Source organism: uncultured Roseobacter sp., from assembly GCF_947492555.1.
GTDB lineage: Bacteria > Pseudomonadota > Alphaproteobacteria > Rhodobacterales > Rhodobacteraceae > Roseobacter.
On record NZ_CANLNE010000009.1, the window covers coordinates 1 to 54,376 of the forward strand.

The 54,376-nt window shown below is 60.4% G+C and carries 52 protein-coding genes; 36 read left to right on the forward strand and 16 right to left on the reverse strand.

Annotated features, from left to right (window positions below):
* Together Q1A07_RS21590 and Q1A07_RS21595 are read left to right on the forward strand one after the other, a co-directional pair.
* The coding region (locus Q1A07_RS21590) for a helix-turn-helix domain-containing protein (RefSeq protein WP_299784547.1) at window positions 1-778 on the forward strand (778 nt) is incomplete at its 5' end.
* Window positions 779-1,084: 306 nt separating this feature from the next.
* Window positions 1,085-1,939, forward strand: coding sequence for an alpha/beta hydrolase (locus Q1A07_RS21595; RefSeq protein WP_299784548.1), 855 nt, complete (start codon window positions 1,085-1,087; stop codon window positions 1,937-1,939).
* A 254-nt stretch (window positions 1,940-2,193) separates the two neighbouring features.
* Here the strand turns inward: Q1A07_RS21595 and Q1A07_RS21600 are convergent, their stop codons facing one another.
* Window positions 2,194-3,090 (reverse strand): LysR substrate-binding domain-containing protein, encoded by an 897-nt coding sequence (locus tag Q1A07_RS21600; protein ID WP_299784549.1) that lies wholly within the window; start codon window positions 3,088-3,090, stop codon window positions 2,194-2,196.
* Window positions 3,091-3,182: 92 nt separating this feature from the next.
* Between Q1A07_RS21600 and Q1A07_RS21605 the strand changes: the two genes are divergently transcribed.
* The gene (locus Q1A07_RS21605; RefSeq protein WP_299784551.1) at window positions 3,183-4,109 is read left to right on the forward strand and encodes a DMT family transporter; all 927 of its coding nucleotides are present in this window, start codon (window positions 3,183-3,185) and stop codon (window positions 4,107-4,109) included.
* Between the two features lie 372 nt (window positions 4,110-4,481).
* Here the strand turns inward: Q1A07_RS21605 and kynU are convergent, their stop codons facing one another.
* Both kynU and Q1A07_RS21615 read right to left on the reverse strand, forming a co-directional pair.
* A complete protein-coding gene (kynU, locus tag Q1A07_RS21610) occupies window positions 4,482-5,669 on the reverse strand; it encodes a kynureninase (RefSeq protein ID WP_299784553.1) in 1,188 nt (395 codons plus the stop codon).
* The gene (locus Q1A07_RS21615; RefSeq protein ID WP_299784555.1) at window positions 5,669-6,502 is read right to left on the reverse strand and encodes a tryptophan 2,3-dioxygenase family protein; all 834 of its coding nucleotides are present in this window, start codon (window positions 6,500-6,502) and stop codon (window positions 5,669-5,671) included. Before Q1A07_RS21615 ends, kynU begins: the two co-directional genes overlap by 1 nt.
* A gap of 164 nt (window positions 6,503-6,666) precedes the next feature.
* Here Q1A07_RS21615 and Q1A07_RS21620 point away from each other — a divergent pair, with 164 nt between their 5' ends.
* The 9 genes from Q1A07_RS21620 (at window position 6,667) to Q1A07_RS21660 (ending at window position 16,104) form a co-directional block, all read left to right on the forward strand.
* Complete coding sequence (locus tag Q1A07_RS21620) at window positions 6,667-8,958, forward strand: bifunctional salicylyl-CoA 5-hydroxylase/oxidoreductase (protein WP_299784557.1); 2,292 nt, start codon at window positions 6,667-6,669, stop codon at window positions 8,956-8,958.
* A complete protein-coding gene (locus Q1A07_RS21625) occupies window positions 8,955-9,674 on the forward strand; it encodes an SDR family NAD(P)-dependent oxidoreductase (RefSeq protein WP_299784559.1) in 720 nt (239 codons plus the stop codon). Before Q1A07_RS21620 ends, Q1A07_RS21625 begins: the two co-directional genes overlap by 4 nt.
* Complete coding sequence (locus tag Q1A07_RS21630) at window positions 9,671-10,150, forward strand: MarR family transcriptional regulator (protein WP_299784561.1); 480 nt, start codon at window positions 9,671-9,673, stop codon at window positions 10,148-10,150. Before Q1A07_RS21625 ends, Q1A07_RS21630 begins: the two co-directional genes overlap by 4 nt.
* Complete coding sequence (locus Q1A07_RS21635) at window positions 10,143-10,943, forward strand: enoyl-CoA hydratase family protein (protein ID WP_299784563.1); 801 nt, start codon at window positions 10,143-10,145, stop codon at window positions 10,941-10,943. The genes Q1A07_RS21630 and Q1A07_RS21635 overlap by 8 nt, the downstream gene beginning before the upstream one ends.
* Complete coding sequence (locus tag Q1A07_RS21640) at window positions 10,943-12,085, forward strand: acyl-CoA dehydrogenase family protein (protein WP_299784565.1); 1,143 nt, start codon at window positions 10,943-10,945, stop codon at window positions 12,083-12,085. Before Q1A07_RS21635 ends, Q1A07_RS21640 begins: the two co-directional genes overlap by 1 nt.
* Window positions 12,086-12,111: 26 nt before the next feature.
* On the forward strand, window positions 12,112-12,561 hold the full coding sequence (locus Q1A07_RS21645; protein ID WP_299784567.1) for a cupin domain-containing protein: 450 nt from the start codon (window positions 12,112-12,114) through the stop codon (window positions 12,559-12,561).
* Window positions 12,562-12,564: 3 nt separating this feature from the next.
* The gene (locus Q1A07_RS21650) at window positions 12,565-14,184 is read left to right on the forward strand and encodes an AMP-binding protein (RefSeq protein WP_299784569.1); all 1,620 of its coding nucleotides are present in this window, start codon (window positions 12,565-12,567) and stop codon (window positions 14,182-14,184) included.
* Between the two features lie 40 nt (window positions 14,185-14,224).
* Window positions 14,225-14,623: a RidA family protein gene (locus Q1A07_RS21655; RefSeq protein ID WP_299784572.1), complete on the forward strand. Its 399-nt coding sequence runs from the start codon at window positions 14,225-14,227 to the stop codon at window positions 14,621-14,623.
* 584 nt (window positions 14,624-15,207) lie between these two features.
* Complete coding sequence (locus tag Q1A07_RS21660; protein WP_299784574.1) at window positions 15,208-16,104, forward strand: LysR substrate-binding domain-containing protein; 897 nt, start codon at window positions 15,208-15,210, stop codon at window positions 16,102-16,104.
* 151 nt (window positions 16,105-16,255) lie between these two features.
* Here the strand turns inward: Q1A07_RS21660 and Q1A07_RS21665 are convergent, their stop codons facing one another.
* The gene (locus Q1A07_RS21665; RefSeq protein WP_299784576.1) at window positions 16,256-18,241 is read right to left on the reverse strand and encodes a calcium-binding protein; all 1,986 of its coding nucleotides are present in this window, start codon (window positions 18,239-18,241) and stop codon (window positions 16,256-16,258) included.
* 537 nt (window positions 18,242-18,778) lie between these two features.
* Between Q1A07_RS21665 and Q1A07_RS21670 the strand changes: the two genes are divergently transcribed.
* Both Q1A07_RS21670 and Q1A07_RS21675 read left to right on the forward strand, forming a co-directional pair.
* The gene (locus Q1A07_RS21670; RefSeq protein ID WP_299784578.1) at window positions 18,779-19,225 is read left to right on the forward strand and encodes a globin domain-containing protein; all 447 of its coding nucleotides are present in this window, start codon (window positions 18,779-18,781) and stop codon (window positions 19,223-19,225) included.
* A gap of 153 nt (window positions 19,226-19,378) precedes the next feature.
* Entirely contained in the window at window positions 19,379-20,743 is a 1,365-nt protein-coding gene (locus Q1A07_RS21675; RefSeq protein ID WP_299784580.1) for a Fic family protein, read from the forward strand.
* A gap of 85 nt (window positions 20,744-20,828) precedes the next feature.
* Here Q1A07_RS21675 and Q1A07_RS21680 read toward each other — a convergent pair whose 3' ends face one another.
* The gene (locus Q1A07_RS21680) at window positions 20,829-21,524 is read right to left on the reverse strand and encodes a DnaA N-terminal domain-containing protein (protein WP_299784581.1); all 696 of its coding nucleotides are present in this window, start codon (window positions 21,522-21,524) and stop codon (window positions 20,829-20,831) included.
* Window positions 21,525-21,921: 397 nt separating this feature from the next.
* Here Q1A07_RS21680 and Q1A07_RS21685 point away from each other — a divergent pair, with 397 nt between their 5' ends.
* Window positions 21,922-23,232 (forward strand): AAA family ATPase, encoded by a 1,311-nt coding sequence (locus tag Q1A07_RS21685; RefSeq protein WP_299784583.1) that lies wholly within the window; start codon window positions 21,922-21,924, stop codon window positions 23,230-23,232.
* On the forward strand, window positions 23,229-24,293 hold the full coding sequence (locus Q1A07_RS21690; RefSeq protein ID WP_299784585.1) for a ParB N-terminal domain-containing protein: 1,065 nt from the start codon (window positions 23,229-23,231) through the stop codon (window positions 24,291-24,293). The genes Q1A07_RS21685 and Q1A07_RS21690 overlap by 4 nt, the downstream gene beginning before the upstream one ends.
* A gap of 210 nt (window positions 24,294-24,503) precedes the next feature.
* On the opposite strand, the gene Q1A07_RS21695 is transcribed toward Q1A07_RS21690, so the two are convergent.
* Together Q1A07_RS21695 and Q1A07_RS21700 are read right to left on the reverse strand one after the other, a co-directional pair.
* Entirely contained in the window at window positions 24,504-25,808 is a 1,305-nt protein-coding gene (locus tag Q1A07_RS21695; RefSeq protein WP_299784587.1) for an HlyD family type I secretion periplasmic adaptor subunit, read from the reverse strand.
* A complete protein-coding gene (locus Q1A07_RS21700) occupies window positions 25,805-27,541 on the reverse strand; it encodes a type I secretion system permease/ATPase (RefSeq protein ID WP_299784589.1) in 1,737 nt (578 codons plus the stop codon). The genes Q1A07_RS21695 and Q1A07_RS21700 overlap by 4 nt, the downstream gene beginning before the upstream one ends.
* 438 nt (window positions 27,542-27,979) lie before the next feature.
* Between Q1A07_RS21700 and Q1A07_RS21705 the strand changes: the two genes are divergently transcribed.
* From Q1A07_RS21705 to Q1A07_RS21755, 11 genes are all read left to right on the forward strand, one after another.
* Window positions 27,980-28,174, forward strand: coding sequence for a DUF2892 domain-containing protein (locus Q1A07_RS21705; RefSeq protein ID WP_299784591.1), 195 nt, complete (start codon window positions 27,980-27,982; stop codon window positions 28,172-28,174).
* Window positions 28,175-28,317: 143 nt separating this feature from the next.
* On the forward strand, window positions 28,318-28,989 hold the full coding sequence (locus Q1A07_RS21710; protein ID WP_299784593.1) for a Crp/Fnr family transcriptional regulator: 672 nt from the start codon (window positions 28,318-28,320) through the stop codon (window positions 28,987-28,989).
* A gap of 122 nt (window positions 28,990-29,111) precedes the next feature.
* Complete coding sequence (locus Q1A07_RS21715) at window positions 29,112-29,549, forward strand: YeeE/YedE thiosulfate transporter family protein (RefSeq protein WP_299784594.1); 438 nt, start codon at window positions 29,112-29,114, stop codon at window positions 29,547-29,549.
* A gap of 3 nt (window positions 29,550-29,552) precedes the next feature.
* The gene (locus Q1A07_RS21720; protein ID WP_299784596.1) at window positions 29,553-29,987 is read left to right on the forward strand and encodes a DUF6691 family protein; all 435 of its coding nucleotides are present in this window, start codon (window positions 29,553-29,555) and stop codon (window positions 29,985-29,987) included.
* A 263-nt stretch (window positions 29,988-30,250) separates the two neighbouring features.
* A complete protein-coding gene (locus Q1A07_RS21725; RefSeq protein WP_299784644.1) occupies window positions 30,251-30,586 on the forward strand; it encodes a GFA family protein in 336 nt (111 codons plus the stop codon).
* Between the two features lie 204 nt (window positions 30,587-30,790).
* Window positions 30,791-32,722 carry a bifunctional diguanylate cyclase/phosphodiesterase gene (locus tag Q1A07_RS21730; RefSeq protein WP_299784598.1) on the forward strand — a complete coding sequence of 644 codons (1,932 nt, stop codon included), beginning with the start codon at window positions 30,791-30,793 and terminating at the stop codon, window positions 32,720-32,722.
* Window positions 32,723-32,916: 194 nt separating this feature from the next.
* Window positions 32,917-33,681: an SDR family oxidoreductase gene (locus Q1A07_RS21735; RefSeq protein ID WP_299784600.1), complete on the forward strand. Its 765-nt coding sequence runs from the start codon at window positions 32,917-32,919 to the stop codon at window positions 33,679-33,681.
* The gene (locus tag Q1A07_RS21740) at window positions 33,681-34,181 is read left to right on the forward strand and encodes a gluconokinase (RefSeq protein WP_299784602.1); all 501 of its coding nucleotides are present in this window, start codon (window positions 33,681-33,683) and stop codon (window positions 34,179-34,181) included. The genes Q1A07_RS21735 and Q1A07_RS21740 overlap by 1 nt, the downstream gene beginning before the upstream one ends.
* On the forward strand, window positions 34,178-35,065 hold the full coding sequence (locus Q1A07_RS21745; RefSeq protein WP_299784604.1) for an NAD(P)-dependent oxidoreductase: 888 nt from the start codon (window positions 34,178-34,180) through the stop codon (window positions 35,063-35,065). Before Q1A07_RS21740 ends, Q1A07_RS21745 begins: the two co-directional genes overlap by 4 nt.
* The gene (locus Q1A07_RS21750) at window positions 35,062-35,394 is read left to right on the forward strand and encodes an antibiotic biosynthesis monooxygenase (RefSeq protein ID WP_299784606.1); all 333 of its coding nucleotides are present in this window, start codon (window positions 35,062-35,064) and stop codon (window positions 35,392-35,394) included. Before Q1A07_RS21745 ends, Q1A07_RS21750 begins: the two co-directional genes overlap by 4 nt.
* A 6-nt stretch (window positions 35,395-35,400) precedes the next feature.
* Window positions 35,401-36,408 (forward strand): LacI family DNA-binding transcriptional regulator, encoded by a 1,008-nt coding sequence (locus Q1A07_RS21755; protein WP_299784608.1) that lies wholly within the window; start codon window positions 35,401-35,403, stop codon window positions 36,406-36,408.
* On the opposite strand, the gene Q1A07_RS21760 is transcribed toward Q1A07_RS21755, so the two are convergent.
* A complete protein-coding gene (locus Q1A07_RS21760) occupies window positions 36,405-37,412 on the reverse strand; it encodes a LacI family DNA-binding transcriptional regulator (protein WP_299784610.1) in 1,008 nt (335 codons plus the stop codon). The genes Q1A07_RS21755 and Q1A07_RS21760 overlap by 4 nt on opposite strands.
* A 152-nt stretch (window positions 37,413-37,564) precedes the next feature.
* Between Q1A07_RS21760 and Q1A07_RS21765 the strand changes: the two genes are divergently transcribed.
* From Q1A07_RS21765 to Q1A07_RS21795, 7 genes are all read left to right on the forward strand, one after another.
* Window positions 37,565-39,091 (forward strand): sugar ABC transporter ATP-binding protein, encoded by a 1,527-nt coding sequence (locus Q1A07_RS21765; RefSeq protein WP_299784611.1) that lies wholly within the window; start codon window positions 37,565-37,567, stop codon window positions 39,089-39,091.
* Window positions 39,078-40,100: an ABC transporter permease gene (locus tag Q1A07_RS21770; protein WP_299784613.1), complete on the forward strand. Its 1,023-nt coding sequence runs from the start codon at window positions 39,078-39,080 to the stop codon at window positions 40,098-40,100. The genes Q1A07_RS21765 and Q1A07_RS21770 overlap by 14 nt, the downstream gene beginning before the upstream one ends.
* A 37-nt stretch (window positions 40,101-40,137) precedes the next feature.
* A complete protein-coding gene (locus Q1A07_RS21775) occupies window positions 40,138-41,187 on the forward strand; it encodes a substrate-binding domain-containing protein (protein WP_299784616.1) in 1,050 nt (349 codons plus the stop codon).
* Between the two features lie 114 nt (window positions 41,188-41,301).
* Window positions 41,302-42,060, forward strand: a complete 759-nt coding sequence (locus tag Q1A07_RS21780) for an ATP-binding cassette domain-containing protein (protein ID WP_299784618.1) — start codon at window positions 41,302-41,304, stop codon at window positions 42,058-42,060.
* Complete coding sequence (locus Q1A07_RS21785) at window positions 42,057-43,169, forward strand: ABC transporter permease (protein WP_299784620.1); 1,113 nt, start codon at window positions 42,057-42,059, stop codon at window positions 43,167-43,169. The genes Q1A07_RS21780 and Q1A07_RS21785 overlap by 4 nt, the downstream gene beginning before the upstream one ends.
* Before the next feature lie 86 nt (window positions 43,170-43,255).
* Entirely contained in the window at window positions 43,256-44,401 is a 1,146-nt protein-coding gene (locus Q1A07_RS21790) for a substrate-binding domain-containing protein (protein ID WP_299784622.1), read from the forward strand.
* An 83-nt stretch (window positions 44,402-44,484) separates the two neighbouring features.
* The gene (locus tag Q1A07_RS21795; RefSeq protein WP_299784624.1) at window positions 44,485-44,901 is read left to right on the forward strand and encodes a heme-binding protein; all 417 of its coding nucleotides are present in this window, start codon (window positions 44,485-44,487) and stop codon (window positions 44,899-44,901) included.
* Between the two features lie 399 nt (window positions 44,902-45,300).
* Here Q1A07_RS21795 and Q1A07_RS21800 read toward each other — a convergent pair whose 3' ends face one another.
* The 3 genes from Q1A07_RS21800 to Q1A07_RS21810 all read right to left on the reverse strand — a co-directional run bounded on the left by Q1A07_RS21800 (window position 45,301) and on the right by Q1A07_RS21810 (window position 48,130).
* The gene (locus Q1A07_RS21800; protein WP_299784626.1) at window positions 45,301-46,626 is read right to left on the reverse strand and encodes an amidohydrolase; all 1,326 of its coding nucleotides are present in this window, start codon (window positions 46,624-46,626) and stop codon (window positions 45,301-45,303) included.
* The gene (locus tag Q1A07_RS21805) at window positions 46,580-47,377 is read right to left on the reverse strand and encodes an AraC family transcriptional regulator (RefSeq protein WP_299784628.1); all 798 of its coding nucleotides are present in this window, start codon (window positions 47,375-47,377) and stop codon (window positions 46,580-46,582) included. The genes Q1A07_RS21800 and Q1A07_RS21805 overlap by 47 nt, the downstream gene beginning before the upstream one ends.
* A 180-nt stretch (window positions 47,378-47,557) precedes the next feature.
* Complete coding sequence (locus tag Q1A07_RS21810) at window positions 47,558-48,130, reverse strand: TetR/AcrR family transcriptional regulator (RefSeq protein ID WP_299784630.1); 573 nt, start codon at window positions 48,128-48,130, stop codon at window positions 47,558-47,560.
* Between the two features lie 76 nt (window positions 48,131-48,206).
* Here Q1A07_RS21810 and Q1A07_RS21815 point away from each other — a divergent pair, with 76 nt between their 5' ends.
* Window positions 48,207-48,998 carry a crotonase/enoyl-CoA hydratase family protein gene (locus Q1A07_RS21815; RefSeq protein ID WP_299784632.1) on the forward strand — a complete coding sequence of 264 codons (792 nt, stop codon included), beginning with the start codon at window positions 48,207-48,209 and terminating at the stop codon, window positions 48,996-48,998.
* Window positions 48,999-49,352: 354 nt separating this feature from the next.
* On the opposite strand, the gene Q1A07_RS21820 is transcribed toward Q1A07_RS21815, so the two are convergent.
* From Q1A07_RS21820 to Q1A07_RS21840, 5 genes are all read right to left on the reverse strand, one after another.
* On the reverse strand, window positions 49,353-50,132 hold the full coding sequence (locus tag Q1A07_RS21820) for a GNAT family N-acetyltransferase (RefSeq protein WP_299784646.1): 780 nt from the start codon (window positions 50,130-50,132) through the stop codon (window positions 49,353-49,355).
* Window positions 50,132-51,685 carry a pyridoxal-phosphate dependent enzyme gene (locus tag Q1A07_RS21825; protein ID WP_299784634.1) on the reverse strand — a complete coding sequence of 518 codons (1,554 nt, stop codon included), beginning with the start codon at window positions 51,683-51,685 and terminating at the stop codon, window positions 50,132-50,134. Before Q1A07_RS21825 ends, Q1A07_RS21820 begins: the two co-directional genes overlap by 1 nt.
* Window positions 51,686-51,749: 64 nt before the next feature.
* Window positions 51,750-53,000 carry an NAD(P)-binding domain-containing protein gene (locus tag Q1A07_RS21830; RefSeq protein WP_299784636.1) on the reverse strand — a complete coding sequence of 417 codons (1,251 nt, stop codon included), beginning with the start codon at window positions 52,998-53,000 and terminating at the stop codon, window positions 51,750-51,752.
* Window positions 53,001-53,083: 83 nt separating this feature from the next.
* Window positions 53,084-53,299: a DUF1127 domain-containing protein gene (locus tag Q1A07_RS21835; protein WP_299784638.1), complete on the reverse strand. Its 216-nt coding sequence runs from the start codon at window positions 53,297-53,299 to the stop codon at window positions 53,084-53,086.
* Window positions 53,300-53,311: 12 nt separating this feature from the next.
* Window positions 53,312-53,884 (reverse strand): OsmC family protein, encoded by a 573-nt coding sequence (locus Q1A07_RS21840; RefSeq protein ID WP_299784640.1) that lies wholly within the window; start codon window positions 53,882-53,884, stop codon window positions 53,312-53,314.
* Between the two features lie 146 nt (window positions 53,885-54,030).
* On the opposite strand from Q1A07_RS21840, the gene Q1A07_RS21845 reads away from it, so the two are divergent.
* The coding region (locus tag Q1A07_RS21845) for a hypothetical protein (protein WP_299784642.1) at window positions 54,031-54,376 on the forward strand (346 nt) is incomplete at its 3' end.

Consider the following 54,376-nt stretch of genomic DNA (forward strand, 5'->3'; position numbering starts at 1 on the left):
GCTCACACCCGGCGATGACATGACTGATCGCTACGATGACGTGAAGGAATGGCTCAGACTGTGCCGGGAGGCTGGCACCACGATATATTCGGTCTGTGTCGGCTCTGTCCTGGTTGCGGCTGCCGGTCTTCTCGACGGGCGTCCCGCAACATCGCACTGGGCGTTCGAAGGTCTGTTCCGACAAAGCTTTCCACGGGTCAAATTTGACCCGCGCCCCAGCATCTGCTTCTCCGATCCGTCCGGGCGTCTGGTCACCGCTGCGGGCGCCAGCTCGTGGCATGATCTGGCACTCTATACGATCGCGCACCACGTTTCGCCGGAAGAAGCGATGCTGACGGCGAAATTCTTCCTGCTGAACCTGCACCCGGACGGTCAACTGCCCTATGCGAACCGGATCGTCCGCCGCCCGCATGCTGACAACGTCGTGCGGCGCGCGGAAACCTGGCTTGCCGAGAATTTCCGGGACCCGGATCCTGTTGCTGGCGTCGTTGACGCAGTTGGCATACCGGAGCGGAGCCTGAAACGACGGTTCAGTCAGGCCACCGGCCAGACGCTCATCAGCTACGCACAGGATCTGCGGGTCGAAGCCGCCAAACGGGCATTGGAGTCCGGTCAGGCATCCGTCGAAGACATTGCCGCGGACGTCGGTTACGAGAACGTCGCCTTTTTTCGCCGCCTGTTCAAGCGCACCTCCGGCCTGGGGCCAACCGCATACCGGCGCCTCTACCGGCCCTTAGAAGCGCATACCGCTCTTACCCGGCAACAGGTGCAGACGTAACGTACTTGCAACACGAGATCTGAGGCAGGGAAGGCGCCCTGCCCCTCTGCAAGTTCCGATCGTTGCTGGTTTTCGACCACTTCGATGGCCCAAATGGATCGCTCCTTGCTGATCTGACACTCATCAGTACCCAGTCCCAACCCCAGAATACACGCGACGGCGGCCGACTTTCTGGCGTGGATGTGGACCTACCATTGGGATTGTCAGGGCCCCCTCCCGCGGCGCATGAGGTCAGGTGCTGCGCCATGTACGTGACCGCCGGACGATCCATCGGACCGCAATCGACAACGAAAGGAGCCGTGCAAGATGCAGATGATCGACGGAGAACCCAAAGCGACCGTGACGCAAGACATGCACCATACTGACGCAGCTGTCATGGCGTTGCATTGTTCCGGCTCGGACAGCACGCAATGGCAGCATCTCGACACCTACCTGGCGCAGGAAACAGAGCTCATACTGCCCACTTTGGCAGGAGCCGAGGCCGTGACAAGGGGCTGGTCACGCAAGACCTATACGCTTGCCGAAGAGGCAAAGCCGCTTGTTGATGCGTTGCACCATCACGCGGCACCGATGCATCTGGTCGGGCACTCCTATGGCGGCGCCGTCGCACTCCATATTGCCCGTCATCACCCGGAACGTGTCGTATCCCTTTGCCTATATGAGCCGACATCGTTCAGCCTGCTTAGCCACGTAAACCAGGCCGACCGGAAGCTGTTCGACGAAATCGAAACGCTCGCCGTCGCGATTGAAAACGCGGTGGCGGAAGGCTGCCCGGATTTTGCAGCGCAGGTTTTCACGGATTTCTGGGGCGGTGTGGGCACATGGCAGGCGCTGCGCCGTGACCGCCGTGCGGCACTCATAGACTGGATCCCAAAATGCCCGCTGGATTTCGGTGCCTTACTCTATGAACCACCCGGCGCCGCCCTGCCCGCGCATTTGCCCGTAACCCTGATGGTTGGCACCCAGAGCCAACGGCAGACGCAAAGGATCGTCCAGTTGCTGCGAGCAGAGACATCCCAAGCCAGCGTGGTCGAGGTTGACGGAGCCGGTCATCTGGGGCCGTTTACATTTCGCGACAGGATCGCCGGGCTTATCAGCGCACACTTTCAAAGAGTGGGTAAGCCGATGATTGCGGCCGGAACAGTGGGGCGCGGACTTTGAGAGGACGAGGTCATTGTTTCGGGCGGACCTCATGGTCGCGGAGGTGGCCTGCGCAGTTCACAATCGCACCCTCTGACAGAAACCTCCATGCGGCAAAAGTCACTTTCACCCCGTTGCCCTCCATCGAAAAGATCCAGCTTGCTGCGCATGTCGCGATCCGCATGTTGCGCAGCACATGCTGCTTCCAACGCCGGATCGACACAAGATTGCGGCGGGTGCGTTCATCGCTGTGAAAGGGGCACGATGCCCGGACCTCACGCCGCAGACATGTTCCGACCTGACTGCATTTCTGCCGCCACGAGTGTTACAAGTGCCCTTGCCAATGCGCTGCCGTCATCTGCCGCGCGGATGTGGGTAAGCGGAAGTAGTGGCAGACCACAGTCGGCGGGTGCTTCGATCAGATCACGATCTGCGAGAGATTGTGGCAACGCGGCCACTGCAAGATCCGCCCGAAGCGCCGCAACCTGCCCCATGCAGGTATCGCTTGAATAGGCCACCCGATAGGCGCGACCCGCCTCCTGCAATGCGTTCAGGGCCGCGTCGCGCCACGCACATCTGGCATCTGCCACAGCAAGGGGAAGCGGATCTTGCTGAACGGCGCGCCCACCATCCAGAACCAGCCATTTCAAAGGCTCCGAAAAAAGCTCTCGGGCCTGAATGCCGGATGCATCCACATCGTTGAAGAGGGCCAAATTCGCAGTGCCGTCCGTGATGCCCTGCTGTACCGCTTCGCTTGTCCCCAGCCGAACATCGACGTGAACACCCGGATGAACGTCCGCCAGACGCCGCAACAGCCGTGGCACGAGAGAAACGCCGAGATCATGAGGCGCCGACAGACACAGACGCCCCACGAGCGGAGATTCGCGAAAAAGTGCAAGGGTTTCGTCATTCAGCCCCAAAAGGCGACGGGCCTGTCCCAGCAGTTTCCCTCCATGATCCGTAAGCGCAACGTGGCGGGCATCCCGATCCAGCAACCGAGCGCCCAATATCTCTTCAAGCTTGCCAATCTGGAGGCTGACTGCCGACGGGGACTTGTTCACCCGTGCCGCTGCGCGCCGAAATGACCCGGTCTCACAGATTGTGACGAAGCTGCGCAACGCATCCAGATTCAGAGTCCGGTTTGCCGGATCTCGACTCTCATCGAAGCTCATTGTTTCGATTTCCTCAATCATAAGATCAATTCATATCGTTTTTCTGGACACAGATCAAAACCTATTCTCTGACCAAGAAGAGAGGGGATGACATGTCAATCACGCGGCGAAACACCCTCGCCGGCCTCTGTTGGGCGGGCCTGGCGATCACTGTATGGTCGGGCTCCCTGATCATGTTGCGGCTTGGCGTTACAACATCCCTGAACGCCTATGATCTGACCCTTCTGCGATTTGGTGTCGCTGGCCTGATCCTGTCGCCCGTCGTGCTACTGCGCGGCACAGGCACGGACAGGCTGCAGTTGACTGGTGTGGTCGCAATGTTGATCGCCTTCGGGGCACCCTACGTCCTGCTGATTTCTCTCGCCTTGGAAACCGCGCCCGCTGCGGCAGCAGGCGCGCTCAATCCGGGGGTGATGGCCATCGGCGCAGTTCTGCTGGGTCGGATGGTCCTTGGCGACCGGATCGGACGCGCGCGTTTTTCCGGATTGACGGTCACGGCGATGGGCGTCCTCCTGTTCACGCGTGCCGGGGGGATCGTTACGATCGGTCACCTGATCCTGATCGGGACCGGCATCATGTGGGCGAGCTACGTTCTGATCGTCCGTCGCGCAGCTGTCCCGGCGCTGAATGCGGCGGCCATTGTTGCGGTGGGGTCAGCGGTGTTTTACCTGCCTGTTTATCTGGTGGCATTGCCCAAACGGATTGCCGAAGCCCCGCTGGTAGACGTGGTGATACAGGCCGGGTTTCAGGGTATCCTTGTCAGTGTCTTCGCCATCTATGCTTTCAACCGGTCTGCCGAACTGCTGGGCCCCGTCGCGGGTGCAACTCTTCCCGCCCTGATACCGGTGGTAACGCTTGGTCTTGGTGTCGCGGTGCTTGGCGAAACGGCCGATCCGGCCGAGATCGCTTCGGCAATCCTGGTCACTGTCGGGCTTGTTCTGGTACTTGCCGGGGCACCTGCAATGCGCTGGCTTTTCGACCAATTGATGCATGGCCCGACCAAGAAGCCGCACCCGTGAATGTCTCGGAACCAGAGCTAAGAACAGCTGCAAAACTTCGCGTCACACTGGTTGATGCCAGTTGGAGCAGACGGACGATGGACCTGCGCGACACACCGGTGACCTCGGTGCCGATGGTCGCAGATACGATAAACTCGTCCCCGTTTGCGACCACCGGCTTTGTCGACTTTGGGTCCTGTTCGCCACGCGGACACGGGAACGAGACCAGCGCCGCAACACCTGTACCGATACCAGCTTCGCTCCCGCCGTTTTATTCTCTGCAGTGCAACGCTTGGTGCAGTCTGTGCACCTGGTCAGCGCAGAGGCGCTTTAGGCGACTCTCACGAAGCGGGCCCCTGTAAGCGCAGTCTCACCAACGGGAAGGGCCGAATATCAGGTCACCTTTTTGGGCGCCGTATACTTCGGATCGTCCCACAGTCTGTTGTTGAGCACATCTGCGAGGATCTCCACCGCCGCCGTTACATCGGACGCTTCCAGGTAAAGCGGCGTGAAACCGAAGCGCATGACATTGGGCGCGCGGAAATCGCCGATCACGCCGCGATCAATCAACGCCTGCATCGCGGCATAACCATGCTCGAAGGCAAAAGACACCTGCGAGCCGCGCTGTGATCCGTCTCGCGGGCTTACAAGGCTCAGCATCGGGCAGCGGTCTTCCACCTCGGCGATGAACTGCTCCGAAAGCGCCAGAGAGGCGGCGCGGATGTCCGCCATTTCCACGCGGTCCCAAAGGCGCAACGCCTCTTCCAGCGCCGTCATCTGCAACACCGGCGGTGTGCCCACGCGCATCCGTTCAATTGAGGGCGCGGGTGTGTAGGTCACATCAAATGCGAAGGGCGCGCTATGCCCCAACCAGCCTGATAGCGCCGGCTCTGCCTGCTCTGTCAGATCCGGCCGCACGTAGATGAACGCCGGGGCACCCGGCCCCCCGTTGAGGTATTTATAGGTGCAACCGACCGCGAATTCGCACTCTGCCCCGGTAACATCCACCTCCAAAGCCCCGGCACTATGCGCCAGATCCCAGATCATTACCGCGCCTGCCGCCTGCGCCTTTTTGGTGATAGCAGCCATGTCGTGCTTGCGCCCGGTGCGGTAATCCACCTCGGTCAGCATGACCACCGCGACATCGCGGTTCACGGCGTCCGCAACATCCTCAGGCGCCACTTTGCGCAGCTCGTAACCGGCGTCCTTGAGCCGAATAAGCCCTTCGACCATGTAAAGATCAGTAGGAAAGTTGCCGGTGTCCGACAGGATCACCCGGCGCTCCGGACGCATCGCCAGAGCAGCCGACAGGGCCTGAAACACCTTGATCGAGAGCGTATCGCCCATGACGACGCTGCCTGCGGGCGCGCCGATAAGACGGCCCACCATATCGCCCACGCGCCCCGGTTGATCCATCCAGCCGCAACTGTTCCAACCCCGGATCAAGGCCTGCCCCCACTCGTCAGTGACCGCCTGTTTTACCTTCTCCACCACCCCTTTAGGCAGCGGCCCCAGCGAGTTTCCGTCGAGGTAGATCACACCCTCCGGCAGCTCAAACAGATGCTTTTTCGGCAAACTCATCACAATCCTCCGCGCAGGTGCCACAGCTCGGGGAATAACTCCACTTCGAGCATGCGGCGCAAGTACTTCACGCCACTGGTGCCGCCGGTGCCGCGTTTGAACCCGATGATCCGTTCCACCGTGGTCACGTGGTTGAACCGCCAACGCCGGAAATAGTCTTCGAGATCGACCAGTTTTTCCGCCAGATCATAAAGCGTCCAATGCGCATGTGGGTCGGTATAGACCTTTGTCCAGGCGTCGACGACATCCGGGTCCGGCGCATGCGGCGTGTCCATGTGAAAAATCGCCGGATCAAAACTGACGCCCATCTCTTTTTCCAGCAACCGCAGCGCCACATGGTAAAGCGAGGGTTGCGTCAGCTCATAGTCCAGCATCCTGTGCAGTTCGGTGCGATGCTCATGCACCTTCATCATCGCGCGGTTGCGGTTGCCGAGGATGAACTCGATCAGCCGGTATTGATGCGACTGGAACCCCGAGGATTGGCCCAGATCCTCGCGAAAGGCGGTGTAATCGCTGGGCGTCATGGTGCGCAGCACATCCCACGCGTTGTTGAGCTGCTCAAAGATGCGGGCGACCCGCGACAGCATCTTGAAAACCTCCTGCGTCCTGCCCTGCAGCATCAGCGCGCGCGCGGAACTCAACTCATGCAGCACCAGCCGCATCCACAACTCCGATGTCTGGTGCTGCACGATGAACAGCATCTCGTCATGGGCATTGGACAGCGGCTTGGCCGCCCCGAGAATGCCATCCATCCCCAGATAATCGCCATAGCTCATGTCCTTTGAAAAGGACATCTTGGCACCATCGTCTTCCGGATCATAGGCGTCGGTCATCTGCGGGCCTTTCCTCTGCGCGGGGTGATGGACACGGGCGGTACATGTCTCCTAAAATTCCTATGGCCGCGTCACTTTTATTTCAAGCTTAAAATTTCAGACTTGAAATAGTTTCACCCGCCGCCTACCCTACTCGCAATCGGATTTCTGCAAAGGGGATGCTCATGCGTGTCGCATGTCTCGGCGGTGGGCCTGCGGGTCTCTACTTCGCGATATCGCTGAAACTGCGCCAACCGGACGCGGATGTCACTGTTTTTGAGCGCAACAAGCCCGATGACACCTTTGGCTGGGGTGTGGTGCTGTCGGACGAAACGCTCGACAACCTGATGGAAAACGACCCCGCCAGCGCAAAGGCGATCCGCGATCACTTTGCCTATTGGGACGATATCGCGGTCTTCTACCGGGGCAGCAAACAGCTTTCCACAGGTCACGGGTTTTGCGGGATCGGGCGCAAACGCCTGCTGCTTCTGCTGCAGGCACGCGCGCGGGAGCTTGGCGTGACCCTAGTCTTCGAACACAGCATCGACAGCGTTGCGGAATTTGCCAAAGGCTACGATCTGGTGGTGGCCTCCGACGGGCTGAACTCCATCGCGCGCACCGAATTTGCCGATCATTTCAAGCCGAACATCGAGATGCGCGCCTGCAAGTTTGTCTGGCTGGGCACCCGTCAGAAATTCGATGACGCCTTCACCTTCATCTTCGAGGAAACCGACAAGGGCTGGCTCTGGGCGCATGCCTATCAGTTCGATGCGGACACGGCGACCTTCATTGTCGAGACAGATGAGGACACATGGAACGCCTATGGTTTTGGCGAGATGAGCCAGCAGGAAAGCATCGCGGTCTGTGAAGAGGTCTTCAAGGACCACCTGGACGGCCATGCGTTGATGACCAATGCGAACCATATCCGCGGCTCGGCCTGGATCAACTTCCCCCGCGTGCTCTGCGAGACCTGGAGCCACGAGAACGTCGTGCTGATGGGCGACGCCTCCGCCTCGGCGCATTTCTCCATCGGCTCCGGCACCAAGCTGGCGCTGGAAAGCGCCATTGCGCTGGCCGATTACGTCACCACCAAGGAGACGCTGGCAGAGGCCTTTGCGCTTTATCAGGAAGAGCGGCGCGTGCAGGTGCTGCGCCTGCAATCGGCGGCGCGCAATTCGCTGGAGTGGTTCGAGGAGGTGCAGCGTTACCTCGGCCTCGACCCGGTGCAGTTCAACTATTCCCTGCTGACCCGCAGCCAGCGGATCAGCCACGAAAACCTGCGCCTGCGCGATCCGGAATGGCTCGAAAGCGCCGAACGCTGGTTCCAGACGCAGGCCGGCGGGCCGGAGACCCCGGTGCGCGCGCCGATGTTCGCGCCTTTCAAGCTGCGCGAGATGGCGCTGGAAAACCGCGTCGTCGTCTCGCCCATGGCGCAGTATAAGGCCGTGGATGGCTGCCCGACCGATTGGCATTTCGTGCATTACGCCGAACGCGCCAAGGGCGGTGCCGGGCTGATCTATACGGAGATGACCTGTACTTCGGCCAAGGGCCGGATCACCCCCGGCTGCCCCGGTCTCTACGCCCCCGAACACGAGGCCGCCTGGCGGCGTCTGACGGATTTCGTGCACGCGGAGACGACGGCCAAGATCTGCTGCCAGATCGGCCATTCGGGCCGCAAGGGCTCCACCAATGTAGCCTGGAAGGGCATGGACAGCCCGCTGGAGCGCGACAATTGGGAGCTGATCTCCGCCTCGGCGATCCCGTGGTCGGCGGAGAACGCCGTGCCCCGCGCCATGACGCGCGATGACATGGACGCAGTAAAGGCGGAATTCGTCGCGGCGGCGCAAATGGCCGAGCGCGCGGGCTTTGACATGATCGAACTGCACGCCGCCCACGGGTACCTGATCTCCTCCTTCATCTCGCCCCTGTCGAACAGGCGCGACGATGACTATGGCGGCACCCTCGACGACCGCCTGCGCTATCCGTTGGAGATCTTCGCCGCCATGCGGGCCGTCTGGCCTGCAGCCAGGCCGATGTCCGTGCGCATCTCCGCCAGTGACTGGGCGGGCGCGGACGGGGTCACACCCGAAGAGGCCGTCGAGATCGCTAAGGCCTTTTCCGCCGCAGGCGCGGATATCATCGACGTCTCCGCCGGGCAAACCTCGACGGACGCCAAGCCCGTCTACGGGCGCATGTTCCAGACGCCGTTTTCAGACCGCATCCGCAACGAGGCAAACATCGCCACCATGGCGGTTGGCAATATCTACGAGCCCGATCACGTCAATTCGATCCTGATGGCGGGCCGCGCCGATCTGGTCTGCCTTGCCCGCCCACATCTTGCCGATCCCTATTGGACGCTGCACGCGGGCGCGGAAATCGGCGACCGGGCGCAACCCTGGCCCCTGCCCTACGAGGCGGGACGCGATCAGCTCTGGCGCCTCGCGGACCGGGAAGCGGAAATGGGAGGGGCGGTATGAGGCGGGTTCTGGTCACAGGCGGCGGGTCGGGCATCGGACGCGGGATTGCCCGCGCCTTCGCAGATGCAGGCGATCACGTCACCATCACCGGGCGTCGCGAAGACGCGCTGCACGATACCGACGCAGGCCGCGGCATGACCTGCGTGCCAGCGGACATCACCGATGAGGCCGCAGTCGAGGCGCTCTTTGCACAGCCCTTTGATGTGGTGGTCGCCAATGCGGGCAGCGGACGCGCAGCACCACTGACCGAGGTGAGCCTTGAGGAGTGGAACGCCACATTGGCGACCAACCTCACCGGCACCTTCCTGACCTTCCGCGCCGCCCTGCGCGACATGGCCGAAGGCGGGCGGCTGATCGCCATCGCCTCGACACAAGCGCTGAAAGGCGGGGGCCGCATCGCCGCCTATGCGGCCTCCAAGCACGGGGTTCTGGGCCTTGTCCGGTCGGTGGCCCACGAGGTCGCGCGCAAGGGGATCACCTGCAATGCGATTTGCCCCGGTTTTGTCGACACGCCTATGGCCGAAGCCGCCGTGAACAGCGTGATGCAGGGCCGCGATCTCGACGAAGAGGCCGCCCGCAAGATGGTCGTCTCCAACAACCCGATCGGGCGGCTGATCACCCCCGACGAAGTCGCCGCTGCCGCACTTTACCTTGCTTCTCCCGGTGCCGCGATGGTCAATGGCCACGCCTTGGCCCTGTCCGGGGGTGAGATATGAAACCGCAGGACCAGTCTGCTGCCGACCCTGCCTCCAAGGCGCATCTGCGCCTCTGGCTCCGGCTGCTGAAAATCAACCGTCTGGTCGAGGCGGAATTGCGCGAACGGCTGCGCCTGAGCTTCGGCACCACCCTGCCCCGGTTCGACGTCATGTCGGCGCTCTACCGCAACCCCAAGGGCATGAAGATGAGCGAGCTGTCGCGGCTACTCATGGTCTCCAACGGCAATGTCACCGGCATCGTCGACCGGCTGACCGAAGACGGGTTCATGCTGCGCGAGGCGGTGCCCGGAGACCGGCGTGCGGCGCGCGTGCGCCTGACCCGCAATGGCATTGCCGAGTTCGAACGACAGGCCGCGGCTCATGAAGAGTGGGTCAGCGAACTCCTGGGCGGGCTCAGCCCCGAAGACACCCGCCGCATGGCAGACGATCTGGGCACCGCCTTGACCCTCGACAGGAAGGACGCCGATGATGCGTAAACCGCCACAGCATTTCCACTGCGCCATCAGCGACCGCATCGCCACCATCGCCCTCGACCGCCCGGAGCGGAAAAACCCGCTGACCTTCGACAGCTATGCCGAGCTGCGCGACTGGTTCCGCGATCTGGTCTACGCGGAGGATGTGGACGCGGTGATCTTTGCCTCCAACGGTGGCAATTTCAGCTCCGGCGGTGACGTACACGACATCATCGGCCCGCTGACCCGCATGACCATGAAGGAACTGCTCACCTTCACCCGCATGACCGGCGATCTGGTCAAGGCCATGGTCAATTGCGGCAAACCGGTGATTGCCGCCATCGACGGCATCTGCGTCGGTGCGGGCGCGATCATCGCCATGGCGTCGGACCTGCGCATTGCCACGCCCGAGGCGAAAACCGCCTTCCTCTTTACGCGCGTCGGATTGGCCGGCTGCGACATGGGCGCCTGTGCGATCCTGCCGCGGATCATCGGACAGGGCCGCGCGGCGGAACTGCTCTACACGGGCCGGTCGATGAGCGCCGAGGAAGGCCACGCCTGGGGCTTTCACAACCGTCTCGTGCCCGCCCAAGACCTCACCGCCGCGGCGCGCAGCCTTGCCGAACGGATCGTTGCAGGCCCGAATTTCGCGCATATGATGACCAAGACGATGCTGGCGCAGGAATGGTCCATGTCCATCGAACAGGCCATCGAGGCCGAAGCGCAGGCGCAGGCGATCTGCATGCAGACCGGCGATTTCGAACGGGCCTACACCGCCTTCGTCGCCAAGGAAAAACCGGTGTTCGAGGGCGATTGATGGCAGACAAGAGCTTTCTCGATTGGCCGTTTTTCGACGGCAAGCACCGCGCCCTCGCCGCATGGATCGACGACTGGGCAGCGCGTGCCACGCAGCAAATCGACCACGCGGACACCGATGCCGCCTGCCGCGCGCTGGTCGCGGCGATGGGACAAGAAACATTTCTCGAACACGCCGCCCCGCAAGGCCCCGCCTTTGATGTGCGCGCCCTCTGCCTGATCCGGGAGACCCTGGCGCGCCACGACGGGCTCGCGGATTTCGCCTTCGCCATGCAGGGTCTGGGCACGGGCGCGCTCACGCTCTTTGGCACGCATGCGCAAAAGGAGGCCTGGCTGCCCAAGGTCCGCAGCGGTGAGGCCATCGCCGCCTTTGCGCTGACCGAACCGCAGTCGGGCTCGGACGTGGCCAATGCCACCATGACGGCCACACGCGACGGTGATGACTACATCCTGAACGGTGAAAAGACGTGGATTTCCAACGGCGGGATCGCCGATGTCTACACGGTCTTTGCCCGCACCGGCGACGGCCCCGGCGCGCGCGGGCTCTCGGCTTTCGTCGTGCCCGCAGACCTGCCCGGATTCGAGGTGACAGAGCGGCTCGAGGTGATCGCCCCGCACCCCCTCGCCACGCTCAGCTTCTCGGATGTCCGCCTGCCCGCCTCCGCCCGCATCGGCGACAGCGGCGCGGGGTTCAAGATTGCCATGTCGGTGCTCGATGTCTTCCGATCCACCGTGGCGGCGGCGGCTCTGGGCTTTGCCCGCCGCGCGCTGGACGAGAGCCTGACCCGCATCCAGACCCGCAAAATACAGGGCGCGCCGCTGGCTGACCTGCAGATCGTGCAGGGCCATATCGCGGATATGGCGCTCGATATCGACGCCAGCGCCCTGCTCGTCTACCGCGCGGCCTGGGCCAAGGACAGTGGCGCGCCGCGTGTCACCCGCGAGGCGGCCATGGCCAAGCTGTTCAGCACCGATCAGGCCCAGAAAGTCATCGACACCGCGGTACAGCTGCACGGCGGCGACGGCGTGCGCAAGGGTCAGAAGGTCGAAGAGCTTTACCGCGATATCCGCGCCCTGCGCATCTACGAGGGCGCCTCGGATGTGCAGCGCGTGATCATTGCGCGTCAAACCATGGGCACGTAACCCATTCATTTGAAAGGAAATACACCATGATCGATCTGAAGAAAGGCATCACCAAAAACGGCGCAGGTTTTAACGGCACCGAATGGAACATCCTCGGTCAGGCCTATTTCCCCAAGGCGATCTGCGACACCACCTTTGCCTTCGAGACCAATTCGAACCCGGGCGACTTCGTGCCCGTGCACATCCACCCCACGCAGGACGAATTCATCCTCGTGCAGGAAGGCGAGCTGGATCTGAAACTCGACGGGGTCTGGTCCAAGGCCTATCCCGGTGACGTCGTCCGCATGCCCAAGGGGATCCCCCACGGCTATTTCAACAAATCCGACAAACCCTGCCGCGCGCTCTTCTGGGTCTCCCCCATGGGCAAGCTTAAGGATCTCTTCGATCAGTTGCACAATCTCTCCGACCCAGAGGAAGCCGCGCGCATCTCTGCCGAGCATGACGTCGATTTCCTGCCGCCCGAAGCCAACGAGTGAACCATGCTGGGTCCGTCCGCACATACCGACACCTTCGCCCGGGACAACCTGCCGCCGCCAGACGCGCAGCCCGAATTTCTGCTGGAGGGGTTCGATTATCCCGACCGGCTGAACGCCGCGGTGGAACTGACCGATGCGGTTGTCGCGAAAGGCATGGGCGACAACACGGCGCTGATCGGCAACGGGCGGCGGCGGACGTATAAGGAGCTCAGCGACTGGACCAACCGGCTGGCCCATGCGCTGGTCGAGGATCTCAAGATCAAGCCGGGCAACCGGGTGTTGATCCGCTCGGCGAACAACCCCGCGATGGTGGCCTGCTGGCTGGCGGCGACCAAGGCGGGGGCGGTGGTGGTCAACACCATGCCGATGCTGCGCGCGGGCGAGCTCGGCCAGATCGTCGACAAGGCAGAGATCACCCACGCGCTCTGCGACACGCGGCTGATGGACGAGATGGTCGCCTGCGCCAAGGACTCGACCTTTCTGAAATCTGTGGTGGGGTTCGACGGCACCTCCAACCACGACGCGGAACTCGACCGGTTGGCGCTTGAAAAACCAGTGCAGTTCGAGGCGGTGGAGACCGGGCGGGATGATGTGGCGCTTTTGGGCTTCACCTCCGGCACAACCGGCGATCCCAAAGCCACGATGCATTTCCACCGAGATCTGCTGATCATCGCCGATGGCTACGCGCGCGAAGTTCTGGGCGTGGTGCCTGAGGATATCTTTGTCGGCTCCCCGCCCCTGGCTTTCACCTTCGGGCTCGGCGGGCTGGCGATCTTCCCCCTGCGGTTTGGCGCGGCGGCCACCCTGCTGGAAACCGCCTCGCCGCCGAACATGATCGACATTATCGAGAAGTATCGCGCCACGGTCTGTTTCACCGCGCCCACCGCCTACCGCGCGATGATGCGCGCCATGGACGAGGGCGCGGACCTCTCCAGCCTGCGCGCTGCCGTCTCCGCTGGCGAGACCCTGCCCGGCCCGGTCTATGACGAATGGATATCGAAAACCGGCAAGCCCATGCTCGACGGGATCGGCGCGACGGAGATGCTGCATATCTTCATCTCCAACCGCTTCGATGACCATAAACCCGCCTGTACCGGCAAACCCGTCACCGGCTACCAGGTCCGCCTGATCGATGAGAACGGCACCGAGGTGCCCACCGGCACGCCGGGGCGTCTGGCCGTCAAGGGGCCGACAGGATGCCGGTACCTCGCGGACAAACGCCAGTCCCTTTACGTGCAGGACGGGTGGAACGTCACCGGCGACACCTTCGTGATGGACGCCGAGGGCTACCTGCATTTCGCCGCGCGGAATGACGATATGATCGTCTCCTCCGGCTACAATATCGCGGGGCCGGAGGTGGAGGCCGCCCTTCTGTCCCATGACGCGGTGGTGGAATGCGGCGTGATCGGTGTGCCCGACCCAGAGCGCGGGCATATCGTCGAGGCGCACATCGTACTGGCCGAGGGCGTGGCCCCGGATCAGACCACCGCACAGGCGCTGCAGGAGCATGTCAAGGCAACCATCGCGCCCTATAAATACCCAAGGTCCGTCCGGTTTATCACAGCCTTGCCCAAGACGCAGACCGGCAAGATACAGCGGTTCCGGCTGAAAGAGGACCCTTAGGTGACCCGACATTTCAATTTTCCAAATAAGAAGAGACGCCATGCCAAACCGCATCATTGATCCCGACGAGTGGGCCCCTGCAAAGGGCTATGCCAATGGCGTCCTGACGGACGATGGCCACCTCTTTGTCGGCGGCCAGATCGGGTGGAACGCCGCGCAAAAATTCGAGACACATGACTTTATCGGGCAGATGACCCAGGCCCTGCGCAACATTCTGCAGGTTGTCGAAGAGGCCGGTGGTGCGGCGGCCGATATCACCCGACTTACGTGGTATGTAACTGATAAAAAAGAGTACTTATTGCGTCAGAGCGAAGTAGGTACCGCCTATCGCAGCGTGTTGGGGCGCCATTTCCCGGCCATGACCATGGTTGTCGTTGCGGATCTGATCGAAGATGAGGCGCTGGTCGAGATCGAGGCGACCGCCGTTTTGCCCAGCTAACTCGCGGGCAATTTCATCGACCCTGACCACTCATCCTGCCAGTGCGACCCCCTCGCGCACGCTGCCTTTTTCTGCGCGGCCCAATACATTTGATTTTTTGGAAATCATGAAATTTCTCCCGGTGGAAACGGACGGCCCTCGTCACCTCTTCGGGCAGGAAAGCCAAGCCGGCTCAACGCAAAATACATGGCTCCAACTCATCCGGACAAACCACAACCCTTCGGAATATTGCCCGATGTATGGACCGTGAAACCTGCACACATCAAAGAGACACCGCGGAATTAAAGCCAATGATGGCCAAACGAACGCCGTTTCTCAAGCTGCTTATGATCAGTTAACCCAATGTCTCTGCGCATGTGATCTGACAGATCAAGAGCGCGATGGCTGCGATAGGAAGTCCGCCAGAAACCACCGGATGACAGCTTAAAAAGCCTCAAAAAATGTAGTTTTTTCATAGCTTTCTGGTATAATCTCATACTGACACCATGGATTCCAAGTGGGACTGATTCACAGCTCCAAAATGCGCTGAAGTCAGATGTATTCCCAACAAATCCATGGCATAGAGACATAAGTGAGATTTATCGATGACACGATCACCTCTCCCACCGCTGGCTGCCATTCGCGTTTTCGAAGCAGCTGCACGTTACGGTAACTTCACCACCGCCGCCGCCGAGCTTGGAATGACGCAGGCCGCCGTCAGCTATCAGATCAAAGTACTGGAAGACCGCGTCGGTGCTTCGCTTTTTCATCGCAAACCGCGCGGCGTTCAGGTGACCGAGGTCGGGGCCCGGTTTTCGGATCGGATGACCGCATCGCTGGACATGATCGCCGAGGCATACGCGGAGGCAAAAGGCACAACGCAGGGCACCTTGTCGATCAGTGTCATTCCGACGTTCGCCACAAATTTCCTCGCCCGGCGGCTTGGCGGATTTCAATTGGCCAACCCCGACATCGCCGTTCGGATAGAAGTTGGCGAAACACTGGTGGATTTTAACGCCAGCAGTTTTGATGTCGCCATTCGGGGCGGCAAGGGAAACTGGCCTGGCTTGACCTGCCATAAAATCATGGAAACCGCCTTCACCCCAATGTTGAGTCCGGCCTTGGCCGACTCGATTGGCGGGGTTTCGGACCCGGAAGATCTCCTGAAGCTTCCGATCCTTGCCCATTCCGATCCGTGGTGGCGGATGTGGTTTGATGCGGTCGGCGTTGGCTTGGCCAATTTGCCTAACCGCACAGTGCAAAACTTCGGACCTCAGGTCATTGAAGCCAACGCCGCGATGGCCGGTCATGGGGTTGCGATGCTGACGCCCGCCTTTTTCCGCGATGAGGTTGACCTGGGGTTGCTGACCCGACCCTTTGATCTGACCTGCGATGATGGCAGCGCTTATTGGCTGACCTATCCCGAAAGTCGGCGCAATTCACCCAAGATCCGCGGCTTCCGCAAATGGCTGGATGGGGAAATGGCCAGCTTCAACTGCTGACCTCACCCAGATGAAAAACAAGCGCCGCGCGAAAATCGCGCGGCGCTTTTCGGTTGGAGTGCGGGGGCGACGCTTTCCAACCACTCCCAATGTACACGCAAACCCGGAATCCAAAGGCAGAAGGTGCCGGGTTTGCGCGTTGGAGGGATTCTTAAAACACGAAGTTGTCGCCTGACAGATCACCGGCATTCAACCCGCCCCACGGCGGTGGGCCACCGTCGCCCTCACCGAATTCAAAGATTGAGCCATCATTGATCTTGGCTGCAAATTCTTCCGTGTCCACGTTCCGGAATCTTGCAATCCATTGCAAACCCTCTTCGGCGGTTTCTGCGGCAAGGTAGGTGTCAGGGCCAAATCCAATAACGGTGAGCATATCCGAAAGCTGGGTTTTTTTGGTCAGGTCCGATTGCGCAAGAAACCCGGCTTCGAATGCCAGGATATCCACGCCCAGTTCGAAATCGGAAATATCCGCGTATCCGACACCGCCACCGGTCGCCTTCCACAGGAAGGTATCCGCGCCAAGACCACCAGTGAGCTCATTGTACCCATCACCGCCTGACAGCACGTCATTGCCCATGCCGCCATTCAGCACATCGTCGTCCTCGCCACCGTCCAGCGAATCCTCACCATAGCCGCCGTTCAGAGTGTCTTCCCCGTCGCGGCCCCAAAGTCTGTCATTGCCGCCTTCGCCGTCCGCCACGTCGTTGCCCGACCCACCGTCAATGTAGTCGTTTCCGGTGCGGCCTTTGATCACGTCGTTATGGTTCCCGGCATAGACTGTATCATTGCCACTGCCAGCGTCGATCGTGTCATTGCCGCTGCCGCCATCAATCGTGTCGTTGCCCTCGCCGCCTTCGATGTCATCGTTGCCGCTGGCGCCGTAGATGTCGTCATGACCATCCCCGCCTTCGAGGGTATCCCAGCCCCCCCCGCCGTCAATTTCATCGTTGCCGTCACCGCCCTGGACCAGATCATGCGCACTGTCGCCGAATAGTGTATCGTTGCCCTCACCACCCGAGAGCGTGTCATTTCCGGACCCGCCATAGGCCAGGTCTTCACCGTCGCCGCCCGAGATGTAGTCATTCTCGCTGTAGCCGCTCAGAGTATCGTTCCCGGCGTTGCCATAGATCGTGTCCTCGCCTTCGAGACCGTGCACCTCGTCATCGCCCGAACCGGTCATCAGCAGATTGCCGTCAGCGTCGCCCACAACGATTGCATTGCTACCGCCTGTCACGACCACGTTCTGAATATCAGAGAGCGAGTCGTTGCCAAGCGCGCCGCTGCTTGAGCCGTTGTAGAGCTGAACGATGATGTCACCGACCACGCCACTGGTGTCGTAGATCGCGGTATTGATGCCCTGACCGCCCTGAAGCGTATCGTTGCCCTCACCGCCTTCCATCCAGTCACTGCCGCTATTACCGCGCAGCAGGTCATCGCCTTCTCCACCGTCCATGTCGTCGTTACCACTGCCGCCATAAAGACGGTCGTCACCCTCTCCGCCGTCAAGCGTATCGTTGTTTGCGCCGCCGGACAGGGTGTCATTGTCATCACCCCCGTAAATCAGATCATCACCCGAGTTCCCCATCAGGGAATCGTCGCCTTCAGCTCCGTCGATCGTATCCTCGCCATTGCCACCGCGGACCGTGTCATCGCCGGACCCGCCTTGAAGCAGGTCACTGCCATCCCGCCCTTCGATCACATCATCCCCGTAAGAGCCCCGAATCCAGTTCTGCGCATCACTGCCGAGCAGCGTGTCGTCACCATGACCACCCGCTAGGTTCTCGATCGAGTTGTATCGCTCCTCCGCCGAATAGTTCACGAGCAGCGGCTCACCTGTCTCGGTGCTGTAGATCGTCACGCTCAGACCGTGAATGGTGCCGATGCCGGTCGCCAGATCGGCGCTGATGTTGAATTCGGTGGAACCATAGTCCACCCTGTCGATCCCGGTGCCGCCATAATAGTAATGGTTGAGGCCATAGCGGTGCTGCTCGGACGGATCAAAATCATACCGGAAAGTGTCGTTTCCACCGAGACTCAAAAACCAGCCATTCGAGGGACCTTCGAACCAGGGCGGCAGATTGTTAATGTCGATATAGTCATCCAGATGAGTTCCGTAAAATGGGCTGGGGGCAGGCACGCTGTCTCTCCTTGGTATTAAACCATTTAAATTCACACGCTGAGAATGCGGGCACGGATCGGCCCGGCGTCAGCTCTCTTGTGACGTACCGATTGAAGGCAATGCGCGGAACCCGCAGCGCTGCAAGCAGGTCATGCGCTGGCGCAAGACGTAACGTGACTTTGGAAAAAGTGCTTAAGTTTCAGAGAGTTTTGGACCTGCGGAGGGTATCCTCATTTTTCGGGGCAAACCTCTGCTCCCGGCGCTCTGGCGCTGCGTCAGGACATGGGCGGCCGAGGCTTCGATGGGCGATAGCGCGGCCTCTTCGAACACCTGCGACCCGTTGCCTGATTGCTCAAATCACCCCGGCCCGCAGTCACCGCATGAGGTCCCGCGTTATGTGCATTTTTGCCAGACCCTCATGCAATTCTGCAGGTTGTCCGAAACACACGTAAAACCTAGACTCCGGCATGGGCGCAGATACCAGCTTTTCATCATGACGAATGAACCGCGTTATTGGATGGACCCGCAATTGGAAGACCAGGTGGAGCGAATTCAATGGACCTGACCCAGGACGACATCGACATTATTCGAGCTTCTTACATGCAGCTGTCCTCGGATTTGCAGCGGTCGGGTGACGTATTCTACGAGGCGCTATTCGATATTGCCCCGGAAACGCGGGACTTGTTTCTGGCTGACATGTCCTCGCAGGCGATGAAACTGATGAGCACCATTGGGCTGGTGGTTTCACAACTGCAGAACTCCCAGGAGTTGGAACCGGTTGTGAAGGACCTGGCCCTGCGCCATCTGGCTTATGGCGTGGAAGAAAAGCACTACGCACAGGTGCGGGAGGCCCTGCTCAAAATGCTCAGCGTCGTGCTCGACAGCGCCTATTCCGAAGAAGCGCGCACCGCCTGGGGCAAGGCCTATGATGGGTTGGCCAATGTGATGGTTCGCGTGGCCTATCCCGAACGCAAGGGCAAAAACGCGCTGGTCAACAACTGACCCGCTTCACCCATTGATCTGTCAGACCAGAAAATCGCGCAGCAAACCTGCGTGATATCTTGATTCTTGCGTGATAATCATGATATCTGCGCAATACTTGCATTTCTGCGCGATCAGACAAACGCGCAGGATTACCCCTCGCAGGAGGTCGGTTTGGCCCGTCGCACGCCCCCCGAAGACGTTCAGCAGTTGTTGCAGGTTCTGCGGGACCACGACGGGCCTCTGGGGCTTGTAGAGATCGAGGCCGCGCTAGCCCCTGCCCCGCCGCGCAGAACCCTTCAGGCGCGCCTCAAAGCGCTTGTAGAGGCCGGCTCCATCATTCGCGAGGGGGCAGCGCGCGCCGCCAAGTACCGCCTCTCGGACGGGCAGGCAGAGGCTACGGGCGCCATCCCCCTGTCTGCGGCGGCTGCCGCCCTGCGCGCCCATGTGCAGCAACCGCTGACGGCACGCCGCCCCGTAGGCTATGACGCCACGCTCCTGGAGACCTATGATCCCGCCACGGCCCCGCTGCTGACAGATCAGGACCGTGCAAAGCTTGCCGAGATCGGCACGCCCATCACCGCGGAACAACCCGCAGGGACCTACGCCCGCAACATCCTTGACCGTCTGCTGATAGACCTGTCGTGGAATTCCAGCCGGTTGGAAGGAAACACCTATTCCCTGCTCGACACCCGCCGTCTGATCGCCTTTGGCGAGGCCGCTGAAGGCAAGGACCAGATCGAAGCGCAGATGATCCTGAACCACAAGGATGCCATTGAATTTCTGGTCGACACTGCCGGTGAAACAGGTTTTGACCGCATGACCTTGCTGAACCTGCATGCGTTGTTGGCAAATAACCTGCTGCCCGATCCTACGGCCGCCGGGCGACTACGGCAGATCGAGGTGGCGATCAGCGGGTCGGTGTTCCAACCGCTCGCCTTGCCCCAGATGATCGACACCGCTTTTGATCGGCTCTGCAGGCAAGCCAACACAATCGACGATCCTTTCGAACAGGCGCTTTTTATCCTGCTGCACCTGCCCTACCTGCAACCCTTTGACGACGTGAACAAAAGAGTCTCCCGTCTTGCCGCCAACATCCCGATGATCCGGCGCAACCTGATCCCGCTGTCTTTCGCGGATGTGCCGCAGACACTCTACACACAGGCCATGCTTGCCTTCTATGAGACCGGCAACCCGGCCCTGATGCGCGATGTGTTCCTCTGGGCGTATCAACGCTCTGCGGATCGCTACCGTGCGGTGCAGCAGTCGCTGGGGCAGCCCGACCCCTTCCGGCTGCGATACCGCGACGAACTGCGCACCATCGTGGCCGAGATTCTACGCGCCGCCGTGCCGCGTCATCAGACGCCGGCGCAGATCCTTGACTGGGCCGCGGCGCATGTACCCGTCGACGATCGGGCTCGCTTCCGCGCGGTGGTGGAAGACGAATTGCTCGGCCTTCACCCGGGTAACTTTGCCCGCTACCGGGTGACCCCGTCCGAATTCAATGCCTGGCAGGCTGTCTGGGCGCACCCGTCTTGAGCGGGGCCCCATTGTCGGTTCACTGTCAAGTCGCCCCTTGGCAAAAGCAACGAATACGGCAGAGCATCAGAGACTGATTAGCCTATTAGTCTCTGAATTCGATCCGATCCAGAGGGCCGAACTCCAGTTCTGCCGCGGCGATCAGCGGGGCGATCAAATGCGTTTCAATGTAGCGCTGCACAAATGTGCTCGGTGCAGACAGCGCCAACACCCCCGCCCTGCATTCCTGAAACGTGAGCCGCGAAAACCAGCTGCCAAACGCCGACGGATGCTGGGCCGATAAATCGGCCATTACCCGCCCCCACGGGGTACCGCCGGATACAGGAGCAGGGGTTTCGGCAGAATCCTGTCGATAGCTCTGCAATTGCACGATCTTTACCGATGGCTGGCTATGCCGTTCCGCCATCCGGGCCTCAAAATCCGGGCCGACCAGCCCCCAACAGGGGGCCGAAACCTCGGCTATGCGCGCATGGTTGAGACGAAAGGCCCCTACCCTGCCCCGCACCCCTGGCCGTGTACAAATGAGAACACCCGCTCCGGTCAGCCGTTTGACTTCCCGTTTGACGGTCCGTTCGTTCACTGACCACATCCGGGCCATGTCGCGTTGCCCCACGCAAAGTTCATCCAACGCCCAGTTGTAGCGCGCCGTCACCAGCGCAATCAGCCGCATCATCGAGGTCTGGAACGTTGGTGATCCATTCAACCCAGCCACCGACAAGGCTGTCAGCACATCGTACTTCACCACGCTCGCGCCGGGTCCTGTCAGACGTAGTGGTTCCATGCTGTCCTGCTCATGCGCTTTCCTGTATCCTTGCCTCGGTAGGTCAGCTTCTGTCGAGCCGATTCCCCTCGCCTCTGATCAGAGCCCCAAATCCCGTATTTTGTCAACGGCTTTGGAAAAGCAGGAATTCTGAACCTTTTCAAGTTCATTTGAAATTCTAAGGGTATATAGGATAAGGGGGACAGCAATCATGACACCCTATCTGGCTCTGCGTGTCACCATATCTTATCCGCGGACGGTAGTACCTGTCACCATATAGTGGCTGCTTTGCGGGTTGCCGTGGCATGAGACGCGGTTTCCCGGATTTCGCGCATTTGCGGATTTCCGAAATTTATCTTTGCCGATTTTTGAAAATCCCGTTATTTGTCGACGAGCAGATAATAACACGAGCAGAGCCATGAGAGATCATAATGACCTTCTGACGATGAATGAACGTAGCCTTGCACAGCAGGCAGCGGTGCGCAAAGCGACGTTTTCGCCTGGCGAAGTCAAGACGTTGCGCCCCTTCTCCATCTGGGAAATCAGCCAGTTCATGTTCGATGTGCCGGCGGACACGTTGCGCAAGAAGCTGGCTGAGGATCCAACCCTGCCCCAGGGTCTGACTGAAGAGGACGGACGTCAGCGTTGGTTCTCGCTTGAGGAAATCAACGAGCTGCGTCGCCGTATTCGGTTTCGGGGTCGCACGCTTTTACCGGAACGGCCGCGCGGTCGTGCTATGCGTGTTGCGGTGTCGAATTTCAAAGGCGGTGTGGGCAAGACCGTCGTGGCACAGCATCTGGCCAATGCGGCTGCGCTGGATGGCTACCGTGTTCTTTGTGTCGACTTCGACCCGCAGGCGACGCTTACGCACTCCATGGGCATCACCGAGGTGAAAGAGTGGAATACCGTCTGGGGCATCATGTGTCGCGATCTTTGCCGGGAGGCAGATCGGATCATGGAAAGCTATGACGATCCCGACGACTGCCCCTACCCGTCTTCGGACGAATTGCCCGAGGATGTCCGCTCCATCGGCGTGCAGCGGTTCCAGGATTTCATTCAACCGACTTGCTGGCCGACCATCGATATCATCCCCTCCTGTGCCAACGCGGCTTTCGTCGAATTCGCCTCCGCGCAGTACCGGTCGATCCACAAGGCATGGAGCTTTTTTGGCTGCGTCGCGCGGTATCTGGATGAGCTGCCCGATGACCAGTATGATATGATTGTTTTCGACTGCCCGCCGGCCATCGGTTACCAGTCCCTCAACGCGGCCTTCGCGGCGGATATTCTCTACATCCCCTCTGGCCCCGGATATTGGGAGTATGACAGCACCACCAGCTATCTGGGTCAGCTGGGCGATGCGATGGCCGATATCTCCGATGGATTTGACGCACTGGCGGCGAGCGCTGGCATAACGCTTCCGAAGAAGTTTGCGGATATCCGTTTGTTGATGACGCGTTTCGAAGGCACCAACCCGCTGCACCTGGCGATGATGGATGCCTTCAAGAATGTTTTTGGCGCAGACGTTTGTGCCAATCCGATCGAGATGACGCGCGCGGTGGAACAATCGGGCCGCTTCCAGATGTCGGTCTACGAACAGGATTATCGCCAGATGACCCGCGAGACATGGAAGCGCGCGCGCCAGAGTTTTGACAGGGCTTATGCGGAGTTTTTGCAGACGGTTCTGGCGGCCTGGAAGGATCAGGGCGGACGCAAGGAGGACGCAGCATGAGCGGCAAGAACAAATTCGGATTTGCGCCGGTTGATCCGGAGCCGACCCCCGCGCGCCGGTCTCGAAACCCGGGCCCGATGGGCGCTGCCGTGCGGGACGTCGCTGCAAACCTGCAGGAAACCACGGAGGCCAAGGTCGAACAGCGTCGTCGCAACGCTGAGGACGCCAAGGCGTTCCGGGATGCGCAGGACGAGGGGCGGGTGCTGGTGCGCATTCCGCTGCGCGAGATCAGGACAGACGACCTGCCACGTGATCGGTTGGAACTGGATGCCGTGGCGCAGTCGGACGAGATGGAAGAGCTGAAATCCTCGATCCGCGAACGTGGCCAGAAGGAGCCGATCGAGGTCTACCGCGATGCGGCGGGCGCGTTTCAGCTGAAGAAAGGGTGGCGCAGGTTCACCGCGCTGTCGCAGCTTTTCAGTGAAACCGGCGACGCAGGATTCGGTGAGATTGTCGCACGCGTCGAGGCGGGGCAGGGCGACCGGATCGCGCGCTATGTCGATATGGTCGAAGAGAACGTTGTGCGCGAAGACCTGACCTTTGCAGAGATGGCGCAGGTGGCGATCACGGCGGCGCAGGACAGCGGCATCGAGGAGACGGATCCGTCGGAGCTGGTCAACCGGCTTTATGGCGCGTTGCACAAGACCAAGCGGTCATACATCCGTAGCTTTGTCTTTCTGCTCAGCGTGCTTGGGGACAGCCTGAATTGGCCCAAGGACGTTGCGCGCAATCTGGGCGTCGATGTGGCGCGGGCGCTGAAGAGTGAAGGGCAGGCGGCGGAGCTGCGCAACCTGCTTGCAGGTTGTGAGGATGCGGCGGCGCAGACGCGGGTGCTGGCCTCCTTCCTGGCGCAATCCAAGGCCAAGCCGGATGCCGCGAAGCAGGGTGCGGAGCCCAAGCAGAAGTTTGAATTCTTCCTGGGTGAGACCAAGATCACGGCGCGGATGGGGGAATGCCGGATTGTGAGTGACCGTGACTTCGCAACGATTTCCAAGGCGCGTCTGGAAGAGGCGGTAAAGGCTTTCGAGGCGGCTTTGGCGGGCGGTCCCCGCATTCGATAACGGGTGTTACCCATGGGTAACCGGTGTATTGCCGGGTTACCCACGGGTAACGTGCTCATAAACCTCAGGAAATCACTTTTCCTTTTAATATCAGATATTTAGAATACCTTTAGGCAAAGTATTCCTCCACGCGGCAACCACGTTCGCCTGTGTGATCCCCCGACGCAATCTCCGAAGAACCGGCACATTCCGCCTTGTTAGAGCCTTGTTTCAGCTTTCGCGGAAGGCGCGGGCAAAGTAATCGGCAACCGGTTTGACAAGATAGGCGAGGGGGGTTCGGTCCCCGGTTTTGATGTAGGCTTCGACCGGCATGCCCGGAATGAGCACCGTGCCATCGGCCAGCTTGTCCATCTCGCCCTCATTCAACACGATCTCGGCGCGATAGTAGCTTTGACCGGTGGCCTCGTCCTCGAAGGCATCCGCCGAAATCTGCACCACGCGACCGTAGAGTTCCGGCGTCGTGCGCTGGTCGAGCGCGGAGAGGCGCAGGGTCACGTCCTGGCCGGCAACAAGCTGGTCAATGTGGATCAGATCCACCCGCGCGGCAATCACCAGTGGGCGATCCTGCGGGACAAGGAACATCACCGGTTCCGCCGCCCGGATCACCGAGCGGGGGGTGCGCACCTGCATGCCGTAGATCACGCCGGACACGGGCGCGCGGATATTCAGCCGGTCGATCTCCTCACGCAGGGCACTGCGTTGTTCGATCAGTTCGAGCTCGCGCGCGCGCAGGTCGCGCAGGCGGGTGATGGCTTCTTCGCGGGTGCCGGTCGAAAGCTTGAGCCGTTCGATATCAATCTCTGTAATGCGGCCTTGTGCCTGTGCCTTGGAGGCGGCCAGTTCGCCCAGCTGACCATTCAGGCGCGCGGATTCCCGTTGCAGGCTGAGCACGGTGCCGGCTTGCGTCAGCTGGCGTTCGAGCAGGGACTGCTGGTTGGCCAGCTCCTCTTCGATCAGCGCCAGCTGCCTTGTCAGCGAGACTTCCTGCGCTTCGATCCCGGAAATCTGGCTGCGGATCTGACCGGACCGTTTGGAGAGCTGGTCACTCTCCTGCGCAACCGAGGCACGGCGCGCCTTGAAGAGGTTGGTCTGCCCGTCAATCAGTTCCTGAACATCCGCGTCCCCCTGTCCGACCTGCAAGACCTCTGCATCAAAATCGATATTGTCTTTCTCGTCACGTTCGGCCTCGAGTCGGCCCCGCCGCGCCATCATTTCAAAAAGCTGATCCTCGACAATCGCAAGCTGCGAGGAGAGCTGGGCGCCATCCAGTTGCAGCAAGAGATCACCCGCCTGCACGGTGTCGCCTTCATCCACGAGGATTTCGGCCACTGTGCCGCCGGTTTCATGCTGGACGATCTGGCGATTGCGGTCGACTTCGAAGCGACCCGATGAAACCACGGCACCGGAAATCTGGGTCAGCGCCGCCCAGGCGCCGAACCCACCAACAAGCACCACCAACCCGATAAATCCGAGTATCAGGGGGGTGCGGGCCGACCATTGTGCCGTGTCGCTCATGTCACGCCTCCTGCACCTGCGGGTGCCTGTTTGATCTGTTTATGATTTTTCACCATGCCGGTGAGCACCTCATCCTTGGGTCCGAAGGCCACACGCATGCCGTTGTCAAGCACCAGAAGCGTATCACATTCCTGAATGGCCGCGGGGCGGTGCGCCATGATCAGTACGGAGCTGCCGTTTTTCTTGAGCGCGCGGATCGCGGCGTTCAGGGCCTGGCTGCCGTCGTTGTCGAGGTTGGAATTGGGTTCGTCCAGCACCACCAGCACCGGGTCCTTGTAGAGCGCGCGGGCAAGGCCGATGCGTTGCATCTGACCGCCTGAAAGCCGCGATTGGCCTGCCACGATGATGGTGTCATAGCCTTTGGGCAGATCGAGGATCATCTGGTGGGCGGCGGCCTTCTTGGCGGCTTCCACGACCTTTTCGGGGTTTGGGGTCGCCTCCAGCCGGGCAATGTTTTCGGCAATGGTGCCGTCAAAAAGCTGCACGCGTTGCGGCAGGTAGCCGATATGCTGGCCCAGCACATGCGGCGCATATTGATCGAGTGTCGCCCCATCGAGTCGGATGGAGCCAGCGGTCGGGGCCCAGACGCCGGTCAGCGCGCGGGCGAGGGTGGATTTGCCCGCACCAGAGGGGCCGATGATGCCAATGGCCTGACCGGGCTTCACCTCGAAGCTCAGCGATTTGAGCGAGGCCTGACGTTCGCCGGGGGGCACCACGCTGAGCTGTTTCACGGCGAGCTTGGCCTTGGGGGCGGGCAGGGGGGTGGTTTCCCGTTCCAGCGGCACCGCGCCCAGCAGTTCGCAGAGGTTTTCCCAGCCTTTCATGGCCCGTTGCACCAGTGGCCATTGGTTCAGCGCCAGTTCCACCGGTGCGAGGGCCCGACCCAGCAGAATAGAGCCTGCGATCATCGCGCCCGCAGTCATCTCGTTGTGCAGCACCAGCCAGGCGCCGATGCCCAGCATGGCCGATTGCAGCAGCAGACGCAGTGATTTGGTCAGCGAGGAGAAGATGCCCGTTACGTCCGTTGCCTGCACTTGCCGGCCGAGCGACTGGCTGCGCGCGGTCTGCCAGCGGGCAAAGGCGGCGTCGCGCATGCCCATGGCCTGCACCATTTCGGATTCGTTGCGGATCTGGTCCGACATCAGGGTGGCAACATGGCCCGCATGTGTCGCGCTGGCCTGCGGTTCGCGGGACAGAAGCTGGTTTGCAAGCGCGATCAGGATCAGCACGACGGCGCCCCCGACGGCGAAATACCCAAGGATCGGGTGGAAGAGGAAAATCCCGGCAAAGAACACCGGTGTCCACGGCAGGTCAAAGGCGGCCATCAGCACGGGCGAGGTCATCAGCCGCTGCACGGATTCCAGATCAGACAGCCCGGTCTGTGTTTTCACGTCAGGGGCCACCACCGATTTGCGGATCACGGCGTCAAAGACACGGCGGTCCATATCCGCCTGAAACCGCGCGCCGACGCGGGCCATGATGCGCCCGCGGGTGTAGTCGAGGATGCCCATGATGCCGTACATGAAGATCACGATCATGGAGAGCGCGATCAGTGTTTCTTCGGACCCGGATCCGAGCACGCGGTCGTAGACCTGCAGCATGTAGAGCGGGCCGGTCAACATCAGCAGATTGGCGAAGAGGCTGAAGAGGGCCACGGCCCAATAGAGGTGTCGGCTGCGTCTGCGGACGCGCCGCAACTCCTTTTCACCGATTTTCGTGTAAGAACTTTTCATCGGTAGTATCCGTCCGTTTACTGCGCCACAGCGCCCTATATACCGAAGTGCCAAATCGACCAAAGGGGTGAAATCGCATGGTCTTTATGCAATTTTTCCGGTTCAGGGCAGGCCGCGGCCAATGGTATTTTTAGTATCGTCGTGCCGTTGCAGGGCACATGGTTCAAAGCCCGACGCTTACTTTGGTTCCAATGGGATATCAACGCATTCCACCACTCAGGGTAGGCAGGCAGGGGCTGGATACACCTTCTTTGCCGCCAGAAGGGGAGGGGGCCAGCGGATTCGTGCTGTTTTCCCGGTCGGTTGATCACAAGGACGCGACGGGATGAAACGGACGCCGGGCCCCTGCCGGGTTTGTGAGGAGGCTTGGTGACAATGTCACCAAGGCGCGCGCCGGGCGCGTGAGATAGAGCGGGTATCAATCGAAGGAGATATCCGATGCAAGTTACAAGAAACCTTGGGACGGCGGACCGGGCGATCCGCCTTATTGGCGGCGGCGCTCTGGTGGTTCTGGCCCTGATGGGGATCATTGGGGTCTGGGGCTGGGTTGGTCTTGTCCTCGTGGCGACGGCGTTTATGAATTTCTGCCCGATCTACCGCCTGATCGGTCTCAAGACCTGTTCCGACTGCTAGGCCCCTGCGCGGTCAAGACACGTTGAAAAAACCGCTCTAGCCTGTCACTGATGCAGCATTCCGCGATGGTGCATTATGACACGGAGCCGCAACAGAGATGACATGCCGAGACCCCGGTGCGGGGCGGCTGCGGGGTGCGCGCCATGACCGGGCGCGAAACGCCCTGGGTCGAACGGTTTCCCGGGCTGTCCCGGCTTGCGCAGGAGACCAAGGACCTGCTGCTGTCGAAAAGCAGTATCGTTGAGGTGCCGTCCGGTACGGTCATTTTCGGACCGGGCAAATCACCCGAGAACATGCTGTTCCTGCTGGAGGGTACGGTGCGTGTGCAGCAGGTCTCGGACACCGGCCGGGAAATCGTGCTTTACCGCATTCATTCAGGCGAAAGCTGTGTGCTGACCACGGCCTGTCTGCTGGCGTATGAGGATTACGCTGCGGAAGGGATCGCAGAGACAGCGGTTCGGGCCGTGGCGGTGCCGCGCAAGGTGTTTGACGACCTGGTGGGCCAGTCGAAAGCCTTTCGCGATTTTGTTTTCGCCGCGTTCTCCAAGCGGATCACCGACCTTTTCCTGATGGTGGACGAGGTGGCGTTCCAACGGATGGATGTGCGCCTTGGTCAGCGTTTACTGGCGCTGGCGGATGCCGCAGGCGCGATTGCGACCACGCATCAGAAACTATCAGTCGAGCTTGGCACCGCCCGCGAGGTGGTGTCGCGGCAGTTGCAGGAATTCCAGCGTCGCGGCTGGGTGCAGCAGTCCCGCGGCAAGGTCAGGATATGTGACAGGCGGGCATTGGAAAATCTGGTGGAACACCACTGATAGGCCGGGTCGTTGGTGACAATGTCACTGAGGCGCAGATGCCCCCCGGGGTAGAATGCTCTCAAACCCGGCACTGATGTGGTGCCGGGCCGAACACTCAGCTGAAAACGGAGCCGTACCAGATGCTGATCGAAACGGAATTCACCCCGATACAGTCGCTTGCGGGCGGCGTGCTGATCGGCATGGCCGCTGTCCTGCTGATGGGCCTGATGGGGCGCATCATGGGGGCCACCGGTGTTCTGACCGGGGTGATCGTGCCGAAAGGCTGGCCTGACTGGTCGTGGCGCGCCGCCGTGATCCTGGGCATGATCAGCGGACCGGTTGCCGTCTTTGCCCTGACCGGTCAGATGCCCGCCGTGCAGGTGCCCGTCAGCCTGACCATGCTGATCATCGGCGGCTTTCTGGTCGGGATCGGTGTCACCTATGGCGCGGGCTGCACGTCCGGGCACGGGGTCTGCGGTATGGCGCGGCTGTCGCCTCGCTCCATCGTCGCGACGGTGACTTTCATGGGGGCCACAGGGGTGACCGTCTTCGTCATACGCCACTGGATCGGAGGGTAGGAGATGAAACTGCTTGCAAGCTATGTGGTGGGTCTGATTTTCGGCATCGGGATTGCCATCTCGGGCATGGCCAATCCGGCGAAGGTCACGAATTTCTTTGATGTCGCCGGGATATGGGACCCCAGCCTTGCCTTTGTCATGGGCGGCGCGCTGGTTGTGACGTTCATCGGGTACAGGCTGGTGTTGCGGCGGTCTGGACCGGTCCTCGCCCCGGCCTTCCAGCTGCCCACGCGGCAGGATCTGGATGCCCGCCTGCCGCTTGGGTCCGCTGTCTTTGGCGTCGGTTGGGGGATTGCGGGGTTCTGTCCGGGCGGTGCCCTGCCAGCGCTTGGGACCGGCAGGATCGAGGTTTACGTTTTTGTCGCCGCGCTGATCTGCGGCATCCTGGTGGCCAAGGCGGTGCAGGGCTGGACCTCACCCAGGGCAACCCCCGCCTAGTCCACCGCGTTGACGCGCGACGCCGGAGGTGCTTCGGCACCAGTCTTTTCACCTGGATTTTCGGGGCGAGCGGCATGCTTGTTTCTTGTCGTGCATGATTGGTGCGGCGGGTTTGGCGGCACGTACTCCATCCTTGATTGCTCTCAGATGTTCTTGTAATGTTCTCATCAAGGATACATCTTTCAGAGAGGATTGCGCCAATGATCAAGGGAAGCTGTTGCTGTGGGGCGGTGAAGTTCGAGCTTTTGGCCGAGCCATCAATGATGGGCACCTGTCATTGTTCCCGGTGCCGTAAACTTGGGGCAAGTGTGATTGTTTTTATCGAAAGGGCAGATCTGAAATGGGTGCAGGGCAGGGACGAGATCGCCGTTTTCGCACCCGTGGCGCCCTATACGTACAGCAGATGTTTCTGTAAAATTTGCGGCACATCGCTGGGTGAAATCCTGTCTGAGGACGATAGTTTCCCAATTGCGGCAAACACGCTCGACGATGCGCTGGCGGTGAAAAACAAGTTTCACGAATTTGTTTCCGAAAAGCCGTCCTGGTACGAAATCTGCGATGGGGCCAAGCAATTCGACGGGCATCCGACCTCTGCCTGAAGAGCCGTCTTTCGGGTTTGAGAGCGGACCGCATGAAGCCTCGCAAATGCGTTGGTTAAATTGCGGATAAAAATCGAAATGCATTCCGGGAATTTGCCTACAGCTTCTTAACGTGCCTGCGCCAGAAAAGGGCGTAATCACGAATTCGAGAGCTTTGATATGGCGGCTAAAATCCTGTCTTCGAGAGGTAAAACAGGTTCCCTGGTGAGGAAGTTCGCTTCTCCGCTGGCAATACTGCTTGTGCTGACCTGTGCCATCGTTCTCGGGGTTCACCTGCTGATTGACAGGGCGATCGACGGGGCGATCAAAAGCCATGCGGAAATGGACGCGATGAAATGGGCCAAGGAGCTCAATTCGAACTTGCTTGAGTCGGGGGATGCACTGGCCAACGGGGCGTTGACCGAGGATCAGAAAGCCGTCATCGATGCGGCGATCAAATTTGGCAATGTCTACGCATTCATAGTCTACGACACCTCGGGCCACATGGTCTATTCGTCGGATTACGGCGCTCCTGGCCCCGGCTCGGTCCGCACGGTCAACCAAACCGCGCAGCAGGTGGTCGCATCCGGCACATCCAACGTGGAAGTGGTCCAGAGAGTAAGCCCGTCCGGCAGCCAAAGCGTTTTCGTGGATGCTCTTGTCTCTGCGAAAGGACAAGATGGCCGGGCTATCGGTGCGGTTCAGGTCTATTTGGACAAATCCGACATCGCCACTTTTTACCACGGCCTGCTGGACTGGATGGGGTTGTTGTTGCCGGTCGTATGTGCCGTCATTTACGCCATTCCTTCCGTCGCATTTGTCATGAAGCGTGAACAGGCTTTCACGCGGAACGAACGTGTGCGCCAGCTGTCGCGATATGATGCTTTGACCGGTGCGTTGAACCGGCACACCATGAGTACGGAGGCCAAGAAGCGCTTTGCCGACCGTGACGCATACGGAGAAATCGGTGTGTTTTTCCTGGACGTGGATAAGTTCAAGAGCGTCAATGACACGCATGGGCACGAGTTCGGAGACGCGTATCTCAAACACATCGCCTCACTCCTGATCAGCAATGTGCGAGAGACCGATCTGGTTGGCCGCATGGGCGGTGATGAGTTTGTTGTCTGCTTTCCGAATGCCTCTTTCGAGTTTCTGGATGAGGTCGGGCACAGGATCCTGAATGAGGCCAACCAGCCTTTTGAATACAAGGGAAAAACCATACAGGGCAGTCTCAGCATCGGTGTGCATCTTGCCGAGCTGGAAGAAAGTGGGCCGGAAGCGTTGCACGCCGCGGATCTGGCGCTTTACCACGCCAAGACAAACGGCCGGAACAGGATGCAGGTCTACTTCAGCGCGCTTGATGCCGCTTTGCTCAGGCGTTGCGCGGTCGAGGCGCGGATGCGGGAAGCGCTGGAAAGAGATGAGTTTGAAATTCATTTCCAACCGCTGTCGAAGCCGAGTGATGGATCGATCATCGGGTTTGAGGCTCTGCTGCGCCTGAACAGTGCTGATGGTACGCCGATCTGTCCTACCGAGTTCATCCCGATTGCCGAGGAAACGGGTATGATCCAGGTGTTGGGCATGCGCACGCTGCGGCAAGCCATCGAAACGGCCAAGACCTGGCCGGATGATATTTTTCTGTCGGTCAATCTTTCGCCAGCGCAGTTTCAGAAGGGTGATCTGGTCGCAGAGATAGAGGCGCTTCTGACCGAACTGGTATTCCCGGCCCGCCGTCTCGAACTCGAGGTGACCGAAAATCTGCTGATGGCCGATGAAGAGCGGGTGTCCGCGCAACTGGTCGGGCTGAAGCGCATGGGTATTTCAATCGCCATGGATGATTTCGGGACCGGGTACTCAAGCCTCGGGTACCTGTGGAAGTACGACTTCGACAAGCTGAAGATCGACCGGGTGTTTCTGGAAGGCTTTGAATTCGATAACGCGCGGTATCGCGAAATCATCGAAACCATCGTCACGCTTGGTCATAAAATGGGCATGCAGGTTACGGTGGAAGGCGTTGAAAACGAATCCCAGACCGAAATGCTGAACGAATTTGCGTGTGATCAATACCAAGGGTTCCTTATCGGCAAACCCATGCCCGCGGCGCAGGCGCTGGAAACGATAAGCACCGAGCGCGCTGCAAAACCCTCAGTGGCTTGAACGCTGCCACAAGATGCCGGAACATCATGGCTGAGAGATCGGTATGCCCTTTGTCGTGCTGAGGTCGATAAATTATCCCCACTGAAGCTGTTGATCTGAAGGGGTTCAAATGAATCGTTGACAGAGTCTGTTATCGGTAACATGTTATCGGTAACAAGCATCGAAGACACAACACGGCTGCTTCCGGGGGAAATATGACGGACTTGTTTTCACTGATCGGCAGCAGGGCGCTGATCACCGGTTCATCTCAGGGCATCGGCTTTGCGCTGGCCCGCGGGATGGCGGCGGCAGGTGCCGAGATTGTATTGAACGGTCGGGATGTTGCGAAGCTGGATCAGGCCGCCGAGATACTGCGCGGCGAAGGTGCCACGGTTCATACGCTTGTTTTTGACGCCACCGACCATGCGGCCGTACGCACCGCCATCGATGGGTTCGAGGCGGATATCGGGGCAATCCACGTGCTGGTGAACAATGCCGGTATGCAGCATCGCACAGAGCTGGAAAACTTCCCGGCGGATGCTTTTGAGAAGCTGCTGCAAACCAATATCGCAAGTGTCTTTCATGTGGGCCAGGCGGTCGCGCGCCACATGATCGGGCGGGGCAAGGGCAAGATCATCAACATCGCCTCGGTCCAGACCGCCCTGGCGCGTCCGGGCATCGCACCCTACACGGCGACAAAGGGCGCAGTGGGGAACCTGACCAAGGGGATGGCAACCGATTGGGCAAAACATGGGCTGCAGTGCAATGCGATTGCGCCGGGATATTTTGACACGCCCTTGAATGCCGCCCTGGTGGCGGACCCCGCGTTTTCCGCATGGCTTGAAAACCGCACACCTGCGGGCCGCTGGGGCAAGGTGGAAGAGCTCGTGGGCGCCTGCGTGTTCCTTTCAACGCCAGCTTCGAGTTTCGTCAACGGGCATACGCTTTATGTCGATGGCGGCATCACGGCGTCCCTCTGATGCGGTGCTATGTGCTCATGGGGGTGTCGGGGTGTGGCAAGTCCTCTATCGGGACGGCGCTGTCGGCTCTGTGTCAGATGGATTTCATCGACGGGGATGATCTGCACCCAGAGGCGAACATCCTGAAGATGTCGCGTGGCAAACCGCTGAATGATGCTGACCGGGCACCCTGGCTTGCGGAAGTGGGACGCCGGTTGGCGGATCATGAAGGGCGGGTGGTGATCGGCTGTTCCGCGCTGAAAAAGAAGTACCGCGATATGATCCGGGCGCAGGTGCCGGAGCCCGTGCATTTCCTGCATCTGGACGCGCCGCCGGAAGTGCTGGCCAGGCGCGTGTCATCCCGCGCGGGCCATTTCATGCCAACTAGCCTGCTCGACAGTCAGTTTGCCACGCTGGAACACCTCGAAGCGGGGGAGTGGGGCAGCGAGATCGACATCGCGCGCCCCTATGGGGACGTTGTCGCCCAGTCGGAAAGTTACGTGAGAGGAACCATGATATGAGCGAAAAGATTGCCCTCATCGGGGCAGGGGCCATGGGCGGTGCCATTGGCACCCGACTGCTGGAGACCGGCAACAGCCTGAACGTCTTTGACCTCGACACCGAAAAGGTCGCGGCGCTTGTGGCAAAAGGGGCGGTTGCCGCGGCCTCTGCGGCAGAGGCGTCACGGGATGTGGATTTTGTGATCACCAGTCTGAATGCCTCGCGCATCGTGGGTCTGGCGGCGTTTGGCAAGGATGGGATCGTTGAGGGTGCCCAAGAGGGTACGGTGATCATCGACATGTCATCGATTGAACCGGATGCGACGCGGAATTTTGCCAAGATGGCGGCCGAGCGTGGTCTGGCCTGGGTCGATAGCCCGCTGTCGGGCGGTGCGCCCAAGGCGTTGATCGGCGAGCTGACGCTGATGGCCGGGGGGGAGGCAAGCGATGTTGAACGGGCGTATCAGGCGTTGCAACATGTCGCCTCGAACTACACCCATATGGGACCGTCCGGGGCGGGGCAGACAACCAAGCTGATCAATCAGGTACTCTGTGGTCTTGGCTTCCTGGCGGTTGCGGAAGCCACGCAGCTGGCGCTGGACGCCGGGGTCGATGCGGAGAAGATCCCACAGGCGCTGAAGGGCGGACGCGCGGACAGCGCGCTGTTACAGGAGTACCTGCCGCGCTTTGCCACCAAGGATTACCGGCGCACGGGCCGGATCGACAATATGGTCAAGGACCTGAACGCGGTGAATGATCTGGCGCGGCAGACCGGGACGTCGATGCCGATGACGGCGCTTTGCGCCGAGATCCATCGCATGTTGACGGCGGCAGGGTGGGGCGGCGAAGACCAGGCCGCCGTGATGGAGTTTTTCAAAGGGGCAAAAGAGGAGCCAGAGGCATGATTACGCGATTTGCGTTGTTTGAAGGAGCGGTGAAACCCGGCAAGACGGAGGCATTCCGCACCGCTGTCAAAGAGCGTCTTGTTCCTCTGTGGACCCAGTTCCCGGGGAACACCGATGTGCGGGTGATGTTCAGTGATGACCGGGACGCGGGCGCGCCCGAGTTTCCGCTGATCCTTGCGATCAGCTATCCCGACGCTGCGGCAATGACGGCTGCGCTGGACAGCCCCGCGCGATTTCAGTCTAAAGACGTCACGGGTCAGATCGTAGAGGAATTCTTTGACGGGCGTATTCATCACCATGTCACCGAACGCCATGAATACCGGGCCTGACGGCCAATGAATGCGCGCATCACCATGCGGGACGTGGCGCGCAAGGTTGGCATGTCGCCGATGACGGTGTCGCGTGCGCTGCGCGATGACCGGACGGTCAATGCCGAAACGCGCGCGCTGATTCGCCAGACGGCAAATGATCTGGGCTACATCTATGACACGACCGCGCAGGCGTTTCGCACCCAGCGCAGCGGGTTTGTTGCGGTGACCCTGCCGTCGATCAACAATGCGAATTTCGCAGAGACCTTTCGCGCGTTGTCGGATGGGTTGAGCGGGTCGGGCAGTCAGCTTCTGCTGGCCAGTACGAATTATCGCGCGGGCAAGGAGGAGGAGCTGGTGCGCCAGCTTCTCACCCGCAATCCCGAGGCACTGGTTCTGACCGGCGGTTACCACACGCAGACCACGCGCGACCTGGTGCTGGCGCGGGGCTTGCCGGTGATCGAGATGTGGGATCTGCCGTCGGAGCCTCTGGGGCATGTCGTTGGCTTCTCGAATGCCGAAGCCATGGCGCATGTGGTGCGGCATCTGGCAGGCACCGGGCGGCGCAAGCTGGCTTTCGTCGGGGCCTCCAGCGGCGCGGATATGCGCGGGGCGGCACGTCGGCAGGGTGTGGTGGACACGGCCGCCGCCCTGGGCCTGCCCGAGGTGTCGATGATTGACGCGGGGCCTGCGCCGGTGTCCATGCGTCACGGCGCCCGCGCGGTCGCCGAGATCGGTGTGGATCTGCGCAAGTATGACGCGCTGGTCTGTGTGTCTGATCCGGTGGCTTTCGGCTGTCTGAGCGCCTGCCAGAGGCAGGGGATTGACGTGCCCGGCGATCTGGCGATCACCGGCTTTGGCCGGTTTGAAGTGGCGGAGGTTGCGCATCCAAGGATCACGACCGTCAACGTGCACGCCCGGAAAATCGGGGAGCAGGTGGTCGCGCTGCTGCATGATGTAGTGGACGCGGGGCAGGCGCTTGAGACACGGATCATCGACGTCGGCTCCCAGCTTGTGCCGGGCGAGACCAGCTAGCGGCCCTTTGTATTCCGCACGGTAGAGCCGGGGATCAACCGGAACCCGATGTCTCGGCAGGGTTCAACTGGTTCGTCCGACAGGCGCGCCATCATCATTTCGGCGGCGGCCTGACCCAGTTTCAGGTGTGACACGTGCATCGATGTGAGCCGCTTTGACAGGACGGAGGCCACGGGCAGGTCCCCCCAGCCGGCAATTCCGATATCTTTGGGCACCTCCAACCCCTTGGCACCGCAGTATTGCAGGCCGCCGAACGCCATGGAGTCGTTCTGGTAAAAGATGCATTCGATATTCTGGGCGGACGCAAGCAATTGCTCGGTCCCGTAGTAGCCCGGATAATATGTTGCGGTATCGTGCAGGCAGAGCTGCCGGGTGACCTCTCCACCGCCGCCTTCCACGGCCTTGCAGAAACCATCCAGCCGCGTCGTGGCCGCATTCGCCGTATCATGCGATGTGCCCACGTATCCGATCTTCTGATAGCCACATCCCACCAGATAGCGCCCCATGTCAAAGCCGCTGTCAAAGTGGTTGATGCCGACGCTCATGTCGAGCGGGCTGGAGTTCAGATCCCAGATTTCGACGATGGGAATACCGGCATTGCGCAGCATGTCGGAGGCGCGCGCCGAGTGGTACCGCCCGGTCAGGATCAGGCCCGCGGGCTGCCAGGAGAGGACCGTTTTGATCCAGTCCTCCTCCTCCTGCAACGTGTGCTGTGTGAGGCCCAGAACGGACTGATGCCCGAAGGTGCCGAGCTTGCGGTCGATGCCTTCCAGCACCTGAGAAAACACTTCGTTTCCGAGGTCGGGAATGGAGACCCCAATGAAGGTGGAGTTCTTGTCACCGGCAAAGACCGTGGCCAGGCGATTCGGCAGGTATCCAAGCTGGTCGACCTGCGCCATCACTTTGACACGTGTCTTTTCCGAATACCCCCCCTCACCGCGCAACACGCGACTCGCCGTCATTTTGGACACGCCTGCGGCCTCGGCCACCTGACTGAGGCTCACCTTGTTGTTTTTACTGCTCTTTTTATCCATTTAGACGCATTTATGTTACGGGTAACTTAACGGTTGACAGAAGCTGTATTCCTCATGGATGCTAACGAAATGTTACGGGTAACTCAACGGGGGAGTTGAGGTCCGAGCTTGGGAGGAGCCAAATGCAAAACCTGCAGTCAGGTTTGTTTTTCGATAGCATCGACAAGCATTTTGGCGGGACCTATGCGCTCAAGGATGTGTCGCTGTCCGTTGCGCGCGGCGAGATCGTGGCGCTGCTGGGCGAAAACGGCGCGGGCAAGTCGACCCTGATCAAAGTCCTCGGCGGCATCCACACGCCGGACGCGGGCCGGGTGATGATCGATGGCACTGCTTACCAGCACAAGACCGCCGGTTTCGGAGAGCGCCAGAAGGTTGCCTTCATTCACCAGGACCTGGGCCTGATCGAATGGATGACCGTGGCAGAGAACATCTCTCTTGCGCTCGGTTTTTCGCGCAAGAACGGGTTGATCAAATGGGACGATGTGGAGCGTTTCGCGGTTGAGGCGCTCAAGAAGGTGGATTGCGATTTCGATCCGACCACGCGGGTCGAGGACCTGACCCGGACGGAAAAATCACTGGTGGCGATTGCCCGGGCGCTGGCGGTGGACAGCGAATTTCTGGTGCTGGATGAGCCCACGGCGTCTTTGCCAGCGGATGAGGTTGAGCGGCTTTTCCGCGCCCTGCGTCCGTTGCGGGACCGTGGGGTCGGCATGATCTACGTCAGCCACCGTCTCGACGAGATTTTCCAGATTGCCGACCGTGTGGCCGTGCTGCGCGACGGGGCCATGGTGGGTCTGCGCAGCATCGCGCATACGACCCCGGAGGAGCTGGTGCAGAAGATCGTCGGGCGCAAGACGCGGGAGACGGTCAAGGGCGCGGAGGCGCCGGGCGCGCCGATCCTGACGTTGAAAGACTTCCGGGTCGCCGGTGTTGGTCCGCTGGATTTCGAGTTGCGCCGCAATGAGGTTGTCGGATTCGTGGGCTTGCGCGGGGCAGGGCACGAGGCGATTTCCCGCGCGCTCTTTGGCCTTGAGGATTTTTCGGGTCAGGTCACGTTGAACGGCGAGACCCCGGATGTCTCCAGCCCGCAAAAGGCGTTGCACTCCGGTGTCGGGCTGGTGGCAAAGGACCGGACCGAGGAATCGGTGGCGATGAGCCTGACGATCCGCGAGAATACTTTCCTGAACCCCGAGGGGATCGGGCGCAAACTGCTGAACCTGCTGTCGCCTAAGACCGAGGCGGATCAGGCGGCGATCATCGGCGCGGAGCTGGGCCTGTCGCCCAATGATCCGACGCTGGCGATCGAGGCGCTCTCGGGCGGTAACCAGCAAAAGGTGGTGATCGGCCGGTGGCTGGCCACGAAACGCAAATTGCTGATGTGTGAAGACCCGACAGCAGGCGTCGATGTCGGCGCTAAATCGGAGATCTACGCGCTTTTGAACCGCGCACTGGCCGATGGTGTTGGCATCCTCGTTGTCTCCACCGACTTCGAGGAGATCGCGACCGTCTGCCACCGTGCCATTGTCTTCAGCCAGGGTGCCATCGTCGAAGAGTTGAGCGGCACCCGGCTGACCACTGAAAACCTGATTCAATCCGCCTCCGCCGGAAACATCTCGAAAACAGAGGACGCAGTCGATGCAATCGCTTGAATCCAGCGCACTGGAACCCACCAAGGCGGACCTGAAAGGCCTGTCCACTGGTAAACGTATCATGCGGTTTCTGCCGGTCTATGGGCTCGTGATCCTGACGGTGTTCCTGATCGGGCTGTTTTCCGTTCTGCTGCCGAACACCTTCCCGACGATGCTGAACCTGCGGGCGATCATTTCGGACAAGGCCATCATCGCCTTGCTGTCGCTTGGCGCGATGATCCCGATGGCCGCCGGGCGGATCGACCTGACGGTTGGTTACGGGATTGTCCTGTGGCACATTCTGGCGATCAGCCTGCAGACAATGCTTGGGCTGCCCTGGCCCATCGCAGTTGCGGTGGTGCTGGTGCTGGGGGCAACGGCGGGGTTTCTGAACGGTCTGCTGGTGGAAGTCGCCAAGATCGACAGCTTCATCGCGACGCTCGGCACGGGCACCGTTCTTTATGCGCTGGCGCTGTGGCACACCGGTGGGCGTCAGATGGTGGGGCTGCTGCCGGATGGCTTTTACGCGCTCAACACCACCTTTGTCTTCGGGCTGCCAATCACCGCCTATTACCTCGTGGTAATCACCGTGGTGATGTGGGTGGTGCTCGAATACACACCCGTCGGCCGGTACCTTTATGCCATCGGGGCAAATCAGAAAGCCGCGCAGCTAAACGGCATTCCAACCCGCAAATACGTGATCGGCGCCTTTGTCGCCTCTGGCACAATGACGGCGCTGGCCGGTGTCCTGCTGGCCTCGAAACTGCGGATCGGTCAGGCCTCTGTCGGGCTGGAATTCCTGCTGCCCGCGCTGGTCGGGGCCTTCCTGGGCTCCACCACGATCAAGCCGGGGCGGGTGAACGTCTGGGGGACCATTGTCGGCGTGGTGATCCTCGCCGTTGGCATCTCGGGCATCCAGCAGTTTGGCGGATCGTTCTGGGTCGAGCCGCTCTTTAACGGCGTGACCCTGCTCGTTGCCATCGGCATCGCGGGATACGCGCAACGTCGCAAAGGCGCTGAAAAGCGCTGAAAAGCGCTGAATTGAAATCATGCATTGGGAGGAAAACATGCAAAAGAGAACATTCATCAAGGCCGCATTGGCCACGACCATCCTGACAGCGCTGAGCGCGCCAGCCTTTGCCGCAGGCGCCTGGGACGGCCCCACAACCGGTCCGGCGGCGGCAGAGGGTAAATCCATCGTCGTGGTGGCGGGTGACCTGAAGAACGGCGGTATCCTTGGCGTGACCGAAGGCGTGGAAGAGGCTGCCGCCAAGATCGGGTGGGAAGTCCGCGTGCTGGACGGCGCAGGTTCCATTCAGGGCCGCACCGGTGCGATTGGTCAGGCGCTGGCCCTGCAGCCCGACGGGATCATCATCAATGGCTTTGACGCGGTGGAACAACAGGCCGCACTCGAAGGTGTGGTCACGGCCAATATCCCGATGGTGGCCTGGCACTCCGGCCCCGTGATCGGCTGCGATGCCCCCGGCGGCATTTTCGCGAATGTGTCCACGGACGCGATGACCGTCTCGGAAGTGGCCGCGAAATGGGCGATTGACGACGGTGGCGAAGACATTGGCGTGGTGATCTTCACCGACAGCACCTATCAGATCGCCATCGACAAGGCGGATCGCCTGAAAGAGACCGTTGAGGCGGCAGGCGGCACCGTGCTGGAGTATGTGGACACGCCGATTGCCGACACATCGACCCGCATGGGACCGCTGACCACAAGCCTGCTGCAGAAGTACGGCGACAGCTGGACGCACGCCCTGGCGATCAACGACCTTTACTTTGATTTCATGGGGCCGTCGCTGGCGGCTGCCGGGTTCGCGCCCGACAAAGGCCCGCAGGCGGGTTCTGCCGGAGACGGGTCCGAGGCGGCGTTCCAGCGCATCCGTTCCAACGGTTATCAGGCGATTACCGTGGCGGAGCCGCTGAACCTTCAGGGCTGGCAGCTGGTCGATGAGCTGAACCGTGCGGTGCAGGGCGAGGCCTGCTCGGGCTATGTCACCTCTCCGGCGCTGGTGACGCAGGAAGGTCTCGCGAAACTGGGTGACAGCAACCAGTTCGACCCCGACATCCCCTACCGCGATGCCTATTCCAAGATCTGGAACAAGTAAGATCTCCCAGGCGCGGCCCTCGTTCTGACACGGAGCGGGGGCCGGCCAAGTTCAACACAAAATGCGACCGGCGCCCCTTTGCGGCGCCATCCAACCCAGACCGGAGACGCAACAATGACTGATAAACCTCTCATAGACATGCGAGGGATCACCAAACGCTTTGGCGGTGTGACCGCGCTCTCAGGTGTCAACCTGACGGCCTACCCCGGAGAGGTGCTCGCAATTGTCGGCGACAACGGGGCGGGTAAATCCACGCTGATCAAGGTCCTGACGGGCGTCTATCAGCCCACCGAAGGGGAGATTTTCCTCGACGGGAAAAAGATTGAATTCGCCAGTCACGCCGAAGCCATCGAGGTGGGCATCGATGCTGTTTATCAGACGCTTGCGCTGGCCGATCATCTCGATCCGGCAGCCAATATGTTTCTGGGCAATGAGCTGACCAAGAACGTCCTCGGCCTCAATATGCTCGACAACAAAAAGATGCGCTCCGAGACCGAACGCGTGTTGATGGATCGGCTGGGCGTGAAGCTCAAGTCGCTTGATGCCCCGACCGAGAGCCTATCCGGCGGACAGCGGCAGGCCGTGGCCATCGCCCGCGCCGTTTACAGCGAAGGGTTGCGGGTGCTGGTGATGGATGAACCCACCGCCGCCCTTGGTCCGCAGGAAACGGCACGCACGCTCAAGCTTATTCAGACACTGAAGGCGCAGGGGCTGGCCGTCATTCTGATCAGCCATTCGCTGGATGATGTCTTCGAGGTCTCCGACCGCATTCATGTGCAGCGGCGCGGCCAATGTGCGGGCGTTGTCGAGACCGCACAGAGCAATACTCAGGAGGTCCTCGGCCTCATCGTCGGCGCGGAGGAAGCAGCATGACAACCGCAGCAAAACCACTGACTGAACGGCTTGAACCCTATATCGCGATCATCGGCCCGATGGTCATGATCCTGGCGATCCTGCTGTTCATGGGCGCGGTCGAACCGGCCCGGTATTTCCGCGCAACAAACATCAATCTGATCCTGCTGGATGCAGCGCTTTATATGCCCATGGCGATGGCCATGACCTTCGTGATCACCCAGCGGGGCATCGACCTTTCCATCGGTTCCATCGCCGCCCTGTCGGGCATCATGATGGCCTTTTTGATCAAGCAATACGGGTTTTCCGTCTATGTCGCGGTGCCCATTGCGATCATGCTGGGCGCGCTGATGGGGCTGATCAACGGGCTGATCATCACGCGGCTGAACGTGCCTGACCTGATCGGGACGCTGGCAATGGACCTTGTCTATCGCGGCTTTGCGCTGGTTCTGGCCAAGGGTCTTGTGCTGGCGCGGTTCCCGGATTTCCTGACGGATATCGGACGCGGTCAGATCCCCGGCTTTGTGCCCATCCCGGTGCTGATCGGTACGGCCACGATGATCGGTGGCTACATCCTGCTGACGCGCAGCTATTTTGGTCGCTACACCATCGCCATCGGCTCCAACCCCGAAGCGGCGGAGCTGACCGGGATTGCGGTCAAACGGCACAAGGTCTTTGCCTACGTGCTCTGCGGGGCGGCGGCGGCCCTTGCGGGCGTGATGCTGACCGGCAAGCTGAACGCCATCCAGGCGACCTCTGCCCCCTACTTTAACCTGCACGTCATTGCGGCGGTGGTCGTGGGCGGCACGTCCCTCTTTGGGGGCCGTGCGTCGATGCTGGGGTCATTTGCCGGTGTCCTGTTGCTGAGCATGATGATCAACGCGCTGGTGACCCTGCGCATTGAATTCTTCTGGCAGTCCGTCGCCTCCGGTGTGGTGATCGTCAGTTCGGTCGCCCTCTACACCTGGATGCAAAAGAAAGACCGGGACGGGGCGGGCGGCTTGTTTGCTGGTCTGATGACCCCGGAAGGACAGAAAATGCTGCGGTTCAGCGCAGCCCTGATCGGTGTCCTGATCGCGCTTCTTGCGGTTGGTGCATTGTTTGCCACGACACCCGGTGCAAGCGGGTAAGCGGCGTAAGACGCGAAAGGACGGGCCGGGGTTTTGCGCCCCGGCCAAACCGAAGATTTCGCATTCAATACTTGGGAGGAACTACCATGAAACTATTTTCAACCACTGCTCTGATCGCAAGCGCTGTGTTGGCAACATCCGCGTTTGCGGATGGCCACGCCACGTTGCCGCTGAAGGAGCTGGACGGCATCGCGGATCGTAACTACTGGATCCCCGGCGAGGTAAATGCCGACGGCGCCTTGGAAAAACTGCAGGAAGTCGTCGGCTCCGAAGCCGTCAAATTCTCGGGGACTCTCGACAAGCCGGTGCAGATCGCGCTGATCTACCCGTCCGCCGATACATCCGACTTCTGGGCGCGCAACTACCTGGCGATGACCAAGCGTCTGGAAGAGCTGGGCATCGCGTTTGAGACAACCGAATTCGCCAGCCGCCAGATCGAGCATTCGCTGCAGGCGACATATGCCAGTCAGGTCGAGCAGGACGCGGATCTCTATGACTATGTGATCTTTGGCCCGTCCGAGCTGGAAATCCAGGCGGATAACATCGACAAGCTGTCGGGCAACGACGGTTTCGCCACCTACGTCTGGGCGTTTCACACGCCGCTGAAAGACCTGACCAACCAGCCGGATGCCTGGTTCGATTTCTCCTCTGCCGCCGGTGCCCTGACCATGTGTGACTACATGCTGGGCCGCCTGGGCAATGATGTGACCATGGCGATGAACCGGGGCATTCCCGGCATCACCGACAACCAGCGGTCGGGCGATTTCAAAGCCTGTGTGGAGGAGAAGGGCAACTGGACCACGGCCTACGAACACTATGGCGAGTACCAGCGCGAAGGCGGGTTCGAGGGCACATCCCTGATCCTGCAGGCCTATCCGGAGGCAACCATTATCCACAACGCGAACACCGCCATGGCGATGGGCAGCGTCGAGGCGCAGGTGTCCCAGGGCAAGGAGAAAGAGGTTTTCTCAACCGGGTGGGGCGGTACCGGTCTGGAACTGGACGCGATCCGGCGCGGCGAGCTTGATGCCACGCCCATGCGCATGGGCGATGATGTCGGTGCGGCCACTGCCGAAGCGATCAAGGCGGACCTTGAGGGCCGCGCGGATGAGCTGCCGATGGTGTTCCTCGGACGCATCACCGTGGCCCATGATCAGATGAGCGCCGAGGAGATCGACGCGCTGGAACAGGAAGCTTTCCGCTTCTCTGGCGTGGGCGCTCTGGAGCGCTAATTCTTTCCGTGAGGGCCGGTTCAGATCGGCCCTCGCGACCCCCTAGAGGGTTTCTTTGTGACCTCTCAGATCCAAGGTTGACCATGTACTTTGAAAAGACCCTGAAACTGACCCATCTCGCCGTGATGGAGATGCTGCACGCAGGCATCTCCAAGGCAGATGAGATCGGACAGCCGCAATGTATCGTCATCGTGGATGCAAGCGGTGGGACACTTGGTCAAATCAGGATGGACGGCGCGAAATATCTCAGCATGAAAAGTGCTCTCGCCAAGGCGCGTACGGCTGCATCTATCGGGGGTCCAAGTGACGCGATCCCGGAGGCCGTTGGCCTCGCTATCGCGGCGGCGACGGACGGTGAGGTGACGCGGCTCGGAGGCGGGCTGCCCATTTACAGCGAAGGCATTCGACTCGGTGGCATCGGCGTCGGGTCCGGGTCCCCGGATCAGGACAAGGCCGTCGCCGAGGCGGCGATCACCGCCATCGGCGCGACTGCGAAATAAAAACAGGTGTAGCACGGTAGACAGGCTGGTCATCAAGTTCTCATGCAAATACTTTGCATAAGACAGATTATCCAACTCAATTTTTTGTAGTCGCAAAGCTAAAATATCACCCGTAGGATCGAGCTTTACCCATCACATGATCCGACAAAACCTGTCGCTCTTTCTGATCACAGGTCTACTATCTTGGGCTGAGTTGCCGTCGCCATGGCCTTTTCTCTGGGAATTCGCCTACAAATACCTCTCCCGGATGAACTGCGTTTTCAATATGGCCGTCATTTCCCTTCCCCACGCGAAACGTGCTGGCGCGGGATCGTTGGCCAGAAACCCAAACGCTTCGTTTGCCGACACGACGTCTGTCGGAGACAAAGGGGGCCGTCTCAGGTGAAGCGCTGATTGCGCCTATGATGCACCCTGTGGGAGAGCCGTCTCCGCAAGGCTGACCCACATCCTCAAACCAATCGGGAACAGCTTGTCATTAAAAACAAACTTGTCGCCGTGCAGCCCTTCGCGGGGTCCCACGTCACCGGCCCCGAGCCAGATGTAGGCACCATCCCCCACCGCGTTGAGCAGATAGGAAAAATCTTCGCACCCTAATGAAGCTGCTTCGTCGGTAACGACCCTTTCGGCGGGCAGGAAGCTGTCTGCCGCAGCCTTGGCCGTTGCAGCACCATTTGCTGAATTGACCACAGCGGGGTAGCCCTTTCGATAGTCCAGCGCGTAATCGAGGCCATGTGCCTGTGCGATCCCTCCGGCGATCTGTGCAATTCTGGCTTCGACGTGGTCCGAAAAATCTGGATCGAAAAACCGTGCCGTGCCTTGCACCTCCATTTGCCCGGGGACGATATTGTTGATGCGCCCGCCGTGTACTTGGGTAAAGGACAGGACCAAAGCGGATTTCGGATCAACCGTGCGGCTGACGATACGCTGTGCGGAACTGATGAATTCGGCGGCGGCCAGTACCGGGTCATCGCCAAGCTCGGGCATCGCGGCATGCGCACCTTTTCCCATAAACGTCAGGGTAAAGTCATCGACGCCCGCCATGATCGGTCCTTCGGTTACGATGACCGCCTCTTCTTTCACACCGGGCCAGTTGTGCTGTGAGAAAACCTGTTCTGCAGGAAAGCGCGCCAACAGACCGTCGGCTACCATTTTTTTACCCCCGCCGTGGACTTCCTCTGCAGGCTGGAAAACGAAGTATAGTGTCCCGTCGAAATTGGGCGTCTCGCTCAGAAGTTTGGCAGCGCCAAGCAACATGGCGGTATGGGCGTCGTGTCCGCAGGCATGCATCACACCCTCCACCTCTGAGCTGTGCGCAAGACCGGTTGCTTCCTGCACAGGTAAAGCATCCAACTCCGCACGAAACATGGCGGTTCGCGAGCTCGTCCCTGACGTGAGCACTCCAACAACGGCGGTTTCTGACACGTCTCGATGGACCTCGAGGCCAAATTCCGCCAGCTTGTGCGCCACGAAATCTGCGGTTTTCTCTTCTGCGAAGCCCAGTTCAGGAGTGCGATGTAGCCGGCGCTGCCAGCTGATGACGTCCGGTAAAACCGCGTCCACATAATCATTGCGTTGCATGTTCATATCTTTCTTCCAGCGGTGCCCGGCGCTCTGCAGGGAATCCGTTGGAAGGCATGTAGCAATGAGGCTTAAATGGATATTGTACGAATTTGCTCCGTTAGGAGCGTGAGCGCCGATATGCCCCTGGCGTAAATCCGTAGGCACGTGTGAAATGGCGTGTGAAATGGCTTTGATCTACGAAACCAGAGGCAACGGCGGCCGCCGCCAACCCTTCTCCGTCATCTATGAGGCCCTTTGCATGGCGAATGCGACAGTCCACGAGGAAATCATGCGGGGAAATCCCTTTCGCTGCCTTGAACGACCGTATCAGGTGCCATTGGGACCAGCCCACCTCATCGGCCACTTCTTCGAGGCCGATGCCGTCGATGCATGACGCTCGTAATATTTGCTCGATCAGCGCGATCCGCCTTGGATCACGGTACGTGTAATCTTCGGTGGCTGGGCGCTCAGCATGGCGCTCTACCAAATCCAACAAGATACCAGCCCAGATTTCCCGCATCTCATGTGTATCGCATTGTGACTCGAGGCCCTTGTGCAGCCTCGCTATCCGTGATGCCAAGTTGGGATCGTGTACAACGGACTTCGCAAAATACGGCCTGATCCCGTTGTTCTCTACGCGCAGAAAATGCGCCTCGGACGGGTACATTACCCGGTATGACCAGCCGGCATCCGATGCAGCCTCTCCATCGTGTTGGGATTGTGGGTTCACCAGAATGACATCGCCAGGACCCGCTGTGTGCACCTGTCCTCGGCAGTAGAACGCTTCGAGACCATGTGTCACAACCCCTATGACATAACCTTCGTGGATGTGACGTCTGTACTTGTGGGTTTTGAAGTGCGCAGCAAACAGCTCCAAATCGGATATCTGTCCGGCGCGCCAATACTTTTTACTCAAGTCCGATCCTCGATTGGCAAACCCGTGTCCAGCCACACAAACTGGCGTGCTCAGTCTGGTACTTGGGTCTGCTGTCAAATTTTCGGGGTCAATCAGTATCAGATGACGGCAAGGTGGACAAATGCGCCGTCATTGCGAGGCCCCGGCTCGACGCGTTCGCAATCCAATGCTCTGAAACCATCAAGACGCTTCCGCGACCATCGCCCTTGCCGCCCGTCCAGCAGACACAAGATACTCCGGATCTTGATGGACAAGGACGGTTGAGAAAGCACCATCCATGAGCAAAACGACATGCCGGGCCAGTTCACCCGGGTTCTTCGTTTTGTGATCCTGAAACTCTTCACAAAGCCAGGCTTCGAATTTCTTCTTATGTGCAGCGCCGACTTTCATAGCCGGATGACCTGGCATATTTGCCAGCTCAGCAGCCGTGCGCAGAAAACCACAGCCTTTCCATTTCGGATGACGTGCAGATTGCGACAGATTTGAGAAAATAGCTTCGACCTTATCAGCAAGCTTGCCCTCGGCATTGTCAAACCATGTTCTGAACAGTGCCAGATTCGGTTGATCGCGGGACGTCAGATAAGCCGTGATCAGATCGTCCTTGCTCTTGAAGTGATAATAGAGCGTCTTTTTGGTAATGCCCGCTTTTGCAGCAATGGCGTCAACGCTCACGGCGCGAATACCCTCGCCATAGAACAAGCGGTTGGCAGCATCCAGGATGCGGTCCTTGGCAGATCGATTTTCAGATGACATGGCTATGTATACTACTCAGTGAGTATACGTCAATTCTCCGTCTCGATATGGTCTGCGAAATCGAATGGAGACCGTCATGTCGCACTTGGTAGAATACGAACAAAAAGGGGCTTTCGCCCTTCTGACCCTGAACAGGCCGGAGAAGCTGAACGCTCTTAACTACGCCACAAATGACCGACTTCTTGAGTTGCTCGCCTCGATCGAAACTGATCCGACAATCAGGGCCGTCGTCCTGACCGGGGCTGGCGAGCGGGCGTTTTCGGCAGGGGGAGATATTCATGAATTCACGGAGAGCATCAAAGCGGGCGTTGATATCGCAGTCCGGGAATTTTGCAGACGTGGTCAGATCATGACCGCCAGGCTGGAAGCCTTCCCAAAGCCCATCATTGCCGCCGTCAACGGGATCGCCTTCGGAGGTGGGTGCGAGATCACCGAGGCCGTTCATCTTGCAGTGGCGAGCGAAAAGGCCTCGTTTGCAAAACCGGAAATAAACATCGGAATACCTCCCACGTTTGGCGGCACGCAGCGATTGCCGCGCCTTGCGGGTCGAAAGCGAGCGCTGGAGTTGCTTCTCACGGGAGACACCTTCTCGCCGCAACGGGGGTATGAGATGGGATTGGTGAACAAGGTCGTTCCACACGACGCACTTTTGCCTGCCGCTTTCGATCTGGCTGAACGCATTGTCCGGCATTCACCGCTCGCCGTGTCGCGGATTATCACGGCGGTGACGCGGGGGATCAATACAACCATCGATGAAGGCTTGCTGATCGAGCGTGAGCAATTCGCGCGGATGGCGGCCACGAAAGACGTTCATGAAGGGTTGAGTGCTTGGATTGCACGGCGGACACCCACCTACACAGGAGCATAGCCCTGGAAGACTGCCAAGGATGGCTCTGGGAGCAGACAAGAGCACGGCAGTGAACCAAGCTGTCCTAGGCTTCGCAAAAGGCGTCTTGGAGATGTGCGCGGCAAAATCCGCAATCGGTCAGGTTCCGAAAAACCATCTCACCACATTCATCCGTCTGCCGGATGCCGTGGACTGGCCGACCGCAGTCATTTCTGGCCTTTGACATATGCGGGACGCGCTTGCGGCAGCCTACGCGGAAGGTTCGTATCCGATAGAGGATGCCTTGCGCCTTTGCATTGACGTAGCCCCTTGGGACATCTGTTGTGCCGACGGCGAGTGGTCACCGCCATGCGCAATGCCCGTCCGGTTGCCATTTTACATATCCTGAAAGGAGCGAAGTTTACCGGACGCGGCATGGTTGGCTTCTGCCGTGGTCGGGTCGGTCAAAGCCGAAAACCAAGTCACGGTCATATCAATCCGGGTCTGAAAACCAAGGCGCTCATAAATCCGCATCGCATCCGTGTTGTCCGCAAGAGTGTGCAGGTAGGGCGTGTCGCCCCGCGCCAAAATGTGTGCGGCCGTATGACGGACAAGCGATGCCCCAAGACCTTGCCTTCTATAATCTGGGTGGACCGAGACGGCGCTGATCTCGGTGAAACCTGGCTGTCTGAACCGCTCACCCGCCATCGCAATAAGCCGGTTGTTGCGGCGAATACCCCAGAATCTGCCGAGCAGATGGGTGAGCGGCTCGAACGGGCCAGGCTCGGCCAGAGCAGCCAGCGCCTGCATTTCGAGCGCGTCCGTGCCGGTGAGCCGGACCGCGTCGTTTGAATGGCTTGGACACAGTTGAGGGCCGGCAACCATCTGCACGGCTGGCGCCGTTTCAGCAGGGGGTATATTGGGCAGCTCCGGGGCCTTCCCGGCCTGCATCAGCCTTGCCTCACCGCCCTGTGCAACAATGAGGCGTTCAAGGCTCACAATGCTTTCCACACTGTCGTCCCGCGCGGCCGCAAAGGGCGCAGCCTCGGTCATGAAGCGTCGGGCACCTCCACGCCCGAGCGCAAATCCCGCATGACAACTTGTGAGCGAGGTCCAGACCGGACGGTCGAGGACATCAGCGATGTCGATCAGCGCGCTATTGGCAAAGCGCCCCATCACCCAAGACCTTTCGCGGAATTCAACCACTGTGGCAAAAGCGAGAGCGGGTCTTCGACGGGCTGGGCTCGTATTGGCCTTGGCAAGGCGGCAAGGCGGGCATGAAGCGTGCGATCCTCGAAGGCATTTAGAACCTCGGTTGCGCCGCCAACAAGCTCGCCCCCGATGAAAACCTGAGGGACAGTGCGCATGCCTGTCCGCGCAAACAGCGCCCGCAGAACCTGGCCGCCCGCATCGCCCTTACGCAGCTCCGCGCTGTCGACGTCAATCGCCCGAAACGGGATTGCCGCGCGGTCAAAGAGTTTACGGACAGACCAACAAAATTCACACCACTCGAACCCGAACATCACGACCGGTGCGTCTGTATCCGCGAGCGCCGCAGCGACAAAAGCGGTTGCCTGTGGTGAGATCGCAGGCTCTTGGTCAGGCCGATTTTGGGCCTGTTGGCGGGGTGGTTTTGGCACGGAGGCGAGGATTTTCGCTTCTTCGGCCGTCATGGTCACCGGCACATCGTCAAAGAGCGGTGTCGTCAGATAACGCTCGCCAGTGTCAGGGATCATCGCGAGGATACGCGCGCCATCGGGCGCGGCTTTTGCCACCTCCAACGCCGCTGCCATTGTCGCGCCACCGCTAGGACCGCAAAATATCCCTTCCAGAGCCGCTAGGCGGCGCGCTACCTGCAGGGCAGCCGCACCCGAAACAGGTTGGAACCGGTCAATCAGACCAGATGACAGCGCCTGTTCCGCAAAAATCGAAACGAAGTCCGGCGACCACCCCTGAATAGGGTGCGCGCGGGAATTCGGGTGGCTGCGCGCAGGCCGCCCGTCAGGCAAGCGTGGCTGCAGAACGTCACTGTTGAGCATTTGAGCGTTTTCCGGTTCAACCGCGACAATCTGCGTAGCTGGGTTTTTGCGTTTGAGTTCTTCCGCCACGCCTTTCAGGGTACCCGCCGTGCCAAAACCGGATACCCAGTAATCGAGGCCTTCCTCGCTGAAATCAGTCAGAATCTCGCGGGCCGTTGTTGTGCGATGCGCTTCGATACTCGCGTTGTTTTCGAACTGACGGCACAGGAACCAGCCATGTGCTGTGGCCAGACGCTCGGCAGTGGCCATCATACCGGTTGCGCGCTCAGCAGCAGGCGTCAGGATAACTTTCGCACCGAGAAAGCGCATGAGCACGCGACGCTCGACGCTGAAATTCTCGGCCATCACAATCACCAGCGGATACCCTTTCTGGGCACAGACCATCGCCAGTGCAATACCGGTGTTGCCGGAGGTTGCCTCAATCACTGTTTGCCCCGGTTTGAGATCGCCCGAGCGTTCCGCTGCCTCAATCACGGCCAGCGCCAAACGATCCTTTACCGAGCTCATCGGATTGAAGGCTTCAAGCTTGGCATAGAGCTCAACATGTCGCGGCCCCAGGTTATTGATGCGCACGGTGGGAGTGCGGCCAATCGTGTCGAGGATCGAAGGGAACAGCCCACGGTCGCGTGACGCGTGTCGCAGGGTGCCGTCGCGCGCGGGCGCGTCAGTCTGACTATTCTCAAGTGTCATGGTTGATGTCTCCAAAGGCTGCAAATTACGGGCCGTGGTGAAGTTGAAATCTGGCGTGGCGGTGTCAGGCGGCAGCGCTGTGCCGCAGGTGCAGGTCGAGGTGACGGGCGATGTCGCGCGTATCGGGTCCGGCCCCGGAGATCTGAAGGGAGCGCCGTCGCCGCAGGAAGGGAAGCCCCAGCACGTAGAGGCCCGGTGCTCCCGTGACGACACCGCCGTCATGGACAAGCCTTCCACGACGATCAAAGACCGGCAAATCGCGAAACCAGTCATCCGCGGGCCTGAAGCCCGTGGCCCAGACGATGGATGCAATCTCGCCTGATCCGAAATCCAGACTGAGCCGGGGCGCCGTCGGCAACGGCGTCGCCGAGGGCCGTGTAGACGGCGTCAGCGCCGCACCGGGGCTCCTCTCAGCAGCCCAGATGTCGATCCGGTCGAGCAACCGGCCAAGCTTGAGATCCGCGGCCTGGCACAGATGCGCAAGCCCGCCCGAGAACAGCGCCCGTCCACCCCGGATATCGGCCAGCCTGCCGACGATCTCCACCCCAAGCCGGTTGAGGGCTGTCAGGTCGACCGGATCGGTGCCGCCGATCAACTGCGGAGACGGTGTGCGCCGCACCCGTGTCAGATCGTCAACGTCGTCCAGGCTTTCATCCAGCGCCCCAATGGCATCAAGCCACCATTCGATATCCCGCCCACGATAGTTCCGGGGCAATCGGACATGGGTCCCGACGGCCAGTGTGACGCGTCGCCCCGAGAGTTGTAATTCGCGGGCGATCTGGACGCCTGAGGCCGACGCACCAACCACCAGTACACCTCCATCCGGCAAATCCGATGGCCGCTTGTAAGACCCCGGATCGGTTTGAAAGACATGTTTGGGCACCGCAGTGGCCATCGCGGGCACCACCGGTCGGACGGCACCACCGCTGGCGGCCACCAGCGTCCTGCAGGAGATCGGGCCCTCTGATGTTGCCAGTTCGAAACCGCCCGGCAAAGCACACGCGCCGTGGACGCAAACGTTTTCCACAAGCGGTGCCGAAATGAATGACGCGTAGCGTGTCAGGCTTTCAGCAAACTCCCTTGCCGACATGAAACCGTGAAGTGACGGCCCACCGTAGGGGCGACCGGGCAGTCCGTTTGCCCAGTTCGGTGTCAGCAACCGCAGGCTGTCCCAACGCGCAGTGCGCCACGCGTTGCCAATCATGCCCTTTTCCAGGACCAGATGGTCGATGCCGCGCATGGTGAGCGCACGGCTCATCGCCAACCCGGCCTGACCCCCGCCGACAATGGCTGTATCCACATGGTTTCCGGTCATTTCTGAATTCCTTTCCGTTCTGGCCTGGGGGAGTATTCAATGCTGGGGCGCAGGCCGCAGACCAAAGCCTGCAACCCGCGTTCTTAAAGGCCGGGTCCCCTTGCGGGGTGGGAGAATGTGCGCTCAACATCTCTGCGTGTCAGCCCGATATCGCGCAGGATATGATCGGAGAGCTGCACACCAGTGACCACGCCAGTGCGCATCCGCCGCGCCGATTTTCGCGCCGTCGTATCCTGTGCAAGCCCGGCAAGAGCGTTCCACCAGACCGGGATGGGCAGATGTTTTGTCCTCTTCGTCACAACGCGCCCGCCTTACTTCCGACCGGTCGTGGAGACGTGTACCGCGGTGGGGTTGGTCAGGATGTCAAAGACCGCCGAGCGTTTCTGCGACTGGGCAACAAGGGCCGCGATGTCTTCAGAAGATGCGTCTGCGTCAATATCAAACTCGACCCGAATGGCGCTGAACCCGTTTCGGACGTCCGCATCAATCCCAAGAATACCCGCAATATCCATGTCGGCCTCAACGCTGGCGCGCACAGAGCGCAGCTTGACGCCGCGGTTCTCTGCGACCGCGGCAACCCCTGCGGTCAGACACCCGGCAAGCCCTGACAGGACAACTTCAACCGGGGTCGCGGCGGCATCCGGTGCCGCAAATTCAGCCGGATGATCGGTCTCGACCACATGGGCAGAGGGTCGCGTCTTGTCTTCTCCCAAACCAAAGAAGCCAGATATCGACGTCCGGCTGTGCACGCCATCGAGCCACTCACATTGAGCACGCCAGGTGAATTTTGCAGCCTCTGGTGCTGCTTCGAGCGCCGCGCGCGCATCAAGCAATGCCTGAACGTTTACGCCATTTTGACTCTCATTCATCAGTTCTGTCGTCATTTTGTTTCCTTTCCCTATGGAGACGCCGGCGGTCAGAATTGAATGTGTCTGCTGCCGTATGGGTATTTTTCTAGACTTCGGCCCGTCGGCTCGTTAGTGCTGTTTTGAGGAAAAACGGTCCATATGTGCCATTAAGAGAAAACTGCATGACGGCAGGACGCACCATCGACATCCAGTTACTTGCGCTTGAGGAAAGCTCGGCGGCAGCGCTCTACGGAATGCTGGAGGTGCTGAGCACGGCGGGGCGTCCGATCCGCGAAAGCAGGGGCATGGATCCGGCTCCGGCGACCCTTGTGCCGCGCATTGTCTCCCCGCTGCGCAAGCCTTTTCAATGTGCACACGGCATCCCGGTTGTTCCCCATTGCGCTATGGACGCAGACAACATCCCTGGTGTGTTGATCATCACTGAATTCTGGCTCACACCCGGCGATGACATGACTGATCGCTACGATGACGTGAAGGAATGGCTCAGACTGTGCCGGGAGGCTGGCA

Bases quoted from the DNA above. Each gene is read 5' to 3' on its own strand.
- Q1A07_RS21780 (WP_299784618.1), top strand. From the start codon at position 41,302: ATGACTGATAAACCTCTCATAGACATGCGAGGGATCACCAAACGCTTT.
- Q1A07_RS21655 (WP_299784572.1), top strand. From the start codon at position 14,225: ATGCCAAACCGCATCATTGATCCCGACGAGTGGGCCCCTGCAAAGGGC.
- Q1A07_RS21625 (WP_299784559.1), top strand. From the start codon at position 8,955: ATGAGGCGGGTTCTGGTCACAGGCGGCGGGTCGGGCATCGGACGCGGG.
- kynU (WP_299784553.1), bottom strand. From the start codon at position 5,669: ATGAGTTTGCCGAAAAAGCATCTGTTTGAGCTGCCGGAGGGTGTGATC.
- Q1A07_RS21725 (WP_299784644.1), top strand. From the start codon at position 30,251: ATGGGCACCTGTCATTGTTCCCGGTGCCGTAAACTTGGGGCAAGTGTG.
- Q1A07_RS21680 (WP_299784581.1), bottom strand. From the start codon at position 21,524: ATGGAACCACTACGTCTGACAGGACCCGGCGCGAGCGTGGTGAAGTAC.
- Q1A07_RS21670 (WP_299784578.1), top strand. From the start codon at position 18,779: ATGGACCTGACCCAGGACGACATCGACATTATTCGAGCTTCTTACATG.
- Q1A07_RS21640 (WP_299784565.1), top strand. From the start codon at position 10,943: ATGGCAGACAAGAGCTTTCTCGATTGGCCGTTTTTCGACGGCAAGCAC.
- Q1A07_RS21820 (WP_299784646.1), bottom strand. From the start codon at position 50,132: ATGGGGCGCTTTGCCAATAGCGCGCTGATCGACATCGCTGATGTCCTC.
- Q1A07_RS21795 (WP_299784624.1), top strand. From the start codon at position 44,485: ATGTACTTTGAAAAGACCCTGAAACTGACCCATCTCGCCGTGATGGAG.
- Q1A07_RS21690 (WP_299784585.1), top strand. From the start codon at position 23,229: ATGAGCGGCAAGAACAAATTCGGATTTGCGCCGGTTGATCCGGAGCCG.
- Q1A07_RS21815 (WP_299784632.1), top strand. From the start codon at position 48,207: ATGTCGCACTTGGTAGAATACGAACAAAAAGGGGCTTTCGCCCTTCTG.
- Q1A07_RS21695 (WP_299784587.1), bottom strand. From the start codon at position 25,808: ATGAGCGACACGGCACAATGGTCGGCCCGCACCCCCCTGATACTCGGA.
- Q1A07_RS21710 (WP_299784593.1), top strand. From the start codon at position 28,318: ATGACCGGGCGCGAAACGCCCTGGGTCGAACGGTTTCCCGGGCTGTCC.
- Q1A07_RS21745 (WP_299784604.1), top strand. From the start codon at position 34,178: ATGAGCGAAAAGATTGCCCTCATCGGGGCAGGGGCCATGGGCGGTGCC.
- Q1A07_RS21740 (WP_299784602.1), top strand. From the start codon at position 33,681: ATGCGGTGCTATGTGCTCATGGGGGTGTCGGGGTGTGGCAAGTCCTCT.
- Q1A07_RS21660 (WP_299784574.1), top strand. From the start codon at position 15,208: ATGACACGATCACCTCTCCCACCGCTGGCTGCCATTCGCGTTTTCGAA.
- Q1A07_RS21755 (WP_299784608.1), top strand. From the start codon at position 35,401: ATGAATGCGCGCATCACCATGCGGGACGTGGCGCGCAAGGTTGGCATG.
- Q1A07_RS21810 (WP_299784630.1), bottom strand. From the start codon at position 48,130: ATGTCATCTGAAAATCGATCTGCCAAGGACCGCATCCTGGATGCTGCC.
- Q1A07_RS21715 (WP_299784594.1), top strand. From the start codon at position 29,112: ATGCTGATCGAAACGGAATTCACCCCGATACAGTCGCTTGCGGGCGGC.
- Q1A07_RS21840 (WP_299784640.1), bottom strand. From the start codon at position 53,884: ATGACGACAGAACTGATGAATGAGAGTCAAAATGGCGTAAACGTTCAG.
- Q1A07_RS21720 (WP_299784596.1), top strand. From the start codon at position 29,553: ATGAAACTGCTTGCAAGCTATGTGGTGGGTCTGATTTTCGGCATCGGG.
- Q1A07_RS21705 (WP_299784591.1), top strand. From the start codon at position 27,980: ATGCAAGTTACAAGAAACCTTGGGACGGCGGACCGGGCGATCCGCCTT.
- Q1A07_RS21790 (WP_299784622.1), top strand. From the start codon at position 43,256: ATGAAACTATTTTCAACCACTGCTCTGATCGCAAGCGCTGTGTTGGCA.
- Q1A07_RS21620 (WP_299784557.1), top strand. From the start codon at position 6,667: ATGCGTGTCGCATGTCTCGGCGGTGGGCCTGCGGGTCTCTACTTCGCG.
- Q1A07_RS21685 (WP_299784583.1), top strand. From the start codon at position 21,922: ATGAGAGATCATAATGACCTTCTGACGATGAATGAACGTAGCCTTGCA.
- Q1A07_RS21770 (WP_299784613.1), top strand. From the start codon at position 39,078: ATGCAATCGCTTGAATCCAGCGCACTGGAACCCACCAAGGCGGACCTG.
- Q1A07_RS21825 (WP_299784634.1), bottom strand. From the start codon at position 51,685: ATGACACTTGAGAATAGTCAGACTGACGCGCCCGCGCGCGACGGCACC.
- Q1A07_RS21600 (WP_299784549.1), bottom strand. From the start codon at position 3,090: ATGAGCTTCGATGAGAGTCGAGATCCGGCAAACCGGACTCTGAATCTG.
- Q1A07_RS21650 (WP_299784569.1), top strand. From the start codon at position 12,565: ATGCTGGGTCCGTCCGCACATACCGACACCTTCGCCCGGGACAACCTG.
- Q1A07_RS21750 (WP_299784606.1), top strand. From the start codon at position 35,062: ATGATTACGCGATTTGCGTTGTTTGAAGGAGCGGTGAAACCCGGCAAG.
- Q1A07_RS21735 (WP_299784600.1), top strand. From the start codon at position 32,917: ATGACGGACTTGTTTTCACTGATCGGCAGCAGGGCGCTGATCACCGGT.
- Q1A07_RS21785 (WP_299784620.1), top strand. From the start codon at position 42,057: ATGACAACCGCAGCAAAACCACTGACTGAACGGCTTGAACCCTATATC.
- Q1A07_RS21775 (WP_299784616.1), top strand. From the start codon at position 40,138: ATGCAAAAGAGAACATTCATCAAGGCCGCATTGGCCACGACCATCCTG.
- Q1A07_RS21630 (WP_299784561.1), top strand. From the start codon at position 9,671: ATGAAACCGCAGGACCAGTCTGCTGCCGACCCTGCCTCCAAGGCGCAT.
- Q1A07_RS21635 (WP_299784563.1), top strand. From the start codon at position 10,143: ATGCGTAAACCGCCACAGCATTTCCACTGCGCCATCAGCGACCGCATC.
- Q1A07_RS21595 (WP_299784548.1), top strand. From the start codon at position 1,085: ATGCAGATGATCGACGGAGAACCCAAAGCGACCGTGACGCAAGACATG.
- Q1A07_RS21765 (WP_299784611.1), top strand. From the start codon at position 37,565: ATGCAAAACCTGCAGTCAGGTTTGTTTTTCGATAGCATCGACAAGCAT.
- Q1A07_RS21615 (WP_299784555.1), bottom strand. From the start codon at position 6,502: ATGACCGACGCCTATGATCCGGAAGACGATGGTGCCAAGATGTCCTTT.
- Q1A07_RS21830 (WP_299784636.1), bottom strand. From the start codon at position 53,000: ATGACCGGAAACCATGTGGATACAGCCATTGTCGGCGGGGGTCAGGCC.
- Q1A07_RS21700 (WP_299784589.1), bottom strand. From the start codon at position 27,541: ATGAAAAGTTCTTACACGAAAATCGGTGAAAAGGAGTTGCGGCGCGTC.
- Q1A07_RS21645 (WP_299784567.1), top strand. From the start codon at position 12,112: ATGATCGATCTGAAGAAAGGCATCACCAAAAACGGCGCAGGTTTTAAC.
- Q1A07_RS21605 (WP_299784551.1), top strand. From the start codon at position 3,183: ATGTCAATCACGCGGCGAAACACCCTCGCCGGCCTCTGTTGGGCGGGC.